Genomic DNA, 40,405 nt, shown 5'->3' on the forward strand with positions numbered 1-40,405 from the left:
TTGGAAGGACGAGTACAACCATCACCGCCGGCACTCATCGCTCGGCTACCTACCCCCGGCCGAGTACGCTCGGCAGTGCACCCATCACATCGAAATCGACGACTCACAGACCGTCCGGACCGAATGAAGGGGGCGGCCCACCCCCATTTGATGCCCCCTGCCCGCGACCGTACCGACAAGGGGGACAATCGTGCAACCGTTCGTGGCCTAGCTGTCCGGGGGGCGGTTCGGGACGTGATGTGCTTCGAAGGACGCGCGCTCGCGCAATTTGATCCTTCGCAGTTCGTCGGGCGCGAAGGACGATCCGGTCACGTCTCGAAAGTGGGCCCGGCCTGTCACTAGCAGGTCGGCGACCTCGCGCGTAACTCCGAGCGTCACTGAGACTGCGTCGATTGTCATCCCAGATTCGACGGCGCGATTGAGTGCGCGGTCGACCTCTGCTGCGGCTAATACTGAAGCGAGCGCAGCGTCGCGCGCTGAGTGAGCTAGCTCCGCGAGCTGCGCGGACGAATCGTGTGCTTCCTGACTATCCACTAGCGCCTCCAAGCGGTGATGTGTCACCATAACCCGCGGGGGAAGCCATTCAATGGCCTTTTGGGGGAATCAAATAGCGCGAGTCTCCATCAGACCCAGGGCGCTTCAGTAGTCGTCGACGCGTTTGGGCGCGGCGGTCTTTTCGATCATCGTCATGGTGTCGTTGAGGCGTTGCACCAGTCGGGGGGCGGCTTCGGAGTTCGCGGGTAGCTGCATGGACGGCACGACCTCGCTGAGCGCGATGCGGTGCATTTCCGTGAGTAGGGGTGCGGTGGCCGGCGTGATCTGGTTGGACGCTTGGGCGTACTGGGTGAACGCGCGGAGCTCGGCGAGCCAGGCGGCGGCGCCGCGGTTCGTGGCGGCGACGGTGCGGCCTTGGGTGAGGGCTTCGAGGGCGGTGTCTTGGTCGTAGTCCTGGATGGGAGCGTCGTAGAGCTCACCGCTGCGTGTGACGATTTTGACCCGGTTCAGGGGTGCGTCTGGGGTGATCTGCTCGAGCAGATTGCGGGTTCCGTTCCAGCCTCGGTCGTGTTGGTCGAGTGTGGTCCAGCGGGGTTCTCCCCCGGCCTGGTGGTCGGTGAAGTAGCGGCCGGCGGCGGCGATGAGGCTGTCGCGGCGTGCGGTGGCGAGTGCGACGATCTCGGTGCGGAATCCGGTGTCGCGGAAGTTGCGGGCGGTCGCGAGGGTGAGCGAGGGGGTGTGGAAGGTGCCCTCGAGTTGGAGGGAGTGGCGATGCTCTCGTGCGTAGTCGATCGCGTTCTTGACCCAGGCCGCGGTGGCTTGGGAGAGGATCGGGCCGGCGTCGAAGGGCCGATCGCGGACGAGCTGCGCATATTCGGGGTGGAAGGCGCGGAGGTTGTCTCCTGAGAGGGGGACGATTCCGGGGTAGTCGCGGGCGATGCGGGAGGTCGCTTGCGATTTGCCTGCGCCTGGTTGGCCGCCGACGAGGACGATGGTGGGTTCGGCTTGGGGTGCCAGGTTGTCCGGGAAGTAGTAGGGCCGGATGTCCTCGTCGAAGATGCGCTGGAGCTCAGCGGGAGTGAGGGGGTCGCCGAGCATCAGATCGCCTGTGCAGACAGTTCCTGGATGCGCGATTCGATGAGAGCGGCGTGGGTGTCGATCGACTGCCGGTCGTACCCGTCGACGGCGAGGGTGTCGTCTTTCCAGCGGATCATTTCGGCACGGATGCTGGCGGCGTTGTCCGGGTCAGTGGTGGAGCGCGCGGTGTTGACCAGCAGGTGCGTGAGCATGGTGTGCCGCTCCTGCATCTTGTCGTAGGCGACGGTGTCGTTGGTTCGCCATGAGCCGCTCATGTCTTTGCCTTCCGTCGTGGTCAGGGTCCACTTTACCGAGGGGGGTGGACAGGCTCAGGGGACTGGCGGAGAAGCAATATTGAAGGTTGCGCTATTCGCAAGCACGCGTCGATCCGCTCATGCCTTTGAGCGACAGCTAGCTGTATGAGGCCATGACGTTGCTGACTCGCGTCGGTGTCGCAGAGGCGGGCGGTTGCCCGTCGTGAGCGCCGTGGGGACGGTGATAGTTGTAGTGCCGGTTCCACACTTCGAGCGCGGCAGCGCGTTCGGCTTCTGAGCGCCAGATGCGCGCGTAAAGAAACTCTTCGGCGAGGATCCGGTTGTAGCGCTCGACTTTGCCGTTGTGTCGAGGCGTGTATGGCGTGATGCGCTGGTGTCGACTGTTCCCGACTGCGTCGTGGAAAGCTGCGGATCGGTAGCAGGAACCGTTGTCGGTCACGACCCGCTCGATCCCGGCGATGCCGTGCTTGGCGAACCAAGCTCTTGCACGTCCGAGGAACGCGACGGCAGTGGCGGCTTTCTCGTCCGGCAACGCTTCGGTGTACGCGAGTCGGGTGTGCCCGTCGATGGCCGAATGCAGGTAGACGTACCCAGTCTTCGTACCCCGGGTCTTCTGACGTGCGACAGCTTTGGCTTTCTCGCTGCCTTTGCCGTGCACACGCCACCCGCCGCCATCAGGGTGAATCGGCCTGACTTTCGTTCCTATCGGATTGCTTGTCCGGCAGGTGCCGGTTGGGCTGATTCCAGGTCAGCGTAGTGCGCGTCCTCGACCTCGATCGGAGTGCGCATGTCGAGCTCTCCGTGGAGCCGCTGGTTGTTCCACCACCAAACCCATTCGAGGGTCGCGAGCTCGACCTGCTCGACCGTCCGCCAGGGCCCGCGCTGGCGGATCAGCTCGGTCTTGTAGAGGTTGTTCACCGCCTCCGCCATCGCGTTATCGAACGAGTCGCCCACGGTCCCCGTGGAGGGGACGGCGCCGAGCTCGACGACGCGGTCGGTGTAGACCATCGCCATGTAGTTCGAGCCGTGGTCCGAGTGGTGGGTCAGCCCAGTGAGGTCGCCGCCGGCTCCCCAGGCGGCCATGTCCAGCGCCTGCAGCGGCAGGGCCTCGGCCTTTAGGGTGGCGGCGACGTTCCAGCCGACGATGCGGCGGGAGTAGACGTCGGTGACGAACGCGACGTACGCGAACCCTGACCACGTCGCGACGTAGGTCACGTCGCACACCCACAACCGTCTCGGAGCGTCGGCAGTGAACCGTCGGTTGACGAGATCGGTCGGCAGCGACAGCGTCCGATCGGTCTTCGTCGTGAACACGCGCTTGGACTTCTTGACGCCACGAACCCCAGCGAGGCGCATGAGGCGTTCGGTCTGGTCGCGGCCGATGTCCCACCCTTGCCGGCGCATCAGGGCGTGCATCTTCCGGCGCCCATAGACGCCGTAGTTCTCCGCATGCAGGCGGGCGACCTCCGGGATCAGGAGGTCGTCTCGCAGCTGCCGAGCCGACGGCGCCCGGCCGACCGCGGCGCGGTAGCCGCGGGCGGTGAGGAAGCCCTGGACTGCCGGTCGGAGGACGCGGCAGATGAGCTCGACCCCGAAACGATCCCTGTGTTCGTTGATGAACCGGATCATCTCGGTCAGGGGCGGTCGAGCTCCTTCGCGAAAAACACGCTCGCAGCCTTGAGGATCTCGTTCGCCTTGCGCAGCTCGGCGTTCTCCTTCTGCAGTCGCTTGATCTCCGCCGCCGCGTCAGTGGTGAGTCCGGGCTTCATACCGGCGTCGACCTCATACCGGCGCTGCCACAGCCGCAACGTCTCCGGGCTCATCCCGAGCAGCCCTGCCACGTGACGCACCGCGCTCATCATCGTCGGGTGCTCCGGCCGCGCCTCCGCGAGCATCCGCAGCGCCCGCTCACGCATCTCCGGCGAGTACTTCCTGTTCATCGAGTTCCATCCTTGCTTGAAGAACGGAACGAAAGTCAGGCCGATTCAGGGATACGACCGACCTTCTTCACGTCCAGGTGCACCATGTGGCCGGGACGTTTGGTGGTGATGCGTTGCGGTTCCCGATTCAACTCGCCGTTGGGGTCAATATACTTGCGCTGGTTCAGGCCCAGCTGCGCGAGGAGCCGGGTGATGGTGCGACGACTGACCGGTGTTCCTGCTTGCTCGAGCTCGAATGCGATACGGGACGCTGGCCATTTCTGTTCTCGTCGCATTGACTCGATCTGCTCCACGAGGCGGCCAGGCGTTGCAGATGGTTGACGGATCGGCGACGACGAGCGGTCCTGTAGACCGAGCTTCCCGAATCGTTTGTATCTGTTGACCCATTTCGAGGCGGTCGCGCGGGAGATCCCCATCTCTGCGGCAACATGAGAAATAGGTCGAGTCCGACAGCGCGCGACGAGTCGACGACGACCTTCGACCGTCAGTGGCGAATTTGCGTGCGTCACTTGACCACCTCGCTCTCGACGGGTGCAATCAGCCGAATAAGCGGAACTGCGAGCAGCAGTGCCGTGGTGGTCGCGAGCGCGGCTACCCAAACGGGTCCGAGCGCGCCCGGCATGACGCTGAGTGCGGCGGAGGCGAGCACGGGACCGGCGGCCGCGCCAACGTTGAGTGCCGCTGTCGCGTATGACCCTGCCATGGTGGGTGCACTCGCCGCGGCATAGAGCACTCGTGTGATCAGCGTGCTCCCGACGGCGAACCCCACCACACCCTGAGTGAATACGAGCCCGAGCAGGGCAACGGGGTTCGTTGCAAAGAGGGCCAGCGCGACCCACCCGAGCACCAGAACGCTGCCACCACCGACGATGACGATCCTGGGTCGGGCATCCGAGAGTCGTCCCGCAACGGTGACGCCGATGAAGGAGCCGACGCCGAAGAGCACAAGGGCCAGCGGTACCCACCACTGGCTCAGGCCGGCGGTGTCCGTAACGATCGGCGCGAGATAGGTGAGCGTGGCGAAGGTGCCGGCATTCACCAGGGCAGCGAGCAGCATCGTTAGAACGAGGCGCGGGGAGGACAGCTGCGCCAGTTCCACACGCAGCGAGGTCGAGGACGACTCCTCCCTTGACGAGTCGTGAACTTGAGTGTTGAAGCCCGCGGCAATGCCGATCGCAGCGGGGACGCAGAGAAGAGCGATCGCCCAGAACGTCGACTGCCAGCCGAGTGCCGTTCCAAGCAGTGCACCGGCGGGGACGCCGGCGACGGTGGCGACGGTGGTACCCGCCAGCAGAACCGCCACGGCCCGCCCTTTGGCATCGGGTGCTACGAGTCTCGTCGCCGCACCCAAAGCGACCGCCAGGAAGCCTGCATTCACGATCGCCGCGATCACGCGCGTGATGAACAGAACCGTGAAATCCGGCGTAAGTGCCCCGACGACGTGGGATAGCGCGAATACGATCGCGCAACCCAGGAGTGTCGCCTTCACGGGGAGGTGACGAGTGAGCGCGGCCATCGCCGGTGCACCGATCACCATCCCTGCGGCGAACGCCGATGTCAGGAGACCAGCGGTCCCCACGGAAACGCTGAAGTATGTGGAGATGTCGGGCACGAGGCCGGCGAGCATGAATTCGGAAGTACCCATGGCGAAGACCACCAGGGCAAGAAGATAGAGAGCGAAAGGCATCGAGATAGCTCCGAAGCGAGAGTACGAACAAGAGAACGTCTCGTCACCACGGTCAGCGCCCAGAGGGCACCCGGATGCCGTGCTGCGCGCAGCACTGGGCAACAGAGAGCTAAGGGCTCAGCGGAGGTGAGGGGCTGACGGCGTGACCGAAAGCCCCTGAGTGTCCGATTCAGGGCTCGACATACCGCTCACCTTACCTGGCTGCGCCGCCAGCCCCAAGAAGTGTCAACAACCTCCTGGCCAGCAACAGCTAGCAGATCGTCGTCCGCCGAGTGTGGTGGGCTTGTACCTCTCCTCTGTTGCGGAGATCTCCGGGCAGGCGCGTCCCGCTGACGAGAGCCACAAACTCCAGGCGGAGTCTCTTCGGTGGTTGCTCTGATCACGTCGTTCGATACACTCGGAATGTGCATTTGTACTTCCTGTGACGGCTGAGTAAGGCCTACCGCGCTCGTTGAGTCATCCGAGCCTGCGGCGGCCGCTCGTTCTCGACCCTGCACGGGTCGCCGTCACCTTGCGCACCCTCGCACGCTTCATAGCCGTGCGGTGCGTCGTTTCCGAAGGATACGAATGCTCTCCCTCAACACCCCTCTACCAGCGCGCCATCGCGCGCAGCTCATCGCCTCCGACGTCTCCGTAACGCGCGGAGCCACCCCCGTCCTCAGCCACGTCGACCTCACGGTCACGGCCACCTCGCGAGTAGCGATCGTGGGCGAGAACGGCCGGGGGAAGTCGACGCTCCTGCACGTCCTCAGCGGCGCTCTCACCCCGGACAGCGGAGTAGTGCAGCGACTCGGGACGGTCGGCATAGCCGAACAAGAGATGCCGACCGGCGGCAACCGCACAGTGGGCCAGGCGGTCGCGGAAGCGATCGCGCAGCCGCTCGCCGCCGTTGCGGCCCTCGATTCGGCCGCGGTGTCACTCGCCGCAGGCGTCCCCGGCGCCGAAGAACGATACGCCGCCGCATTGGAACACGCCGAAGTCCTCGATGCGTGGGATGCCGAACGGCGGGTGCAGATCGCGTTGGAAGCACTCGACGCCGAAACGGAGCCATCCCGACGCCTGGACGACCTCTCCGTCGGGCAGCGCTATCGAGTCCGTCTGGCGTGCTTGCTCGGCGCCGACGACGATTTCCTGCTCCTCGACGAACCCACAAATCACCTCGATCGAAGCGGCCTCGAGTTTCTGACCACGCAACTGCGGTCGCGAAACGGCGGCGTGGTCGTCGTCACCCATGATCGCGCGCTGCTCTCCGACGTCGCGGAGACGATCGTGGACCTCGACCCGACCCCGGATGACCGGGTGCGCGTGTACGGCAACGGTTATGCCGGCTACCGCGAGGGCCGGCGCGCCGAGCGCGAACGGTGGGAGCACGAATTCGAGCGACAGCAGACCGAGCTCGCGCGGCTGCAGGACAGTCTCAGCTCGGCGCAGAACCGACTCGTCTCGGGGTGGCGACCAGAGAAGGGAACCAACAAGCACGGACGGGCCACGCGCGCGGGCGGGCTCGTGCAGAGCGTGCATCGCCGGCAGGAGCAACTCGAAGCGCACGCGGTGACTGTTCCCGAGCCGCCGCAAGTGTTTCGCTTCCCGGAGCTTGCGACCCGAACCGGAGCGGTGCTGTTGAGCGTGGAGGACGTGACCGTGACCGGCAGGCTTACGCGCCCGGCGGCGTTCTCTCTGTCACACCGCGGGCGTCTCGTAGTGACCGGACCCAACGGGGCCGGCAAGTCCACACTGCTGAGCGTCGCAGCGGGAGACCTCCGCCCGGACACCGGCACCGTTCGTCGCCCGCAGAACGTGCGGCTCGCTTTTCTGCGCCAAGAGTCGGAGCTGCCGCTGGATCGTCGCGCGAGCGAGTTCTACGCAGCCCACGTCGACGCGCTCGTTCCATCGCGTGAGGCAGTCGGTCTCTCGCAGCTCGGGCTCCTGCGCGCCCGCGAATCGAGCAAGCGGATAGGTGAGCTGTCGATGGGCCAGCAACGGCGCCTCGAGCTGGCCCTGGTGCTCGCCACCAAGCCGCACGTGCTCTTGCTCGACGAACCGACCAACCACCTATCGATCGCGCTCGTCGACGAACTGACCGACGCGCTCAACGCCACCCAAGCGGCTGTTGTCGTATCCACCCACGACCGGCAGCTTCTCCGCGACGTCGAAGGCTGGCCGGCACTGCAACTGGAAGCTACGACCGAAAGCGAGGCGCTCGTATGACCCGCGAGACTCCCGACCGGCTGCGGGCGCTGCGCCCTCTCGCTACCCGCGACTACCGGCTGCTGTTCGCGGCCGTCGGTATCGAAGTCTTCGGCACCGGCATGTGGGCCATCGTCATGGTGTTTCAGGTGCTCGCACTCGACGACAGCCCCCTTGCCCTGTCAGCCGTCGCTACCGGGCTCAGCCTCGGCCTCTTCGCTTTCTCGGTCCTCGGCGGGGTGGTAGCCGATCGCTTCTCGAAGCGGCGGATCATCATCACCGTGCAGGGACTCACCGCGGCGGTCATGGCCGCCGTCGCGGTGCTGTCCCTCACGGGCGCGATCGAGTTGTGGCATGTCGGGCTCGCCTCGTTCGCCATGGGCGCGGGTAGTGCGTTCTTCTACCCGGCCTACAGCGCCTACCTCCCCCAAGTACTACCGCCCGAACAACTGCTCGCCGCAAACGGGCTCGAAGGGGCTCTCCGGCCCTCGATGGGGCAGGGCCTCGGACCCGCCCTCGGAGGGATCATCGTCGGGGCGTTCTTCCCCGCCATCGGAGCGGTCATCGTCGCCGCGTCCTACGCAGTCGCGTTCGTCATCACACTGTTCCTCAGCCGCCGGGAGGAAACCACCGAACCGGAACAGTCGCAGCAACGCACGAGCGTGTGGGGCGACCTCAAAGCCGGGGTCCGCTACGTCGCCCGCACCCGCTGGCTGCTATGGACCCTGATCTTCGGATCATCCCTCGCGCTCATCATCCAGGGCCCAATCGAGGTACTTCTCCCCTTCCTCACCCGCGACCGATTCGACGACGCCGAAGCAACGTTCGGACTACTACTCGCCGCCTACGGAATCGGAGGCGCCATCGGATCGCTCATCGTGTCGTCACTCAAACTGCCCCGGCGATACCTGACACTGATGATCGGCCTCTGGGGCGGCGGAACCCTCCCGCTCGTGCTCATCGGCCTCGCCAACAACCTAATAGTGATGCTCGCCACACTGTTCGCGGTCGGAGCTGCCACAGGAGCCGGCGTGGTGATCTGGGGCACACTGCTTCAACGCCTCGTGCCACCCGAAATGATCGGCCGTGTCGCCAGTCTCGACTTCTTCGTCTCCATCGCGTTCATGCCCGTCTCGATCGCCATCGCCGGGCCCCTATCGCTGATCGTGCCGATACCAGCCATCTTCATCGTGGCCGGCGTCGCGCCGACGCTGCTCGCCATCGTCGCGCTTCTAGCCGGACGCATGCGGGACGTCGAGACGAGACACCCCCTGGACACTTGACCCAGCGCCGCACTGCGTCCCTGATTGTTAGCGTCCTGGAAGGAATTGACTCGGCTTGGAGTTCTCGGGCCGCGGCTGCCTGAACCCACTCCGATGTGCCCTCAGCGGGGGAGGAAATCTGCTCTCGCGGCGACGAACTCGGAATTGTCGCGTTGCGAGAACTGCGACCATCGGCTCGCTGTCTGCGGCGTGATTCCCATCTGAACGGCCACGATAGCGGCGGGGAGGTCGCTAGCGAGGGCGAGCATGGCGTAGTTCCGGGCGATCCGCGGGCTGACCCCGGCCCGCGCTATCCACCGTCCGAGGGTCGTGGGATGGATCGGCTCGTGGTGTCGTCGGGGAGATGGGAATAGATACGATCCCTCACCGGCTCGCCGAGTCGCCCCCGGATTCTGCTCAGCTTCTTTCACGAGCTGCGCGAAGAGTTGAGCGACCGAGTTCGGGATCTCGATGGGTTCTGTCGATAGCGCGAGATACGTTCGTCCTCCGGCTGTACTGGTGTCGACAGTGGTGAGCCGGTGGATGCGGTCGGTTCGAGCTCCGTAAAGGAGCACGAGCAGCGCGGCAACCCTGGTCGCGAGGCTCACCGTGTCGTCCGACCCGGCGATAAACGTGCGGACCAGAGCGTGATGCTCGTCCTCCCCGCTGACCTCGCTCGGCCTGGCCTGCTGTCCGCGCTCGACGCGGAGTCCCGGATACTGGCCGGTGGACCTGAGCCACGAGATGAACGGTGCGATGTCGCCGGTGCGGGCTGCGTTGCCGCCGACCCACCGGTCTAGGACCTCCTGTGTCAGCGCGGAGAAGCCCGCCCCTTCTTGCTCGACGTGCTGCAGGAGTCGCGCGGCCGCGCGGATCCGTTCACGCGCGGAATCTGCGACACCGACCGTGGTACGGCGGCGTCCTGCCCGCCGCCGCACAGTCCGCAGCACCTTCCATTGTGCATAGGGAGTGATCTCGGCGGCATGGTGTGAAGGAAGCTGGATCAGGTACTCGTCGACCCATGTTTCGAGCCGCTCAGTCTGCTCATCTCGTACCGGGAGAACGCCGACGTCGACCAGGAGCGCACGGAGATGATGTCGCGCCTGCCCAGGCGGACACGCGTCAACGCGCGCATGCGTGATCGACTCTTCCGACCCGATCGCTCGGAGCAGAGCTCTCGGGGTGGGCTTGAGCAGCCATCTCATGGTCGAGTCCACGCAACCTCGATAAACGAGCGCTTCCGGGAGCCCGGCCAAACGCCCGGGGATCACCCCCGTCGCGGACGCGAGGAGGTCGCCAGCGGCTCGAACGACGGAGCAGCGGATGCAGGTGTTCTCGAAGTGCTGCTCACCCGGGGCGCCACACGTGGCACAGACGTAGTCGCGCGTCGACCCTGCACACGGCCCGCAAACGCGCTCCCCTCGGTCATCGCGACCGATGAGCGCTTTCACCTGCCCACAAGACCCGCAGCCGTCGGGGTGGCGGAGCTCGCGTCGATAGCACACGCCGCATATAGACCCGAGGGGCCAGGTCGTATGAACCGCGCGCTTCTCACCGCAGATGGCGCACTCGGCGATGGGGGTGCGGTAGCAGCTGTGGCACAGATCTGCTACGCCATTCTGGTGGCGGGTTGCGACGCGTCGCTCCCGTCCGCATTGTCCGCACGCTCTGACCGGTGCGGAGTAGCAGCGCTGGCAGAGATCCTGACCGTCCACGATGGCGGTGACGTGATCGACACGGCCGCATCCCGCACACGCCCGCTTAGGGCGCGCGCAGTGCCCGCAGAGTGGTGCGCCGTCCTCGGCTCGAGCGCTGGGCGCACGGATGCGACCACAGCGCGAGCACTCCATACGTCGGCTGACGTTGTAGCACGGTCGGCAGAGCCCTCCACCGTCGGGGAGTCGTTTCACCCGCGGGGCGCGGCTTCCGCACTCGGAGCAAGGATGCTCCGGCACCACGGTCATTTCGAATGCCCGGGCCGATTGATCGTCGTTCGGCGGGCGGATACTCGGCTCTTCCGCGGGATGACTTCCCCGGAAGCCTTCCTGGCGGACGCCTCGACGATGCGGGGTTCGATGAGGTCGTTGGGTGTGCACTCAAGGATGTCGCACAGCGCGATCAGCGTAACCATGCTCAGGCGCTGCGGCTGACCCGTCACCAGCCGGTAGGTCTGCTCCCGGGAGAGCGCGACACCACGCTCAGCGAGCAGCGGCTGCAGGTCCGTCGTGGCGAACATTCCACGCTCCGCCATCTTCGCTCGCAGATGCCAGACGTAGTCCATCTCTTTCACCGTGCTGCCTCCTCGAAGTCGGCGCCGTAGCGGGTGTGAATAGCTTGGGTGAGCAGCCGGTTCCGGTACTCGTTAGAGACGCCGACGTAGATCGCGGTCGTCGAGGAAAACGAGTGCCCCACCTGCTCCTGAATGAACCGCTCCGGGTAGTCGAACTCCACCAGGTGCGTCACGTACGAGTGCCGCAACGAATGCAGATCCAACGAAGAGTCGATCCCCGCGGCATCACGAGCTGTACAGAACGCTTCGTTCGCCGCACGCCTGCTCAGCCTCGTGCCCCGTTCGGTCACCCACAGAGCAGGCGACGAACTCGACGATGACGACAACGCCGGCCGAACCTCATCGAGGTAGTGCGCCAGCGTCTCCGCGATCCAGCCCATCTCCGGAACGGTGAGCACCGTGCGCCGCTTCGACGGGCCCCCGCGGCTCGCTTTGCCATGGCGCACCGACAGTGCACCGAATCGGTCTAGGTGCGGCAGCTTCGCGTTGCGGCGGAGATCCACGAGATCAAGCATGACCGCCTCACGTCTTCGCAACCCGAACGCATAGACGCACTTGAGAAGCGCGGCGTCCCGCACGGCCTGAACCGCACCCTTTCGCCGTCGCGACAGGATCCGTGCGGCGAGCCCGTCGGCCGCATCGAACAGCGCCTGGACTTCGTCGAATGTCAACGGTCGCCGCGCGGCATCGCCCTCGTACTCGCTGACATGCACAATCGAGTTGTCCTCATGGAACACCTGTCTGGGTGCAGCGCCAAAACGCGCTTCACACTCGGACAGCCAGGGATATCGAGGATCAGTGATGTACTCGCAGAACATCTTGATGTCGATCTCGTATCCACGCAGCGTCGATAGCCGCAACGGCTTCACGCCCGAGCGCAGCTCACTGATCCACGCCTCCGCCTCCGCCGGCGTCCATTGCCACGGGTACATACCCGTGAAGTCCACGAACCGGCGCACGAGCCGCTCTCTCGCCGCAATCGTCGGAGCCTTCAAGAAGCGAGCAATCTGCTGGGCTCGCCACCCATTCAACATCCCGTCGAGCACGGCTCCCTCAGGGTCAAGATGAATGACATTCCGCGCGGAGACGAGCCGCTGCGCAGACGATGGATCAACTTCAAGCACATCCTCATGATGCATCCAATACAACATTGATGCAAATGAAGTACTCTGGGTGATCAAGAGTGGCGCAGAGACCCCCGGCCCCCTCGACATCCTTCTTGAGCTCAGGCTCTACCGCGCGGGCGATCGCGCTTCGCGCGTTGCATCGGATGGCAATATCGCCCGTTTGGTGAGCCGCTTGATCTGGTCGGGCTGGAAACCCGACCAGTGATCGTCGTCATCGACCACGACGACGGGGGCTTGCCGGTAGCCGAGTTCCTCGGTGACGTATTCGAGGGCGGCGGGCACCTCGGTGATGTCGACCACCTCGTATTCGAGGTGCGGGCTGTCGAGGGCGCGATAGGTCATTTGGCACTGCATGCAGTTCGGCTTGGTGTAGACGGTGATGCTCATGACCCCTCCTGATGTGTGAACCCGTTCCTGGTAAGCGGAGCTAGACCGGTTCGAGGGAGTGGCGCGCAACCTGCAAGGCGACGCCAGTCGGCCCCGGAGGGCTAGCGCGCCGCGACCGTCCGGTCATGCTGGAGCGGCAGGAACGGGTTGCGCTCAGGAGGGTGCGGGCGGGAGTCATCGGGACATTCCGCGGGTGTCTGTTGCAGGGATCGCGTCCGGGCCGGTGTGGATGATCCGGGGCTTGGTGATGGGCGCGGGATCATCGGTCGGTGTGTTCTCGGGCTGGGGCTCCTTGGGCTCGGTCATGGCGCGCAGCTGCGCGTCGATGCGTTCAAGGTTGGTTCGGGCTTCCTGGAGGGCTTCGCCGTGCTTGAACGGGGCGCTCAGAGAGCGGACGGCTTCGGCGTGGGCGTGGGTTTCGGCGGCGATCTGCTGCTCGGTGTGTTCGATGAGCGAGGGGAGGTTGGCGATGCGGTGCTCGAGCATCCGGATCGCGCCGATGTCTTCGGGGTCGGTGAGTTTCTTGCGGTCGACCTTCACGGTGGCGGCGGGGATACCTTCAAGCCCGAACTCGACAAAGACGGTGCCGAGGTCGGTGCGGGTGCGCGCGGTGATGGGGAAGCCGGAGATCTCACCGATGATTCCCTTGGTGGTGTCGTAGCCGGGGCGGGCGTAGTGGATGCCGGCTGATCCGGCCCACCGGATCAGGGCGGCGGCGGCGTCGACGCGCTTGTCGCAGTGGCGTCCGTAGATCGAGATGCGGAAATTGTCGCCGGCGAGGTCGCGCACGCGAGGCGCAGCTGCGGCGTAGGCGGCGAGGTTCGCGTTGAGGATTCCGAGGCGTTGGTCGGCGTTGCGGATGGTGCCGTCGAGGGTGGAGCGGTTGCGTTGCCAGGCGCGCTCGAGGCGTTCCAGCCGGGAGGACTCGTTGATAGCGATGGACCGTTCCAGCAGAAGCGGGTTGCCGCTGGCGAGGGCTTTGGCTTCGGCAGCGCTCAGGGAGTCGCTGATACACGTTGGACTGAAGGGGGCGTCGCGGATGCGACGCCCCCTTTGTCGATCTCCGCGAAAGAACGCCGCGGGAAATCCGTCGGGTTGCTCAGTGACCGATCAGGGGAGCGGCCGCTAAACTAGGGTCTCGAATCGATTCGAAATCCCATCCCGAAAGTACGAATGGCCACCTCCCTGACCACGGGCCGCCCCTGGCGCGTCATCCTTCTGTTCACCGTGCCGCTCATGATCGGCAACGTGGTGCAGCAGATGTACCACGTCGCCGACACGATCGTCGTGGGGCGTCTCCTCGGTGTCGACGCACTCGCCGCCGTCGGTGCGACCGGGGGTCTGCTGTTCCTGCTCCTCGGCTTCGCATGGGGCCTGACCTCCGGGTTCGCGATCCCGACCGCTCAGGCTTTCGGCGCCCGTGATTACGCCGCGGTCCGCCGCTCGGTCGCGACCGGAGCGATCCTCAGCGGCATCACGAGCGTGATGCTCACCGCCGGGGCGCCCTTCCTCTCCGAGCCCGCGTTGATCCTGCTGCAGACGCCGCCGGAGCTCCTCGCCGACGCCACGCAGTTCACGGTCATCAGCTTCCTCGGCGCCGGTGCGCTGATGTTCTTCAACTTCCTCTCCGCGGTGATCCGCGCAATCGGCGACTCCCGCACCCCGCTGATCTTCCTCGTGGTCTCGTGCGTGCTGAACGTCATCCTCGTGATCGCGGCCGTCGCCTGGCTCGGCTTCGGCGTCGCCGGCGCCGCCCTTGCAACCGTCATCGCGCAAGCGGTGTCGGTGCTGCTGTGCCTCGAGTTCGTTCGCCGCCGCATCCCCGAGCTGCACCTGCACCGCGACGACTGGCGCATCACACGCGCGGACGTGACCGAGCACCTCCGTCTCGGGCTGCCGATGGGCTTCCAGGCGTCGATCATCGCCATCGGCGCGCTGATCGTGCAGGTTCGGCTGAACTCGCTCGGCGCCGAGGCAGTGGCCGCGTACACCGCGGCATCGCGCGTCGACGGGCTCGCCGTGGCGCTCCTGCAGTCGATGTCGCTCGCCGTCTCGATGTACGTCGCGCAGAACTACGGTGCCGGTCGCCCCGACCGCATCCGTCGCGGCGTCGTGCAGGCGCTCTACATCGCGGTCGGCGGCGCCGTCGTCCTCGGCGTCCTGATGGTGGCCCTCGGTGGTCCACTGGTCCGCGTCTTCGTCGGCGATGCAGCACCCGACGTCGTCAGCATGGCCGTGAGCATGCTCATCATCAACGGCGTCAGCTATACCGCGCTCAGTGTGCTCTTCGTCACCCGCGGCGCCCTGCAGGGGCTCGGCAGCACCGTGATCCCGACCGTCACCGGCATCGTCGAACTGTTCGCCCGTGCGGGCGCCGCGATCGTGCTCGGCGGCATCATGGGCTTCGTCGGCGTCGCGTGGTCGAACCCGCTCGCGTGGGTGTGCGCAGCCGTCATCCTCGTTCCCGCCTACCTGCGCGCGCATCGGCGCCTGGCCACGATGCCGAGCGCACCGATGGAAGTCACCCCCACGACCCCGATCGCTCTCGTCGGTCCGGTCGACGGCTCGATGAACGTCGAGGCGATCGTCACGCAGCCGGTACGGCTGCCGCAGACCTCCTCGCGCGTCCGGCGGGCGCTGCGGCCGCGACGGCCCGAGCGCACGCGCGTGCGGGATCGCTGACCCGACTCACGTCAGCCGCGCCGATCGGCCTGGGCGCGGCAGTCGACCGTGCCGGTGCCAGAATCAGGGCATGTCGACTCCCTTCCCCGCGCTCACCGAGGTCCCCGATCCGCGCTTCGTGATGGTCGGCGACGGCTACCGCGTCGCGACCTATGAGTGGGGTCCCGAGGACGGCACCACGGTCCTGCTCGTGCACGGGTTCGCGTCGAACGCGCGCGACAACTGGGTGAACACGGGCTGGGTGCGCGACCTCACCCGCGCCGGGTACCGCGTGCTCGCGATCGACCAGCGCGGACACGGTCAGAGCGACAAGCCGCACGACGCAGCCGCCTACGAGCTGCGCACCCTCGCGACCGATGTCGAGGCGGTGCTCGACACCTACCTCGTCGATCGTGCTTTCTACATCGGCTACTCGCTGGGCGCCCGGGTCGGCTGGGAGGTCGCCCGCGACTTCGAGACCCGCATCGAACGGGTCGTGCTCGGCGGAGTTCCCGACGGCGTGCCGCTGGGGCGCCTCGACCTCGATCAGGCCCGCGCCTACGTCGAGGAGGGGATTGCCGTGACGGATGCCGTGACCCAGAACTACATCACCCTCACCGAGCGGGTGCCCGGCAACGACCTCGGCGCGCTCCTCGCGATCGCCGGCGGCATGCGCGCCTCGGGCACCGCCGACCCCGACCCGACCACGGCGCCGCCGCAGCCGGTGCTGTTCGCCACGGGTTCGAAGGACGGCATCATCGAGGGTTCCAAGGCGCTCGCCGCCGCGGCCCCGCGCGGGCGCTTCGTCGAGATCCCCGATCGGCACCACTTCAACGCTCCCGGCTCCCGCGCGTTCCGGGAAGCCGCGCTCGAGTTCCTCGCCGAGTAGCCGACGCGCCGCGCGCTCGCCAGCCTCAGCGGCGAGGCGCTGCGCGCCATGGCGCGCGGGGGACGAGCTCCAGACGCGCGACCCACCCCGCGAGGATCACGGCGACCAGTGTGGCGATGATCTTGTCGACGATCGACACGAGGAACCCGACGGAGAAGACGGCGGGGACGATGCCGGCGGCGGCCTCCATGGCGACCACGTAGGCGTTGCTCGCGTGCCCCATCCCGCTGTACATGAGGACGTTCAACGGCACGCTGACGAGGGTGCAGGCGAGTGCGACGGCCACGGTCAGCAGGAGCAGTCGGCCCCATGTCCGACCGAATCTCTGCATGCCGTAGCCCCAGACGAGCGCGCCGACGACGTTGACGAGTGCGAACACGATCGTCTCGGGGCTCGAGGTGATCGCGCCGAGCGTGTTCGTCGCGACGGCGACCGCGACGGCATACCAGGGTCCGAAGACGAAGGCCACGAGGGCCGTGCCCGCCATGTCGAGGAAGAGGGGGAGCTGCAGCTTCACAGCGATCGTGCCGCCGAAGAGATTCATGAACACGGCTGCGGCCATGATCGTGACGATGAGCGCGGCGCGCAGCCGGGGGACGAGCGGATCCGGCGCGCTCGAGGTGGGCTCGCGTCGTTCGACGAGGTGCCGCTCGAGTGAGCGAGCGCGCCACACGGCGGCCTCTGCGTCACTCTGGCCCAGTGCGAGCGCGATCTCTGCGATGAGGTCGGCGTCGACTCGGCGGCGCCCCGGTTGGAACGCGTCATACACGGTCGACCGGGCCACGCGCGCCGCCGACGCGCTCACGCCGCGCGCTTCGCGGGCAGCCGCCACCCGCTCCGCTATCGCCGAATACGAGAGGTTTCCCGCAGAGATCCGCAGTCGCTGCAGATCCTCCGCGAACGCGTCATGCGCGCTCGCCGAACTTTCCGTTCCCATCGGTCCTCATACGTCTCAGAACTGCTCCGACTGTATCCGAGGGGACAGCTTCCTGCTCGCGGTCGACGGACGGCCGGCCGGCCCGACCCACCCCTGCGGACGCAGCTGCCGCGGACTCTGACCGCCGTGGCACACTCGTCCGCATGGACGACCTCGCGCCGCTCCTCCTCCGCACCCAGCAGAGCTGACACACGAAAGGCAGACCATGGCAGGCAAGAGCAGCGACGGCGCGGGCTTCACTGAGGACGAGAAGGCCGCCATGAAGCAGCGCGCCGAAGAGCTCAAGGCGATGAAGGGGCTCAAGGGCGCCGCGAAGCTCGCGAAAGAGAACGAGGCGTGCCTCGCCGCGATCGAGAAGCTCGAGGGCGGCGACCGTGCGATCGGACAGCGCGTCCACGTCATCGTGCTCGAAGAAGCGCCGCACCTGCGTCCGAAGACGTTCTACGGTTTCCCGGCCTACGCGAACGAAGACGGCAAGGTCGTCGTCTTCTACCAGCCGGCATCCAAGTTCAACACCCGCTACGGCACCGTCAGCTTCGACGAGCCCGCGCAGCTCGACGACGGCCCGATGTGGCCCGTCTCGTTCGCGGTGCTCGAGGTGACGGATGCCGTCGAGGCGAAGCTCCGCGAGCTCGTCAGGAACGCGGCACCGACAGGCTGACGATCCGGTCGTCGCCCTCGCGGGCCCAGCCGCGGCCGTCGGTGTTGTTCGTCAGCACCCAGAGTGTGCCGTCGGGGCCCGCGGCGACGTCGCGGAGGCGTCCGTATCCTTCCGCGAGGACGGACGATGTCGACGGGTCGGCGACGGGCACCGCGCGGAGCACCTCGCCGCGGAGGTTGGCGATCACGATGGTCCCGTTCACGATCGCGATGCCGCTTGGGCTCGCGGCATCCGTCGACCAGGTCTGCACCGGGTCGATGAACCCGTCACCGGTGCCGCCGGTGCCCTCGACGTACGGCCAGCCGTAGTTGCCGCCCGGCTCGATGATGTTGAGCTCGTCGCGGTAGTTGCGGCCGAACTCGCTCGCGAACATCGTGCCGTCCTCCGCCCACGCGAAGCCCTGCACGTTCCGGTGGCCGAGGCTGTAGACGGGCGAGGAGGGGTCGGGATTGTCCGACGGGATGCCGCCGTCGGGCTCGATGCGCAGGATCTTGCCCGCGAGCGAGTCGGGGTTCTGCGACGCGGGCTCGTCGCTGGTGTCGCCGTTGGCGATGTAGAGCATTCCGTCAGGACCGAACGCGATGCGCCCGCCGTTGTGGTGGGTGCCCGCCGGCATCCCGTCGATCACCGTCGTCGGCTCGCCGAGCCGGTAGCGGCCCGGGGCGCCGGAGAGGTCGTAGCGCTGCACCCGGTTCCCGTCTGCGGCGGTCGAATAGACGAACAGCCGGGTGCCGCCGTCGGTCGCAAGCCCGAGCAGACCGCCCTCATCGCTGTGGATGACGCCCTCGACCGTGCCGACCTCGTGCACCTCGTCGTCGCCGGTCACCTCGACGATCCGCGCGGTGTCGCGCTCGCTGACGAACACCGAGGCGTCGGCGATGGCCATCGACCACGGTGCGTCGAGGCCGGTCACGACGGTGCGCGGGGTCTTCGGCACGGGTGTCGGCGTCGGAGTGGGCGTCGGCGTCGGAGTCGGGGTGGGTGTCGGGGTGGGTTTCGGCGTGACGGTCTCCGTCGGGGAAGGGGATGCCGTGGGATCCGCCGTTGCGCAGCCCGCCGCCATCAGCGCGAAGAGCGCGACGGACGCGGCGAGCACGGAGCGCGAGGAGCGGGGCATGAGCCCAGTCAACCCGGCATCCGGTCATGACGGAAGCCGCTCAGGATCCACGAACTAAACTGGTCATGACCACCCCTCTGTCTCTTGAGAGATCCACTGTGACCGACGCCGCCTCCCGCACCTTCGACGTGCGACACCTGCAGATGGCGCGCGCCCTGTTCGCGGCCCTCGCCGCAGTGATGATCACGTTCTCGATCGATCACTCGGCAGCGGTGGGCCTGTCGGTGTTCAGCGGCTTCGCGATCGCGACGGGACTCGTCTTCTTCCTCGCGGTGTGGTTGGTCTTCCCGGCCGCGAAGCGGTGGCCGGCGGCCGTGCTCGGCGCGATGATGGTGCTCGCGGGCATGCTGTCGGCGTTCCCCGAGCTGCGCACCACCGAGTACTTCTTCATCCTCGTCGCGGTCTGGGCGTTCGTCTTCGGCATCACCGAGCTCGTCCTCGGGATCCTCGCCCGTCGAACCGGGGACGTCGACGCACGCGAGTCGATCTTCATCGGCGCCCTCACGATCGTCCTCGGTGTCTCTCTCGTGCTGACCAACCCCACCTATCAGCTCGACTACTTCATCCCTGAGGCGGACCGCTGGTTCTCCCTCACCGGCATCACGATCGGCGTCGGCCTGTTCGGCGTGTACGCCGCCGTCGTCGCCGTCTACCTCGGGATCGCGGCGTTCTCGCCGCGTCCCGCCCCCGCGGTCATCGTCGACCCCGCCGACGCCCCCGGAGGCCACGCATGAGCGAGAAGAACCCGACCCGTCGCGACCTGATGCGCCCGGTGCAGCTGATCACGCTCGCCCTGATCGCCGCCGCCTTCGCCGGCGTCGTGACCCTCGTGTCGATGGGCATCCTGCAGGAGCCGCGGGTCGTCCCCGCCGGGGACATGCACCCGCATGCCCGCGCCTGGGTCGTCGCCGCCATCGTCGCCGGGGTCACCTTCATCGCGACCCTCGTGATCATCGCGCTCTCGCTGCTGGCGATCGACCCCGCGAAGATGAACACGCCCGTCACGCGCGGTCTGCTCCTCGACCCGGAGCCCGAAGACGGGGCGCCAGGCTCGCGCGACGCGTCGGGCGACGAGCCGCCCTCCCGCCCGCTCGGTCACTGACGCGGGGAGTGCCGCGCGCTGAGCAGCAGCTCAGCGCTGGGCGCTGGACGCTGGGCGAGCGGATGCCGCGCGGCGGCGAACGTGGCCCGCGCCGCGCGACTCGCTGACCGGGGTCAGCCGAGCTCGTCCACCAGGCGGTCGGCCAAGCCCGCGTAGGTCGCGGGCGTCAGCGCGAGCAGGCGGTGCTTGGCGGCGTCGCCGATGTCGAGGCCCTCAACGAACTCGGCGAGCTCCGGCGCTCCGACGCGACGCCCGCGGGTGAGGTCCTTCAGCAGCGCGTAGGGGTCGGTGATCTGCGAGCGGCCGGCGACGATCTCGGCGCGGACGACGGTCTGGATCGCCTCGGCGAGGACCTCCCAGTTCGCGTCGAGGTCGGCCAGCAGCACGTCGCGCGAGAGAGAGATCTCGGTGAGGCCGCGCTGCAGGTTGTCGAGGGCGAGCAGCGAGTGGCCGAAGGCGACGCCGATGTTGCGCTGCGTCGTCGAGTCGGTGAGGTCGCGCTGCTGACGCGAAGTGACGAGGGTCTGTGCGAGCGTCGTGAACAGACCGCCGGCGATCTCGAGGTTCGCCTCGGCGTTCTCGAACCGGATCGGGTTGATCTTGTGCGGCATCGTCGACGAGCCGGTCGCCCCGGCGACGGGGATCTGCGCGAAGAAGCCCATCGAGATGTAGGTCCACACGTCGGTCGCGAGGTTGTGCAGGATGCCGCCGGCGTGACGCACGCGGTCGTACAGCTCCACCTGCCAGTCGTGCGACTCGATCTGCGTGGTCAGGACGTTGAAGCCGATCCCGAGACCCTCGATGAACTCCCGCGAGAGCGTCGGCCAGTCGAGGTCCGGCTCTGCGGACAGGTGCGCCGACCAGGTGCCGGTCGCGCCGGAGAACTTCGCGAGGTACTCGCCGCCCGCGATCTGCGCCGCGACGCGCTGCAGGCGCCACGCGAAGACCGCGAGCTCCTTGCCCATCGTCGACGGCGTGGCCGGCTGGCCGTGCGTGCGGGAGAGCATCACGGCATCCCGGTGCTCGTCAGCGAGGGCAGCCAGTGCGTCGATGACGGCGTTGAGCTTCGGGAGCCAGACGTTCACGACTGCGCGCTGGACCGTGAGGGCGTAGGACGCCGAGTTGATGTCCTCGCTGGTGCACGCGAAGTGCGTGAGCTCGGCGATGGCGTCGAGGCCCAGCGTCGACAGGCGGTCACGCACCAGGTATTCGATGGCCTTCACGTCGTGCCGGGTGACGGCCTCCTTCGCCGCGAGCCACTCGATCTCGGCCGGGCCGAACTGCAGGTACAGCTCGCGCAGCGACGCCTTCTGCTCGTCGGTCAGTGCTGACGCCCCGAACAGGCCGCGGTCGGTGAGCGCGATGATCCACTCCACCTCGACCTCGACGCGGGCACGGTTGAGTCCTGCCTCGGAGAGGTACTCGGCCAGCGGGGCGACGGCGGCGGCATACCGTCCGTCGAGGGGGCTCAGGGACTGGGAGGGCAGGGAGGTCACGGGGGCTCCGTTCGGGGGGTGCGGGCCCGGGGCAGACGGTGGCCTCAGGGGCGAATCGCGGGTTCGAGCTGCCGGAAGAGCGCCCGGCATGCGCTCTCGATCATACCGAGCACCTCGTCGAACATCTCGGGGCCGCCGTAGTACGGGTCGGGCACGTCGAGTACGCCTTCGCTGCGGGCGTCGAAGGAGAGCAGCAGCGCGAGCTTGTCGGCATCCGCCCCCGTCCGCGACCACTCCGACAGCGCGCGCTCATGCGAGCGGTCGAGGGCGATGACGAGGTCGTTGCGGTCGAAGTCGTCGAGGACGAACTGCCGGGCGCGGTGACGCGAGCCGTCGTAGCCGTGGCGGTGCAGCGCGTCGAGGGTGCGCGAGTCGGCGCGCTCGCCGACGTGCCAGTCGCCGGTGCCGGCGCTCGTGGAGATCACCCGCTCGCCGAGCCCCGCCTGATCGGCGAACCAGCGGAACACGACCTCCGCCATGGGCGAGCGGCAGATGTTGCCCGTGCATACGAACACGACGCGGAAGGCGTCAGTGGAGGCAGGCACCCCTCCATTGTGGTGACCCGCGGGTCTTCTGCACAGGCCGGGCATCACGGTCGATGTTCACCGTCCACGGCCTCGGCATCGGGGGAAGGATGCCACGGGGCAGGGTGGCGTCATGACGATGCCCTTCGACACGATCGCTGCGGAGAACGCGGCGGCCGCCCGCGCGATCGAGTCGGCGCTCGCGTCGCTGGGTGCCGCCGACCGCGAGGTGCTGCAGCTGCACGCATCGGCGCTCGTGATCGCGCGGGCGACCGACTGGCAGTCGCGCGCCGCTGACCTCTATCACGCGGCCGTCGACCGGTGGATCGGCGACCTCGTCGAGATCATGGCGCTCGTCGAGGAGGCGGCGGGGGAGCTGGGGGCGGAGCGCACGAGGCTCCTCTACGGCGGGAATGGCCGCTGGTGAGCGACGACCTCGAGCTGCGGAGCGGGCGGATCGTCGCCGTCGACACCGAGACGCTCCGCCACGCGGCCGCGGCGTTCGAGGACATCGGAGGCGACGCGATGCGGGCGCGCACTTATGTCTCCGACGCTGCGGCACAGGCGAGTGGATCCGCTGCCGTGTGGCGGGTGCGGCACCTCGAACAGCGGATGGCAACCCTCGTCGATCGCGCGGCCGACATCGCGCAGTCGCTTCGGGTCGTGGCATCCGCGTACGAGGTGGTGGAGCTGACCGCGCGACGCGAGGCGGCGCGGGCGGCGGGGGACGAGGCGGTGGTCCGCCGCCTGTCGACGCGGATCGAGCGGGTGGCGGAGGCGACCGACTGGTCGCAGCCGCTCGCGTCGGCGATGCTCGCCGTCAGGCCCGATCCGCACGCCGAGATCAAGAGCCAGGCGCTGTGGGGCGCCGTGCCGTTCGGATCGATCGGGTTGGCCGGGGCGCAGGTGGTCCTCCCGCTTCTGGGTCTCGTCCGTCACGCGAACCTGGGTGCGGTATCGAGCCCGCCGCCGCTGCGGACGGCGCCCGAACCTCGGCTGACGCTCATCGAGTCACGCGCGGGGACGTCGCCGAGGGGTGTGCGGGACGTGGTGTCGAGGGTGCCGGCCGGTGGGCCCGGCGGCATCCGGGTCGAGAGATACACGATGGCCGGTGGCGCTCGCCGCTTCGCGGTGTACGTGACGGGCACCCGCACGATGAAGAGCGACTCCGCCGACGTCTTCGACCTCGACTCCAACCTGAACCTGTATCGCGGGAGGGATGCCGATTCGCTCGCCGCCGTGCGCGCGGCGCTCCGTCAGGCGGGCGCGAAGCCGGGAGACCCGCTGCTGCTCAGCGGGCACTCGCAGGGGGCGATGGCGGCATCCCACCTCGCCCTCGAAGGCGATTACGACGTGACGACGTTCATCGGGATCGGGAACCCGGTGCAGGCGGACCTGGGTGCCGGGACGCTGCACGTCGACCTGCGGCACACCGACGATCCGGTGTCGGCACTCGCCGCGGGAGGCCACGATGCCACGATCGGAGCGCCGGGGAGTTTCGTCGCGGAGCGGACCGCCGACCCCCTGCCGTCTTTGGCGGACGTGAAGGGGGAAGCGCACTTCCTCTCGCACTACGCCGACACCGCCGAGATGCTCGACGCCTCGAGCGACCCCCGCATGGACGCGGTCCGCGAGCGCATCGCGGAGTTCGACGGCGCGGCATCCGTCGACGTGTTCGTCTTCGATGCCGCCGACGGGGAGCCGCGCCGATGAGGGCGCCCAGTCAGCGTTTGCGCGCGGGTCGCAGGACGATGCCGAAGAGCCAGTTGATGAGCGAGATGATCAGCGCCGCGATGACACCCAGCCAGAAGCTCTCGACGGTCAGACCCCAGCCCCACCACTGCGTGAACCAACCCGTCAGCCAGAACAGGAACCCGTTGATGATCAGGGAGATGAGGCCGAGCGTGAGGATGTAGAGCGGAAACGCGACGATCTTCAGGACTGTGCCGATCACGGTGTTGACGATCGCGAACACCGCGGCGACGGCCGCGAGCGTCAGCACGAACTGCAGGGTCTCGCCGGGGGCGAACGGGGTCACCTCGACGCGGAGCGGCTCGATGAGGCTGACGACCCAGATCGCGAAGGCGTTGATCACGACACGGACGAGAAAGCGCATGGCGGAAGTCTCCCACGCGCGGGTGCACCGGCGGGAGGGGGTTGCGGCAGGTGCGGTCTGGCGGAACGCGGCCGCGCGGGTTCGTAAACTCGGAGCGTGACCGATATCCCCGTACGCGTTCGTCCCGAGATCGCCGCTCTCCCCTCGTACAAGCAGGGCAAGCAGGCAGGTGCGCGGTCCTTCAAGCTCTCCAGCAACGAAAATCCCTTCGACCCGCTCCCGGGCGTCGTCGAAGCCGTGCAGCAGGCGACCGCATTCAACCGGTACCCGGATGCGCTCGCCGGGCGGCTGCGCGACCGGCTCGCGGAGCGGTACGGGGTGGCATCCGATCACATCCACGTCGCCGCCGGCTCGGTGTCGATCCTGTACCAGCTGGCCCAGGCGGCCGCGACGGTCGGCGACGAGATCGTGCTGCCGTGGCGCTCATTCGAGGCGTATCCCGGCATCGTGACCGTCACCGGCGCGACCGCGGTCATGGTCCCGCTCACGGCCGATGCGGCGAACGACCTTCCCGCGATGGCGGCGGCTGTGACCGACCGCACCCGCGCGATCTTCGTCTGCACCCCGAACAACCCGACCGGTGCCGTCGTCACTCAGGCGGCGTTCGACGCGTTCGTCGCAGCCGTGCCGAGTGACGTGCTGATCGTCCTCGACGAGGCGTACGCCGAGTTCGTCACCGCCGAGGGAGCGGTCGACGGCGCGACGGTGGTCGCCGCCGGTCACGACAACGTCGTGCTGCTGCGCACGTTCTCGAAGGCATACGGTCTCGCAGGTCTCCGGATCGGGTACGCCGTCGGTCACCCGCGGATCCTCGATGTCGCCCGCAGCGCCGGCATCCCGCTGTCGGTGACGGCGCAGGCCGAGGCGGCTGCGCTTGCGAGCCTCGACGCCGAAGCCGAACTCCTCGAGCGCGTCGCCGCGGTCGCCGAGCGTCGTGACCGTCTGGTCGCGCGGCTGCGCGAGGCGGGGTGGGACGTCCCCACCGCGCAGGGCAACTTCGTCTGGCTCCCCGCCGGTGACCGGTCGCTCGAGATCGCGGCGGTGTTCGACGCCGCGAACCTCGTCGTGCGCCCCTTCGCGGGCGACGGCGTGCGGATCAGCGTCGGCGAAGAGGAGTCACTCGACCTGGTCGTCCGCGCCGCGGCATCCGTCCTGTCCTGAGCGGGCCCCGCGGGGCGGGGTGCGGAGCGTGGCCTGTGGTCCTGGGGTCTCGCTCGTGGGTCGGCTTCGTGGGCCTTCAGCTTCGCGGGTCACTTCGCGTCGCTCTGGCTCGCAGGTTGCGGCCCGAACTGCCACCCGAAGCCGGGGCGGGTGCCGCGCGGGGCGGGGTCTGTGGGTCCTGAGGGCCGCGCTCGCGCTGGGCAGCTCCGGCGAAGCGGATGCCGGGGCTCAGCGCCCCCGCTTGTCGCGGGTGAAGAGGGTCTCGGTCTGCTCGAGCTCCATGCCCTTCGTCTCCGGCACCCGCCAGGCGACGTACACGAAGGACAGGGCCGCGAAGAGCGCGTACATGCCGTAGGTGATCGGCAGCGACCAGGTCGACATCACCGGGAACGACACCGTGATGAGGAAGTTGGCGATCCACTGCGCGCCGGCGGCGACGCCGAGCGCCTTGCCGCGGATGCGGCTCGGGAAGATCTCGCCGAGGAGCACCCAGACGAGCGGGCCCCACGACGCGCCGAAGCCGACCACGAAGAGATTCGCCGCGACGAGGGCCACCGGACCCCACGCGCCGGGCAGGCTCGGCTCGCCGTCGACCTCCACCGCGAACGCGAACGCGAGCGCCATCGTCGCGAGCGAGACGGTCATGAGCACCGACCCGGTCAACAGGATCGGCTTGCGGCCGACGCGGTCGACGAGCCAGATCGCGATGACGAGCGTCGAGCGCGCGCTCGCCGGGTGGGAGTACTACCCCGAGGCGCTCGGCCACGCGCTGCGCCACACGTGGAAGGCCACCGGCGGCGTGCCGATGCTGGTGACCGAGAACGGCATAGCGACGCAGGGCGACAGCCGCCGCGCGTATCGGTTGTCGCAGACGCACGGCGAATCGCGGCATCCGTTGTCGACCTCATGCAGATCCGGTCATATCTCGAGGGCTAGCGTGGACAGGGTGACCCCCTCGTTCGAGGCTCCGGCCGAAGCTTCCGACGTCGTGCGCGTGCTCGCGGCAGACGGGACGTACGCACCGTCCCCGACCGCCGAACGCTATCTCCCGCTCATCGACGCGCTCACCGACGCCGACGTGGAGACGTTCTACCGCGACATGGTCGTCGTGCGGGCGTTCGACCGTCAGGCGACCAACCTGCAGCGGCAGGGCCAGCTCGCGCTGTGGCCGCCGTCGCTCGGTCAGGAGGCCGCGCAGGTCGGCTCCGTCCGGGCCGCCCGGGCGCACGATCACGTGTTCCCCTCGTACCGCGAGCACGTGGTCGCGACCACGCGCGGCGTCGACCCGATCGACATCATCCGGCTGATGCGCGGGCTCACCCACGGCGGATGGAACCCCGCGGAGCACCAGAACACCCACATCTACACGCTCGTCCTCGGCGCCCAGACGCTGCACGCGACGGGCCTCGGGATGGGGCTCGTGTTCGACGGCCGCACCGGCACGGGAAACCCCGACACCGACGAGGCCGTCATGGTCTACTACGGCGACGGCGCCTCCAGCCAGGGCGATGTGCATGAGGCGATGGTGTTCGCCGCGAGCTACCAGACCCCGCAGGTGTTCTTCCTCCAGAACAACCACTGGGCGATCTCCGTGCCGGTCACGACGCAGTCGCGCGTCCCGCTCGTCCGGCGCAGCGAGGGGTACGGCATCCCGTCGGTCCGTGTCGACGGCAACGACGTGCTCGCCAGCTACGCGGTCAGCAAGGCCGCCCTCGATGAGGCGCGCGCCGGCGGCGGCCCCCGCGCCATCGAGGCGCTCACCTACCGGATGGGCGCGCACACCACGAGCGACGACCCCACGAAGTATCGGACCAGCGACGAGGAGCAGTCGTGGGCGCGGCGCGACCCGATCGCCCGCATGCGCGCCTACCTCGAAGGCCGTGGCGCGTCCGCTGCCTTCTTCGATGAGGTGGATGCCGCGGCCGCCGCGTACGCGGACGACGTGCGCGTCCGCACGAACGCGCTCGGTGACCTCCCGACGGGCATCATGTTCGACCACGTCTACGGCGACGCCCACCCGCTGGTGGCTGAGCAGCAGCGCTGGCTCGCCGACTACGAGGCCTCGTTCGAGGAGGGCACCGCGTGAGCGACATCCAGAACCTCCCGTTCGCGAAGGCCCTGAACGCCGGGCTCCGCGCCGCGATGGCCGCGGACGACCACGTCCTGCTGATGGGCGAGGACATCGGCCCGCTCGGTGGCGTGTTCCGCGTGACCGAGGGCCTGCACGCCGAGTTCGGCTCGCGGCGGGTGCTCGACACCCCGCTCGCCGAGTCGGGCATCGTCGGCACCGCGATCGGCCTGACCATGGCAGGGTTCCGCCCCGTCGTCGAGATCCAGTTCGACGGCTTCGTCTTCCCGGCCTTCGACCAGATCACGACGCAGCTGGCCAAGCTCACCAATCGCCATGAGGGTGCGGCATCCTTCCCCGTTGTGATCCGCATCCCCTACGGCGGTCACATCGGCGCGGTCGAGCATCACCAGGAGAGCCCCGAGGCCTACTTCGCGCACACGCCGGGCCTGCGCGTCGTGTCGCCGTCGACCCCCAACGACGCGTACTGGATGATTCAGGATGCCATCGCCTCGCCCGACCCGGTCATCTTCCTCGAGCCGAAGGCGAAGTACTGGATGAAGGGCGAGGTCGACCTCGCCGAGCGCGCTCTGCCGCTGCACGCGTCGCGCATCGTCCGCCGCGGCACCGACGTGACCCTCGTGGGCCACGGGGCGATGGTGACGACCCTGCTTCAGGCCGCCGCGCTCGCCGAGGGCGAGGGCACGTCGTGCGAGGTCATCGACATCCGGTCGCTTTCGCCCATCGACTACGCCCCGATCATCGAGTCGGTGCGCCGCACCGGACGGATGGTCTACGCGCAGGAGGCGCCCGGCAACGTGTCGGTCGGCTCCGAGGTCGCCGCGACCGTCATGGAGCGGGCGTTCTACGCGCTCGAGGCGCCCGTGCTGCGCGTGTCGGGCTTCGACGTGCCGTTCCCGCCCGCCAAGCTCGAGGGGCAGTACCTGCCCGATGCCGACCGCATCCTCGAGGCCGTCGACCGCGCCCTCGCCTACTGACAGGAGTGCACCGATGAGCACGCAGACCTTCCACCTTCCGGACGTCGGCGAAGGCCTCACCGAGGCCGAGATCGTGCAGTGGCGCGTCGCGCCGGGCGACACCGTGAACGTCAACGACGTGCTCGTCGAGATCGAGACGGCCAAGTCGCTCGTCGAGCTGCCTTCCCCGTTCACCGGCACCGTCGGCGAGATCCTCGTCGAGGAGGGCGCGACCGTCGACGTCGGCACCGCGATCATCACGATCACCGGCGGCGAGGGCGAGCCCGACAGCGACATCGGCCAGTCCGAGCACGGCGAGAAGCCCGCCGAGCACGCGGATGCCGGTGGCGCCGTGCTCGTCGGCTACGGCACCGGCGGCGAGGTCACCTCCCGCCGCCGCAAGCCCGCCGAGAAGCCCGTCACCCGGGCCGTCGGCGTCGTCGCGAAGCCGCCGATCCGCAAGCTCGCCCGCGACCTGGGCGTCGACCTGTCCGACGTGGCTCCGTCAGGGGCGGCCGGAGAGGTGACCCGTGACGACGTCATCCGTCACGCCGAACAGGCCTCCGTCTTCCGCAACATCGCGACCCCGGATCTGCCCGCGGAGCGGGAGCTCTCGATCCCCGTGGGAACGGATGCCGCGGCATCCACCCCCGCCGGAACCACCGCGCCCCGCGAGGGCGACGCGGACGCGCGCGAAGAGGCGATCACCGTCAAGGGCGTGCGCAAGGCGACCGCGAACGCGATGACCTCGAGCGCGTACACCGCGCCGCACGTGTCGGTGTGGACCGATGTCGACGCCACCCGCACGATGGAGCTCGTCAAGCGGCTGAAGGCCTCGCCCGACTTCGCCGACGTGAAGATCTCGCCGCTGCTGATCTTCTCGCGCGCCGTCATCTGGGCGCTGCGCCGGACGCCGATGATCAACGCGGCGTGGGTCGAGACCGAGAACGGCGCCGAGATCCGGATGCGGCACTACGTGAACCTCGGCATCGCCGCCGCGACGCCCCGCGGCCTGCTCGTCCCCAACATCAAGGACGCGCAGGACCTGAACATGCGCGGCCTCGCGAAGGCGCTCGAGAAGCTCACCGTCACCGCGCGCGACGGCAAGACGACTCCCGCCGATCAGCAGGGCGGCACATTCACGATCACGAACATCGGTGTCTTCGGAATGGATGCCGGTACCCCGATCATCAATCCGGGGGAGTCGGGCATCATCGCGATGGGCACGATCCGGCAGAAGCCGTGGGTCGTCGACGGTGAGGTGCGTCCCCGTTACGTGACGACGGTGTCGGGTTCGTTCGACCACCGCGTGATCGACGGCGACGGCATCAGCCGGTTCATCGCCGACGTGGCATCCGTCCTCGAGGAACCTGCGCTGCTGCTCGACTGAGCCGACTGTCGGATGCCGCGTGCGAGCGCAACCCCGTCGCGCGCTCTGGGTGCGACGTGCACGCTCAGAGCATGGAGGATGGTCACGTCACCCGCGAGCTGACGGTCGAAGGGCTCGCGTTCCGGATCATCCACTCAGCCGCACCGTCCGCGTCGCGGACGTACGTCCTCGTGCACGGGATCGGTATCTCGCATCGCTACCTGCGCCGGCTGCACGCCCAGCTCGCGCTGGGCGGCGAAGTGGTGTCCGTCGACCTCCCCGGGTTCGGCGGCCTGCCGCGACCGAGCGACGACCTCGACGTCGCCGCGATGGCCCGCGGGCTTGCAGCGCTTCTCGATCGGATGAGTCTACGCGAGGTCGTGGTCGTGGGTCACTCCATGGGCAGCCAGTGGGTCATCGAGCTCGCCGCGCAGCGCCCCGACCTCGTCTCGCACGTGATCGCGATGGGGCCGGTCGCCGACGATCGACATCGGACGCCCCTCGCACAGGCACGCGCGCTCGCCGTCGACTCGGTCGGGGAGTCTCCCGCTGTCAACTGGCTCGTGTTCAGCGACTACATCCGCTGCGGTCTGCGCTGGTACGCGGCGCAGCTGCGCCACATGCTCACCTATTCGATCGAGGACCGAGCGCGATCGCTCACACGCGCGCTGCTCGTGCTGCGGGGCCAGCGCGATCCGATCGCGGGTGTGGAGTGGTGCCGCCGGCTCCGGGATGCCGCGCGGGACGCCCTCCTCGTCGAGGTCCCCCGCAGCCGCCACGTCGTGCAGCACCGCGCACCTCGGGCGGTCGCGGCCGCGATCGAGGCCTTCATGGCCTCACGTCCGTCTGCGGGTGACACGGGATGACCTCGCCTCTCCGCATCGGCGCGTGGTGGGTGCGCGACTACGCGTACGCGCTGCTCTGGCAGGCACGCGCTCTCGTCAACCGTGTCGATCCGCGGTCGTTCCTGAGCGGCGACCGTGCGCCGATCGTGATCCTGCCCGGCGTCTACGAGACGTGGCAGTTCATGCAGCCGCTGATCGTCGCCGTGCACGGCCGGGGTCACCCGGTGCATGTTCTCCCGGTGCTCCGCCACAACCTGCGGCCCGTCGACGACGCGGCATCCCATGTCACCGCCTACCTCGAGGAGCACGACCTGCGCGGATGCGTCCTGCTGGCGCACAGTAAGGGCGGACTCGTCGGTAAGCGGGCGATGGCGCTCGACGTCGAGGCGGGCAGGATCGACAGCATGCTCGCGGTGGCGACGCCGTTCGGGGGGTCGACGTACGGACGACTCATGGTGCTGCCCTCGCTGCGGGTGTTCTCGCCACGCAGCGCCACGATCCGGGCGCTCGGGAATGCCCTCGACGTCAACGCGCGCATCGTCTCGGTCTACGGACGGTTCGACCCCCACATCCCTGAGGGGAGCGAGCTGCCCGGCGCCCGGAAGAATGTGCAGCTCGATAGCGGAGGCCATTTCCGCGTGCTCGCCGACCCCCGCGTGATCGCCGAGCTCGCCGCGCTCGCGGAATGACGTCGACGTGGGGTGCCGAGCAGTCGCGTGCGCTAACTCCTCACATCCGCGCGCGGCGCGGACGGCGAGGTACTGAATTCCGGGGGTGGGGCGCGCCGTCCCGTGCGTTCTTGAGGAGTTAGAGACGGGGCGCCGCCAGGACCGACGCTCATCGCCGAGTTGATAACGATTATCAACAGCGCGTAGGCTGGGAGCATGACCTCCCGCGTGCCCGTCTCCATCGCCGTCCTCGGCGCAGCCGCCGTCGCCCTCGCGGGTTGCGCGACGCCTGTGGGCGAGGATGATCGCGCGCTCACGGTCGTCGCATCGACCAGCGTTTACGGCTCGCTCGCCGCGGCGATCGGCGGGGAGAGCGTCGAGGTCGTCTCGATCATCGATTCGCTCTCGCAGGACCCGCACTCGTACGAGGCGTCCGCGCGTGACCAGCTCACGGTCGCAGACGCCGACCTCATCCTCGAGAACGGCGGAGGCTACGACGCCTTCATCGACGCGCTGATTGACGCGAGCGGGACGGATGCCACCGTGCTCACCGCCGTCGAGTACTCGCACGACTACCCCGAGAACGACGGCCACGCAGACGACGAGCACGCAGACGACGAGCACGCCGAAGACGACCACGACCACGGGGACCACGAGCACATCGAGGGCTTCAATGAGCACGTCTGGTACGACCCACACACGATCGCTCACCTGATCGAGGACATCGCGCACGAGCTCGGCGAGCTCGACGCCGGAAACGCCGAGACGTACAAGGCGAACGCCGCAGAACTCGTGGCCGGCATCCAGGGGCTCGAAGCATCGCTCGCGCAGATCGCCGCGGACCACGAGGGCGAGAAGATCTTCGTCACCGAGCCCGTCCCCGTGTACCTCGCCGCCGCTGCCGGACTCGTCGACGCGACGCCGACGGCGTTCAGCGAGGCCGTCGAGGAGGGGCAGGATGTCGCCCCCGCGACGCTGCTGGACGCCCGCGGCATCCTCGAGTCGGGCAGCATCCGCGCCGTCGTCACCAACGCCCAGACGGGCGGCGCGGAGACGAAGGAGATCGTCTCGCTCGCGGAGAAGCAGGGCATCCCTGTCGTCGAGGTCACCGAACTGCTGCCCGAGGGGCTCGACTACGTCGCGTGGATGCAGGAGAACATCGACGCGCTCGCCGGTACGCTGACCCGGTGAGCGACTCGGCATCCCCGCGCATCGCGCCGCCGATCCTCGAGATCCGCGGCGCTGCCCTTCGGCGTGACGGCCGCGAACTGTGGTCCGGGCTCGACCTCGCCGTCGAACCCGGCGAGCTCATCGCCGTCCTCGGACCCAGCGGCTCGGGCAAGACGACCCTGCTGCGAGCGATCCTCGGCCTCGAGGACCTCAGCGAAGGCACCGTCTCCGTTGACGGCACGCCCGTCCGTCGGCCCGGCAACCGCACGATCGGCTACCTGCCGCAGACCCGCCCACTCCCACGCGACACCTCCCTCCGCGGCCGCGATCTCGTCGCCCTCGGCGTCAGCGGGCATCGCTTCGGCCTGCCGATCCCGCGTCGGCGGGACCGCGAACGCGTCGACGAACTGGTCGCCGCCGTCGGCGCGCAGGAATTCGCCGACCGTCCCGTCGGCATCCTCTCCGGCGGCGAGCAACAGCGTCTGCGCGTCGGGCAGGCCCTCGCCGACGACCCGCGGCTGCTGCTGTGCGACGAGCCGCTCACGAGCCTCGACCTCGCCAACCAGCAGGCCGTCGTCCGCCTCATCGACGGGCACCGTCGCAGCGGCGCAGCCGTCCTGCTCGTGACGCACGACATCAACCCGTTGCTCGGCAAAGTCGACCGCATCCTGTACATCGCGAACGGACGCTTCACCCTCGGCAAGCCCAAGGACGTGCTGACCTCGCCCGTCCTCACCGACCTCTACGGAGCCCCGGTCTTCGTGCTCCGTGCCGGCGACCGACTCGTCGTCGTGGGAGCTCCGGATGCCGAGGCCTCACACCACCACCACGAGGGCCACGCATGAACTGGGACGACATCGGCGACGCCATGTTCGGCGGCCTGCCCGTCTACGGCGAGATCCTCGCGCTCGTGCAGAACTCGGTCTGGGCCGGGGCGATCCTGGGGCTCGTCGGCGGACTCATCGGGGTCTTCGTGCTCCAGCGCGACATGGCGTTCGCGGTGCACGGCATCAGCGAGCTCTCCTTCGCCGGAGCCGCCGCCGCTCTCCTCATCGGGGCCGACGTCGTCACCGGGTCGATCGTCGGGTCGATCATCGCCGCTGCGCTCATCGGGTGGCTCGGCGCGCGTGCGCGCGACCGCAACTCCGTCATCGGGGTGATGATGCCGTTCGGCCTCGGCCTCGGCATCCTGTTCCTCGCCCTCTACGACGGGCGCAGCGCCAACCGGTTCAGCCTGCTGACCGGCCAGATCGTGTCGGTGCAGTCGGGTCAGCTGACCTGGCTCATCGTCATCGCGGCGTTCGTGCTGGTCGCGCTGCTGCTCATCTGGCGGCCGCTGCGCTTCGACTCGCTCGACCCGCAGTCCGCTGCCGCAAGAGGCGTCCCGACCCTCGGGATCTCGCTCGGCTTCATGCTGCTGCTCGGACTCACGGTCGCCGTCGCGGTGCACATCCTCGGCGCTCTGCTGGTCATGGCGCTCCTGGTCACCCCCGCCGCCGCGGCGGTGCGGGTCGCGACCGGTCCGGTCGCCGTGCCGTTGCTGGCCGCTGCCTTCGGCGTGGTCTCGGCGGTCGGCGGCATCCTGCTCGCCGTCGCCGGCACCCTGCCGGTGAGCCCCTACATCACGACCATCTCGTTCGCGATCTATCTTGTCTGCCGCATCGTCGGCGCCCGACGCGGTCGGGTCGTGCGAGCGAATGCCGCGCCCCGCACCCAGCCCTCCGTCAGCGCCCACGGGTAGAATCCCGGGCATGGTCCAGCGCAACACGTGGCAGCGCGAGCGCGTGCGCTCGGCGCTTGCGGGCGCCCCCGGATTCGTGAGTGCGCAAGACCTCCACGCGGAGCTGCGCGGCGAGAACACCGGCATCGGGCTAGCCACCGTCTACCGGGCCCTGGCGAACCTCGCCGCGACCGGCGAAGCCGACCAGCTGCAGTCTCCCGACGGCGAAGCGATCTACCGGGCATGCGCCAGCACCGGCCACCACCACCACCTCATCTGCCGGGTGTGCGGCAAGGCCGTCGAGATCCAGGCGACAGAGGTCGAGACTTGGGCGCAGCGCACCGCCGCAGCGCACGGGTTCACGCAGGCCGAGCACGTCGTCGACATCTTCGGCACCTGTGCCGACTGCACGGCTGCCACCTCCGCGCGAGCCGACGCCTGACCCCGTGACGGACCGCACGTCACGGCCTGTCGCCATGGCGGCATCCCGCCCGCCCTCGACACCGGGGGCGCGGAGCGCGATCGTGCTCGGCGCGGGCATCGTGGTCGTCGCGGTGCTCCTCGGCCTCGCGCTGTGGAGCCCGGCGCCAGAACTCCCCACCCGGGCGCAGGACGGGCTCACGCTCTCGCTCAGCGTGCTCATCGAGTCGTTGCCGTTCGTGATCCTCGGGGTGCTGCTGTCGATCGTCGTGCAGGTGTGGGTGCCGCCGGGCGTCATCGAACGGTGGATGCCGCAGAACCCGTGGGGTCGCCGCGCCGTCCTGTCGCTTCTCGGCATGCTGATCCCGGTGTGCGAATGCGGCAACGTGCCCTTCGCGCGCGGCCTCATGATGCGCGGCTTCGCGGTGTCCGAGACGCTGACGTTCCTGATCGCGGCGCCGATCGTGAACCCGATCGTCATCATCACGACGCACCAGGCGTTCGGCTTCGACGACGGCGTGCTCGTTGCGCGACTGCTCGGCGGCTACCTCATCGCCAACGTGATCGGGTGGCTGTACAGCCGGCACCCTGATCCCGACTCCCTCCTCACCGACCGCTTCCGCGACGCGTGCCTCGTCGAGCAGCAGGCGTCCGGTGACCGCTGGCGGCGCAGTCTCGCGCAGTTCGTCGTCGAGCTCCGCGCCGTCATGCCGGCGCTCATCATCGGCTCGGCGATCGCCGGGCTCGTGCAGGTCGTCATCCCGCGCGACGTGCTGCTCGCGATCGGATCGAACCCGGCGCTGTCGATCGCCGCGATGATCCTGCTCGCGATCGTCGTCGCGATCTGCTCGAACGTCGACTCGTTCTTCGCGCTGTCGTTCGCGTCGACGTTCACCCCCGGCGCGATCGTCGCGTTCCTGCTCGTCGGCCCGCTCGTCGACGTGAAGATGCTCGCGCTCCTGCGCACCACGTTCCGCACCCGCGTGCTCGTCGTGCTCGTCGTCACCGTGATCCTCTTCGCCGCCGCGATCGGAGGGGTGGTGAACCTCCTTGCGTGACACGATCTGGTTCCGCCTGCTCGGCGTCGGCCTCGCCGCGATCATCGCCGCCGTCACGGTCGCGCTCGCGCTGACCGGCCGCCTCGGGCTCTACATCAACCCGGACTCGGCCTGGTTCGCGGTGTCGATGGCCGTCGTCGCCCTCGTCGGCGCGGTGCTCAGCTGCACCCTGCGCCTCGGCGACGCCGCCGACCATGGCCATGACCACGGCGACGCGCACGACCACGCCGACCATGACGACGAGCGGATGCCGCGTCGCGAGCTCGCCGGCACGGCGGCGAGCGTCGTCGGCGGCGTCCTCGCCGCGTCGGTGGCGGGCGCGATGCTCGTCGTGCCGCCGGCGACGCTGTCGGCGGAGCTCGCGATGCAGCGCGACACCGGCTCGCCGCCGCTGTTCCAGGGCGCCGACGCCGTCGCCCTCGCGGTGATGGGCGACACCGACGCGTTCGGGGTCGGCGATTGGGCGAGCGTGTTCGCGACGGCAACCGACCCGCAGGCGTTCGACGGCACCGAGATCGCACTCACCGGGTTCGTCTCGCCAGGCTCCGACGGTTTCGACCTGACCCGGCTCGTCATCACGCACTGCGTCATCGACGCGCAGCCCGCCAGCCTCCCCATCGCGGCGGACGACGTCCCCGCCGACGGCGACTGGGTGACGGTGCGCGGCACGATCCGCGACGTGAACGGGCAGCTGCGCGTCGACGCGGCATCCGTCGAGGTCGTCGACGAGCCCGAGGACCCGTATGAGTTCTGACGCGCCCCGCCGCGCGGATCGGCGTCGGGCCCGACTCTCGCGCGCGTTCGTCCTCCGCACACTCGCGGTCATCGGCGTGTTCGCCGTCGTCGCCGTGGTCACGGGCGTACTCACGACGGTGCAGGGCCCGCGGGTCACGTCGGTCGAGTCGGACCCGGCCGCGTCGGTGGCATCCGCAGGCTCGCGCATCATCTTCACGACGACGCAGTCGCTCGCCGAGGTCGACCCGTCGCAAGTGACCGTGAGCCCGGCGACCGACTTCACCGTCGACACCTCGGGCCGGAGTGTCGGCCTGCGGTTCGCGCTGCCGCTGTGGGACGACACCGAGTACACGGTGCGGATCGAGGGCGTGCGCGGTGTCGGCGGGGGACCGGATGCCTCGATCGAGCAGACCTTCACGACGCCGGCGCTGCACGGGTTCGTGCTGCAGCGGGGCGACGAGACCGACACGATCTTCCGCGTCGACCTCGCCGGCGACGCGGTGCCAGTGTTCGAGCACCCGCACATCGAGGACTTCCGGGCGACGGCCGCGCGGCTGATCGTCTCGACGATCGAGGACGAGGTCTCGCACCTCATCGTGACCCGGCTCGATGGTTCCAGCTCCGAGGAGTTTGCGCTCCCCGGCGAGGGCACGGTCACGAACCTGCAGAGCGCCGAGGCGGGCAACACGATCGGCTACACGTTCACGGACGCCGACATCTCGGCCGACCAGGGTCGCGAGAGCCTGCTCTTCACCGGTTCCACCGCCGACCCGGATGCCGCGCCGGTGCCCGTCGAACGCTCCGCGGGCGACGCGCGCGTCGAGGACTGGCGGTTCGTGCCGGCGACCGACAGCATCCTCATGCTCACGTTCGACGGCGCGCTCAGTCTCATCGCGCCCGACGGCGGCGATTCGGTCGCACTCGGCAACGCGATCGGCATCGACGACATCGCGGGCACCTCGGCCTACATCGAACGCGTCGAAGGGCCGGCCGTCGTCGATCTCGCGACGGCCGACGAGACCGCACTGGCCGCGACCGACGAGTCGCTCGGGCAGATCGGCTCGCTCCTCGCGCTCCCGGGCGGCGAGACGCTGCGCGCCCTCACGCCGTTCGACGGTCTCGACGCGCTCGACACGACGGTCGCCCGTGTTGACGCCGACGGCGAGGCGACACCTCTTGCCACGATCGCCGTCACCGACACGCTGTTGCAGTCGTGCGTCTCGCCGAGTGGCCGGTACGCCGCACTAGTCGTCGCCCCCGACGCGGTCTCGAACCCGTACGACGGCTATCTGCTGCCCCTGCCCGAACGCGTGGAGACCCGGGTCGTCGCGCTCGCCGACGGGGCCGAGGTCGTCGCCGTGTCGGGCTTCGACCTGTCGTGGTGCCGGCGGGCGCCCTCGCTGTGAGCGGGTTCGACCACCATCCTCGGCCGCACTCGAGCGTCGATCCTCCGCGCCCCGAATTCACTACTGCGGCGGCGACGGCACCGCTCCCTCGCGGTCGACGCGAGAAGCGCGCTTGACGCGACGAGACGCCTCGGATCGAGACCGAGTCGTAATCTTCCTTTCCTTGCGAAACTGTGCGATCTGCCGCCAATGTGAGCCCCACAAGGTGGCCAGGAGGAAAGATGAAGCGCAGATTGTCACGCACTACCGTGATCGCGGCCGTGACGCTCCTTCTCGTCGCAGTTGCAACTCCGGCGCAAGCAGCTGACCCGGATAATCTCACCCCTACGGCGAATTACAATCGCGTCTACTGCGAGAATCAGACGCTTGCCACCTCCAGCATCGTCTGCCAGACGGATAACGGCGCCATCAGCGTGTACATGCAAAGCTCCGTCTCTGCCTACCTCGAGGGTCGAATCCGGGACTCGCTCGACAATAGCTACGACCCAATTTCCTCCATATCTGTGTCCTATCCCAATACGCCGGTGTACAGCGGCTCCGGAGAGACAGACATCATTTATCAGATGGGGGCGCTCTCCTCTCCGTACGTTGGCATGTATTGGTGCAACGATGCGGTCGACAGCGATTTTTACGCCTGTGATCAGGGTTATGTCCGCATCACCACTTCCTCTGGGTATCATCGGCGTTCTCTCGCTTGTCATGAGACCGGGCACGCCGTGGGCCTTCTCCATGGCGGTAGTGCAGACCCGGTCGTCAGCAACTCAGATCCCAGGCTCGGATGCATGCACACGCCGTTTAACGCCGATCGCTACACGCTCGGCTCGAACAACGTGGCGCAAATCAACGCGACCTACTAGTGCAGACAGTGAGGAGTGCAGACATGAAGAGCCGCGTTGGGAAAGTGGTACTACAGATGTCCGCGGCCGTTGTGGTCCTCTCGGGGTGCACCACTGCCTCTGATGATGAGGTTCGCGTCATGATGGGCGAAGGACTCGCGGTCCTTCCTGCCGAGTCATTGACGGACTGGGTCACCTATGTTGACGCCGTCGTGGTTGCCAAGGTGACTGAAAAGGCGCAATCACGGGAAGCTGTATCGCTGGACGAAAGAGAATCTGGGGAGGGATACGCCGTTCAGCTTGTGACATTCGACGTGCTCGAGACGCTGTGGCATCCCGATACCTACGAGGCGCCGCCCGAATCCTTCACGATGTCGTACAACGCGTACGTCTGGACGAACGGGGACGTAGACAAGGCAATCCCCCTCGTCGAGCCGGATGCGGTGCGCTTCGAGGTGGGCGGCACTTACCTTCTGCCGCTTGTGGACTACGCCACGTTCGAAGAGTGGGCGCCCATTCTGCCCTCGTCCGTTCTGCCCTTCGAAGACGGAATCGCCGGGCAAGGAGAAACAATCCTTGGTGGTGACAGTAAGCCTTCGCCACGCTTCGCGTTGTCTGGTCCCGCGCAGCAACTCTGGGGTCTTGACCGACAAGAAATCATTAACAAGCTCAACACGACGCCTCCGGACCCGTACGCGACACCGTTCGCCGACCTCCCCGCGGAGGAGCAGTACCAGCAGGCGGTTCGTGCAGCAGAGGCGGACAGATCAGATGGCATCGAGGAGCCCGACACTCGCTTCAACGATTAGGAGTTGCCTGCTGGCACTTCCTCCCACTCCGCGCTCGTGCGAGATCAGTCTGTCGTGGTGCCGGCGGGCGCCCTCGCTGTGAGCGGGTTCGACCGGCCGGCGGGGCTGCGCCCGGTCACGCGGGACGACCTGCTCGGACTGCCGGCCGACGTCGCGCCGCGGCTGCTCGGCGGCGTGCTTCGCGTCGAGACGGCCGGTGGTGTCGTCGCGGTGCGGCTCACCGAGGTCGAGGCGTACCACGGGCAGGGCACCGGCGAGGCGCCCGACCCCGGTTCGCACGCGCGGATGGGCCGCACCGCGCGCAACGCCACGATGTGGGGCGAGCCCGGACACCTCTACGTCTACCTGAGCCACGGCATCCACTCGTGCGTCAATGTGGTGAGCGGGCCCGAGGGCGTCGCCGGCGGTATCCTGCTCCGTGCCGGCGAGGTGATCGAGGGAGCGGATGCCGCGCACGCGCGCCGCCCCGCGGCGCGGTCGGCCCGCGACCTCGCACGCGGCCCCGGCCGGTTCGGCGATGCGGTGGGGCTGCGGCATCCGCTGCACGACGGCATCGACGCGGTGACCGGTGAGGTGCAGGCGGGGGCTTCGGCGCGGCTGTTCGTGCGTTCGCGGCCGCTCGCCGAGGTGGCATCCGGTCCGCGGGTCGGCGTCGCGGGGGTCGCCGGGACCGCCGCGTTCCCGTGGCGCTTCTGGATCGCGGGCGACCCGACGGTGTCGGCGTTCCGCTGGGGTCGCGGCGCCCGCGAGGCCTGAGCCCCGCTTCAGGTGGCACCTCTTGTCGCTTCGCGCGCGGCGGTTTCAGAGTCCTAGCGCAACACCTCGTCGAGGAGGTTCGTTGTGTCGAGGAAGATTCCGTGGGCGACGCGGGCGGGCGCGGTTCGAGGGCTGATCGCGGGTCGTTCTGCGATCGAGTTCGCGCCGACTCTGGGT

The 40,405-nt window shown here is 68.5% G+C and carries 40 protein-coding genes and 3 pseudogenes; 26 read left to right on the top strand and 17 right to left on the bottom strand.

Annotated features, from left to right (window positions below):
• A partial coding sequence (locus ACHFGS_RS07625; RefSeq protein ID WP_394289330.1) for an integrase core domain-containing protein occupies nucleotides 1-127 on the top strand: 127 nt, incomplete at its 5' end.
• A 512-nt stretch (nucleotides 128-639) separates the two neighbouring features.
• Here the strand turns inward: ACHFGS_RS07625 and ACHFGS_RS07630 are convergent.
• The 6 genes and pseudogenes from ACHFGS_RS07630 to ACHFGS_RS07655 all read right to left on the bottom strand — a co-directional run bounded on the left by ACHFGS_RS07630 (nucleotide 640) and on the right by ACHFGS_RS07655 (nucleotide 5,474).
• Nucleotides 640-1,593, bottom strand: coding sequence for a zeta toxin family protein (locus ACHFGS_RS07630; RefSeq protein WP_394279129.1), 954 nt, complete (start codon nucleotides 1,591-1,593; stop codon nucleotides 640-642).
• Nucleotides 1,593-1,847 (bottom strand): hypothetical protein, encoded by a 255-nt coding sequence (locus ACHFGS_RS07635; protein WP_394279130.1) that lies wholly within the window; start codon nucleotides 1,845-1,847, stop codon nucleotides 1,593-1,595. The genes ACHFGS_RS07630 and ACHFGS_RS07635 overlap by 1 nt, the downstream gene beginning before the upstream one ends.
• Before the next feature lie 136 nt (nucleotides 1,848-1,983).
• Nucleotides 1,984-2,526: pseudogene (locus ACHFGS_RS07640) on the bottom strand (integrase core domain-containing protein); the annotation flags it as partial.
• Between the two features lie 23 nt (nucleotides 2,527-2,549).
• Nucleotides 2,550-3,787, bottom strand: a protein-coding gene (locus ACHFGS_RS07645; protein ID WP_394289325.1) for an IS3 family transposase whose coding sequence is annotated in 2 segments (ribosomal slippage) — nucleotides 2,550-3,502 and nucleotides 3,502-3,787 — 1,239 coding nt in all. Because the reading frame shifts where the segments join, the coding sequence is not laid out codon by codon here.
• Nucleotides 3,788-3,831: 44 nt separating this feature from the next.
• Nucleotides 3,832-4,296, bottom strand: a pseudogene (locus tag ACHFGS_RS07650) (helix-turn-helix domain-containing protein); the annotation flags it as partial.
• On the bottom strand, nucleotides 4,293-5,474 hold the full coding sequence (locus ACHFGS_RS07655; RefSeq protein WP_217316632.1) for a Cmx/CmrA family chloramphenicol efflux MFS transporter: 1,182 nt from the start codon (nucleotides 5,472-5,474) through the stop codon (nucleotides 4,293-4,295). The gene ACHFGS_RS07655 and the pseudogene ACHFGS_RS07650, both read right to left, overlap by 4 nt.
• A 567-nt stretch (nucleotides 5,475-6,041) precedes the next feature.
• Between ACHFGS_RS07655 and ACHFGS_RS07660 the strand changes: the two genes are divergently transcribed.
• Together ACHFGS_RS07660 and ACHFGS_RS07665 are read left to right on the top strand one after the other, a co-directional pair.
• Entirely contained in the window at nucleotides 6,042-7,682 is a 1,641-nt protein-coding gene (locus ACHFGS_RS07660; RefSeq protein ID WP_184219691.1) for an ABC-F family ATP-binding cassette domain-containing protein, read from the top strand.
• Nucleotides 7,679-8,944 carry an MFS transporter gene (locus ACHFGS_RS07665; RefSeq protein WP_194384530.1) on the top strand — a complete coding sequence of 422 codons (1,266 nt, stop codon included), beginning with the start codon at nucleotides 7,679-7,681 and terminating at the stop codon, nucleotides 8,942-8,944. The genes ACHFGS_RS07660 and ACHFGS_RS07665 overlap by 4 nt, the downstream gene beginning before the upstream one ends.
• A 101-nt stretch (nucleotides 8,945-9,045) precedes the next feature.
• Here ACHFGS_RS07665 and ACHFGS_RS07670 read toward each other — a convergent pair whose 3' ends face one another.
• The 5 genes from ACHFGS_RS07670 to ACHFGS_RS07690 all read right to left on the bottom strand — a co-directional run bounded on the left by ACHFGS_RS07670 (nucleotide 9,046) and on the right by ACHFGS_RS07690 (nucleotide 13,516).
• Nucleotides 9,046-10,140 carry a hypothetical protein gene (locus ACHFGS_RS07670; protein ID WP_071329987.1) on the bottom strand — a complete coding sequence of 365 codons (1,095 nt, stop codon included), beginning with the start codon at nucleotides 10,138-10,140 and terminating at the stop codon, nucleotides 9,046-9,048.
• A gap of 743 nt (nucleotides 10,141-10,883) precedes the next feature.
• Nucleotides 10,884-11,204, bottom strand: coding sequence for a helix-turn-helix transcriptional regulator (locus ACHFGS_RS07675; RefSeq protein ID WP_071330018.1), 321 nt, complete (start codon nucleotides 11,202-11,204; stop codon nucleotides 10,884-10,886).
• A gap of 5 nt (nucleotides 11,205-11,209) precedes the next feature.
• Nucleotides 11,210-12,337, bottom strand: a complete 1,128-nt coding sequence (locus tag ACHFGS_RS07680) for a tyrosine-type recombinase/integrase (RefSeq protein ID WP_239264827.1) — start codon at nucleotides 12,335-12,337, stop codon at nucleotides 11,210-11,212.
• A gap of 108 nt (nucleotides 12,338-12,445) precedes the next feature.
• A complete protein-coding gene (gene nrdH, locus ACHFGS_RS07685; RefSeq protein WP_394278604.1) occupies nucleotides 12,446-12,727 on the bottom strand; it encodes a glutaredoxin-like protein NrdH in 282 nt (93 codons plus the stop codon).
• 174 nt (nucleotides 12,728-12,901) lie between these two features.
• The gene (locus ACHFGS_RS07690; protein WP_394278603.1) at nucleotides 12,902-13,516 is read right to left on the bottom strand and encodes a hypothetical protein; all 615 of its coding nucleotides are present in this window, start codon (nucleotides 13,514-13,516) and stop codon (nucleotides 12,902-12,904) included.
• A 384-nt stretch (nucleotides 13,517-13,900) separates the two neighbouring features.
• Between ACHFGS_RS07690 and ACHFGS_RS07695 the strand changes: the two genes are divergently transcribed.
• Nucleotides 13,901-15,409: an MATE family efflux transporter gene (locus ACHFGS_RS07695; RefSeq protein WP_394278602.1), complete on the top strand. Its 1,509-nt coding sequence runs from the start codon at nucleotides 13,901-13,903 to the stop codon at nucleotides 15,407-15,409.
• A gap of 70 nt (nucleotides 15,410-15,479) precedes the next feature.
• Nucleotides 15,480-16,277: an alpha/beta fold hydrolase gene (locus ACHFGS_RS07700; RefSeq protein ID WP_394278601.1), complete on the top strand. Its 798-nt coding sequence runs from the start codon at nucleotides 15,480-15,482 to the stop codon at nucleotides 16,275-16,277.
• A 25-nt stretch (nucleotides 16,278-16,302) separates the two neighbouring features.
• Here ACHFGS_RS07700 and ACHFGS_RS07705 read toward each other — a convergent pair whose 3' ends face one another.
• Nucleotides 16,303-17,214, bottom strand: coding sequence for a hypothetical protein (locus ACHFGS_RS07705; RefSeq protein WP_394278600.1), 912 nt, complete (start codon nucleotides 17,212-17,214; stop codon nucleotides 16,303-16,305).
• 205 nt (nucleotides 17,215-17,419) lie between these two features.
• Between ACHFGS_RS07705 and ACHFGS_RS07710 the strand changes: the two genes are divergently transcribed.
• Nucleotides 17,420-17,875 (top strand): hypothetical protein, encoded by a 456-nt coding sequence (locus tag ACHFGS_RS07710; protein WP_394278599.1) that lies wholly within the window; start codon nucleotides 17,420-17,422, stop codon nucleotides 17,873-17,875.
• On the opposite strand, the gene ACHFGS_RS07715 is transcribed toward ACHFGS_RS07710, so the two are convergent.
• A complete protein-coding gene (locus ACHFGS_RS07715) occupies nucleotides 17,850-18,992 on the bottom strand; it encodes a PQQ-dependent sugar dehydrogenase (RefSeq protein ID WP_394278598.1) in 1,143 nt (380 codons plus the stop codon). The genes ACHFGS_RS07710 and ACHFGS_RS07715 overlap by 26 nt on opposite strands.
• A gap of 98 nt (nucleotides 18,993-19,090) precedes the next feature.
• Between ACHFGS_RS07715 and ACHFGS_RS07720 the strand changes: the two genes are divergently transcribed.
• The gene (locus ACHFGS_RS07720) at nucleotides 19,091-19,726 is read left to right on the top strand and encodes an acyl-CoA synthetase (RefSeq protein WP_394289326.1); all 636 of its coding nucleotides are present in this window, start codon (nucleotides 19,091-19,093) and stop codon (nucleotides 19,724-19,726) included.
• The gene (locus ACHFGS_RS07725) at nucleotides 19,723-20,094 is read left to right on the top strand and encodes a hypothetical protein (RefSeq protein ID WP_394278596.1); all 372 of its coding nucleotides are present in this window, start codon (nucleotides 19,723-19,725) and stop codon (nucleotides 20,092-20,094) included. Before ACHFGS_RS07720 ends, ACHFGS_RS07725 begins: the two co-directional genes overlap by 4 nt.
• Nucleotides 20,095-20,207: 113 nt before the next feature.
• Here the strand turns inward: ACHFGS_RS07725 and purB are convergent, their stop codons facing one another.
• Together purB and ACHFGS_RS07735 are read right to left on the bottom strand one after the other, a co-directional pair.
• Complete coding sequence (gene purB / locus ACHFGS_RS07730) at nucleotides 20,208-21,590, bottom strand: adenylosuccinate lyase (protein WP_394278595.1); 1,383 nt, start codon at nucleotides 21,588-21,590, stop codon at nucleotides 20,208-20,210.
• A 44-nt stretch (nucleotides 21,591-21,634) separates the two neighbouring features.
• Nucleotides 21,635-22,069: a low molecular weight protein-tyrosine-phosphatase gene (locus tag ACHFGS_RS07735; protein WP_394278605.1), complete on the bottom strand. Its 435-nt coding sequence runs from the start codon at nucleotides 22,067-22,069 to the stop codon at nucleotides 21,635-21,637.
• Nucleotides 22,070-22,247: 178 nt separating this feature from the next.
• Between ACHFGS_RS07735 and ACHFGS_RS07740 the strand changes: the two genes are divergently transcribed.
• Together ACHFGS_RS07740 and ACHFGS_RS07745 are read left to right on the top strand one after the other, a co-directional pair.
• Nucleotides 22,248-22,541, top strand: coding sequence for a hypothetical protein (locus tag ACHFGS_RS07740; protein ID WP_394278594.1), 294 nt, complete (start codon nucleotides 22,248-22,250; stop codon nucleotides 22,539-22,541).
• Nucleotides 22,538-23,827 (top strand): hypothetical protein, encoded by a 1,290-nt coding sequence (locus ACHFGS_RS07745; protein ID WP_394289327.1) that lies wholly within the window; start codon nucleotides 22,538-22,540, stop codon nucleotides 23,825-23,827. The genes ACHFGS_RS07740 and ACHFGS_RS07745 overlap by 4 nt, the downstream gene beginning before the upstream one ends.
• Before the next feature lie 10 nt (nucleotides 23,828-23,837).
• Here the strand turns inward: ACHFGS_RS07745 and ACHFGS_RS07750 are convergent, their stop codons facing one another.
• Entirely contained in the window at nucleotides 23,838-24,230 is a 393-nt protein-coding gene (locus ACHFGS_RS07750; RefSeq protein WP_394278533.1) for a phage holin family protein, read from the bottom strand.
• Nucleotides 24,231-24,326: 96 nt separating this feature from the next.
• Here ACHFGS_RS07750 and ACHFGS_RS07755 point away from each other — a divergent pair, with 96 nt between their 5' ends.
• Nucleotides 24,327-25,391 (top strand): histidinol-phosphate transaminase, encoded by a 1,065-nt coding sequence (locus ACHFGS_RS07755; RefSeq protein WP_394278534.1) that lies wholly within the window; start codon nucleotides 24,327-24,329, stop codon nucleotides 25,389-25,391.
• Nucleotides 25,392-25,619: 228 nt separating this feature from the next.
• Here ACHFGS_RS07755 and ACHFGS_RS07760 read toward each other — a convergent pair.
• A pseudogene (locus tag ACHFGS_RS07760) lies at nucleotides 25,620-26,102 on the bottom strand (MFS transporter); the annotation flags it as partial.
• A gap of 235 nt (nucleotides 26,103-26,337) precedes the next feature.
• Here ACHFGS_RS07760 and ACHFGS_RS07765 point away from each other — a divergent pair.
• The 15 genes from ACHFGS_RS07765 (at nucleotide 26,338) to ACHFGS_RS07835 (ending at nucleotide 40,228) form a co-directional block, all read left to right on the top strand.
• Nucleotides 26,338-27,477, top strand: a complete 1,140-nt coding sequence (locus ACHFGS_RS07765) for a thiamine pyrophosphate-dependent dehydrogenase E1 component subunit alpha (protein ID WP_394278542.1) — start codon at nucleotides 26,338-26,340, stop codon at nucleotides 27,475-27,477.
• The gene (locus ACHFGS_RS07770; RefSeq protein ID WP_394278535.1) at nucleotides 27,474-28,457 is read left to right on the top strand and encodes an alpha-ketoacid dehydrogenase subunit beta; all 984 of its coding nucleotides are present in this window, start codon (nucleotides 27,474-27,476) and stop codon (nucleotides 28,455-28,457) included. The genes ACHFGS_RS07765 and ACHFGS_RS07770 overlap by 4 nt, the downstream gene beginning before the upstream one ends.
• Nucleotides 28,458-28,470: 13 nt before the next feature.
• Nucleotides 28,471-29,826: a dihydrolipoamide acetyltransferase family protein gene (locus ACHFGS_RS07775; RefSeq protein WP_394278536.1), complete on the top strand. Its 1,356-nt coding sequence runs from the start codon at nucleotides 28,471-28,473 to the stop codon at nucleotides 29,824-29,826.
• A 71-nt stretch (nucleotides 29,827-29,897) separates the two neighbouring features.
• Nucleotides 29,898-30,671 (top strand): alpha/beta fold hydrolase, encoded by a 774-nt coding sequence (locus tag ACHFGS_RS07780; protein ID WP_394278537.1) that lies wholly within the window; start codon nucleotides 29,898-29,900, stop codon nucleotides 30,669-30,671.
• Nucleotides 30,668-31,339: an esterase/lipase family protein gene (locus ACHFGS_RS07785; RefSeq protein WP_394278538.1), complete on the top strand. Its 672-nt coding sequence runs from the start codon at nucleotides 30,668-30,670 to the stop codon at nucleotides 31,337-31,339. The genes ACHFGS_RS07780 and ACHFGS_RS07785 overlap by 4 nt, the downstream gene beginning before the upstream one ends.
• A 195-nt stretch (nucleotides 31,340-31,534) precedes the next feature.
• On the top strand, nucleotides 31,535-32,509 hold the full coding sequence (locus tag ACHFGS_RS07790; RefSeq protein ID WP_394278539.1) for a metal ABC transporter solute-binding protein, Zn/Mn family: 975 nt from the start codon (nucleotides 31,535-31,537) through the stop codon (nucleotides 32,507-32,509).
• Complete coding sequence (locus ACHFGS_RS07795) at nucleotides 32,506-33,333, top strand: metal ABC transporter ATP-binding protein (protein WP_394278540.1); 828 nt, start codon at nucleotides 32,506-32,508, stop codon at nucleotides 33,331-33,333. Before ACHFGS_RS07790 ends, ACHFGS_RS07795 begins: the two co-directional genes overlap by 4 nt.
• Complete coding sequence (locus tag ACHFGS_RS07800; RefSeq protein ID WP_394289328.1) at nucleotides 33,330-34,229, top strand: metal ABC transporter permease; 900 nt, start codon at nucleotides 33,330-33,332, stop codon at nucleotides 34,227-34,229. Before ACHFGS_RS07795 ends, ACHFGS_RS07800 begins: the two co-directional genes overlap by 4 nt.
• A 10-nt stretch (nucleotides 34,230-34,239) precedes the next feature.
• A complete protein-coding gene (locus tag ACHFGS_RS07805; protein ID WP_394278445.1) occupies nucleotides 34,240-34,650 on the top strand; it encodes a Fur family transcriptional regulator in 411 nt (136 codons plus the stop codon).
• A 34-nt stretch (nucleotides 34,651-34,684) separates the two neighbouring features.
• Entirely contained in the window at nucleotides 34,685-35,686 is a 1,002-nt protein-coding gene (locus ACHFGS_RS07810) for a permease (RefSeq protein ID WP_394278448.1), read from the top strand.
• A complete protein-coding gene (locus tag ACHFGS_RS07815) occupies nucleotides 35,679-36,440 on the top strand; it encodes a TIGR03943 family putative permease subunit (protein WP_394278444.1) in 762 nt (253 codons plus the stop codon). Before ACHFGS_RS07810 ends, ACHFGS_RS07815 begins: the two co-directional genes overlap by 8 nt.
• Nucleotides 36,430-37,827, top strand: a complete 1,398-nt coding sequence (locus tag ACHFGS_RS07820; RefSeq protein ID WP_394278443.1) for a hypothetical protein — start codon at nucleotides 36,430-36,432, stop codon at nucleotides 37,825-37,827. Before ACHFGS_RS07815 ends, ACHFGS_RS07820 begins: the two co-directional genes overlap by 11 nt.
• 260 nt (nucleotides 37,828-38,087) lie before the next feature.
• On the top strand, nucleotides 38,088-38,684 hold the full coding sequence (locus ACHFGS_RS07825) for a hypothetical protein (protein ID WP_394289329.1): 597 nt from the start codon (nucleotides 38,088-38,090) through the stop codon (nucleotides 38,682-38,684).
• A 23-nt stretch (nucleotides 38,685-38,707) separates the two neighbouring features.
• Complete coding sequence (locus ACHFGS_RS07830; RefSeq protein WP_394278441.1) at nucleotides 38,708-39,472, top strand: hypothetical protein; 765 nt, start codon at nucleotides 38,708-38,710, stop codon at nucleotides 39,470-39,472.
• Nucleotides 39,473-39,577: 105 nt separating this feature from the next.
• Entirely contained in the window at nucleotides 39,578-40,228 is a 651-nt protein-coding gene (locus tag ACHFGS_RS07835; RefSeq protein WP_394289331.1) for a DNA-3-methyladenine glycosylase, read from the top strand.
• Nucleotides 40,229-40,405 lie beyond the last annotated feature (177 nt).

Origin of the sequence: Microbacterium sp. (genome assembly GCF_043427715.1) — a bacterium.
Lineage (GTDB): Bacteria > Actinomycetota > Actinomycetes > Actinomycetales > Microbacteriaceae > Microbacterium.

Excerpts from the sequence above, each read along its gene's own strand:
- ACHFGS_RS07630 (WP_394279129.1), bottom strand. The coding sequence starts at position 1,593 with ATGCTCGGCGACCCCCTCACTCCCGCTGAGCTCCAGCGCATCTTCGAC.
- ACHFGS_RS07635 (WP_394279130.1), bottom strand. The coding sequence starts at position 1,847 with ATGAGCGGCTCATGGCGAACCAACGACACCGTCGCCTACGACAAGATG.
- ACHFGS_RS07655 (WP_217316632.1), bottom strand. The coding sequence starts at position 5,474 with ATGCCTTTCGCTCTCTATCTTCTTGCCCTGGTGGTCTTCGCCATGGGT.
- ACHFGS_RS07660 (WP_184219691.1), top strand. The coding sequence starts at position 6,042 with ATGCTCTCCCTCAACACCCCTCTACCAGCGCGCCATCGCGCGCAGCTC.
- ACHFGS_RS07665 (WP_194384530.1), top strand. The coding sequence starts at position 7,679 with ATGACCCGCGAGACTCCCGACCGGCTGCGGGCGCTGCGCCCTCTCGCT.
- ACHFGS_RS07675 (WP_071330018.1), bottom strand. The coding sequence starts at position 11,204 with ATGGACTACGTCTGGCATCTGCGAGCGAAGATGGCGGAGCGTGGAATG.
- nrdH (WP_394278604.1), bottom strand. The coding sequence starts at position 12,727 with ATGAGCATCACCGTCTACACCAAGCCGAACTGCATGCAGTGCCAAATG.
- ACHFGS_RS07695 (WP_394278602.1), top strand. The coding sequence starts at position 13,901 with ATGGCCACCTCCCTGACCACGGGCCGCCCCTGGCGCGTCATCCTTCTG.
- ACHFGS_RS07700 (WP_394278601.1), top strand. The coding sequence starts at position 15,480 with ATGTCGACTCCCTTCCCCGCGCTCACCGAGGTCCCCGATCCGCGCTTC.
- ACHFGS_RS07705 (WP_394278600.1), bottom strand. The coding sequence starts at position 17,214 with ATGGGAACGGAAAGTTCGGCGAGCGCGCATGACGCGTTCGCGGAGGAT.
- ACHFGS_RS07710 (WP_394278599.1), top strand. The coding sequence starts at position 17,420 with ATGGCAGGCAAGAGCAGCGACGGCGCGGGCTTCACTGAGGACGAGAAG.
- ACHFGS_RS07715 (WP_394278598.1), bottom strand. The coding sequence starts at position 18,992 with ATGCCCCGCTCCTCGCGCTCCGTGCTCGCCGCGTCCGTCGCGCTCTTC.
- ACHFGS_RS07725 (WP_394278596.1), top strand. The coding sequence starts at position 19,723 with ATGAGCGAGAAGAACCCGACCCGTCGCGACCTGATGCGCCCGGTGCAG.
- ACHFGS_RS07735 (WP_394278605.1), bottom strand. The coding sequence starts at position 22,069 with ATGGCGGAGGTCGTGTTCCGCTGGTTCGCCGATCAGGCGGGGCTCGGC.
- ACHFGS_RS07740 (WP_394278594.1), top strand. The coding sequence starts at position 22,248 with ATGACGATGCCCTTCGACACGATCGCTGCGGAGAACGCGGCGGCCGCC.
- ACHFGS_RS07750 (WP_394278533.1), bottom strand. The coding sequence starts at position 24,230 with ATGCGCTTTCTCGTCCGTGTCGTGATCAACGCCTTCGCGATCTGGGTC.
- ACHFGS_RS07775 (WP_394278536.1), top strand. The coding sequence starts at position 28,471 with ATGAGCACGCAGACCTTCCACCTTCCGGACGTCGGCGAAGGCCTCACC.
- ACHFGS_RS07780 (WP_394278537.1), top strand. The coding sequence starts at position 29,898 with ATGGAGGATGGTCACGTCACCCGCGAGCTGACGGTCGAAGGGCTCGCG.
- ACHFGS_RS07785 (WP_394278538.1), top strand. The coding sequence starts at position 30,668 with ATGACCTCGCCTCTCCGCATCGGCGCGTGGTGGGTGCGCGACTACGCG.
- ACHFGS_RS07790 (WP_394278539.1), top strand. The coding sequence starts at position 31,535 with ATGACCTCCCGCGTGCCCGTCTCCATCGCCGTCCTCGGCGCAGCCGCC.
- ACHFGS_RS07800 (WP_394289328.1), top strand. The coding sequence starts at position 33,330 with ATGAACTGGGACGACATCGGCGACGCCATGTTCGGCGGCCTGCCCGTC.
- ACHFGS_RS07805 (WP_394278445.1), top strand. The coding sequence starts at position 34,240 with ATGGTCCAGCGCAACACGTGGCAGCGCGAGCGCGTGCGCTCGGCGCTT.
- ACHFGS_RS07810 (WP_394278448.1), top strand. The coding sequence starts at position 34,685 with ATGGCGGCATCCCGCCCGCCCTCGACACCGGGGGCGCGGAGCGCGATC.
- ACHFGS_RS07820 (WP_394278443.1), top strand. The coding sequence starts at position 36,430 with ATGAGTTCTGACGCGCCCCGCCGCGCGGATCGGCGTCGGGCCCGACTC.
- ACHFGS_RS07830 (WP_394278441.1), top strand. The coding sequence starts at position 38,708 with ATGAAGAGCCGCGTTGGGAAAGTGGTACTACAGATGTCCGCGGCCGTT.